Origin of the sequence: Burkholderia anthinoferrum (genome assembly GCF_002925705.1) — a bacterium.
GTDB lineage: Bacteria > Pseudomonadota > Gammaproteobacteria > Burkholderiales > Burkholderiaceae > Burkholderia > Burkholderia semiarida.
The window spans coordinates 170,720-226,172 of sequence record NZ_LFZP01000001.1 but is presented as its reverse complement, the minus strand read 5'-3'; the positions used below and the strand labels follow the sequence as shown (position 1 = coordinate 226,172).

Sequence of the window (55,453 nt, the reverse complement as noted above, 5' to 3'; positions counted from 1 at the left end):
GGCGATGTCCTTGAACGACGGGCCGACGAGCTTGCGGTCGACCGCGTGGCAGCCCATGCACGCGTTGCCGCGCGCCACTTTCAGGCCGTCGCCGACGTCCGCGTGAGCCGCGCCCAGCGTGCCGGCCACGAGCGCCATGGCCGCGCCACCGTGCACCATCCAGCGTTTCATCTGCTTCATCTGCATGCCCGTCATTGCGCCTTCGCCTTCGGATTGCCGGGATGCACGCTCGACGAATTCGAGATCGGCGCGGGCGGCTGCAGCGGCGTGGACTGCACCGACGCGTCGGGCACCGCGCCGACCGTCGCGCTGTCCGCCGGTGCGGCAGCCGCCTGCGCGCCGGATGCGCCGCTCGCGGGCGACGCGTCCTGCAGCGCCTGCGCGTCCTGCGGCTTCACGTACTGGAACACCTTCACGACCTTCTCGACGCCCGGCACCTGGCTCGCGGCTTCCGCGCCGCGATTGCCTTCGTCCACCGTCACGAGCCCCATCAGGTAAAGATTGCCGCGTTCGGCAACGACCTTATAGTAGTTCGCCGAGATGCCCTTCGTCGCGATCAGCTCGGACTTCACGCGCCCTTCGAGGTACGAGTCGTTCGCGCGCGACGACAGCGACGACGCGGGCCCGACCGACAGTTCGTTGACGATGCCGTTCACGTTGTTGATGCCACGCACGATTTCCTCGGCGCGCTGCTTCGACGCATCGTTCGGCACCTCGCCCGTCAGCAGCACGCGGCGGTTGAACACCGTCACGTTCACGTGCGACTGGTCCGGCAGCCCGTTGTTGATCTGCGAGAGCGACTTGACCTGGATCTCGCGATCCTCCGTCTGCGCGCCGAGCGTACGGCGATCGGTCGCGATCAGCGCGCCGCCGCCGGCCGCTGCGCCCACGACCCCGAGCACACAGCCCTGCAGCGACACGGCGAGGCCCGCCGTCAGCGCGGCGAGCAGCGTGGTTCTGACGAGCGTCTGTTTGACGCGGCTTTGATTCATCGACGGCTCTCCTTCGTTCAATCCTCACCCAGCAGCATCGCGTCGATGCCGTCGCACAGGCAGTGGATGGTCAGCAGATGGACTTCGTGGATGCGCGCCGCGCGAACGGCGGGCACGCTGATCGGAATATCGGTGTCGGACAGCGCGGCCGCCACCGTGTGGTCGTTGCCGCCCGTCAACGCGACGACGGTCATCTCGCGCTCGTGCGCCTCGCCGATCGCCGCGAGCACGCGCGGCGATGCGCCGCCCGCATCGAGCACCAGCAGGACGTCGCCCGTCTGGCCCAGCACGCGCACCTGCTGCGCGAACAACTGCTCGGCGGCCGCCACGCCCGCGAGGCCGGCCTGCGACGCGTCGGTGGCCAGCGCGATCGCGGGCAGGCCCGGACGCTCGCGCTCGAAACCGCCGACGAGCGACGCGGCGAGGTACTGCGCGGCGGCGGCCGACGGGCCGTCGCCGCACGCGACGATCTTGTTGCCGTTCGCCAGTGCGGCGAACATCGCATCGACCGCGGCTGCGATCGGCAGCGACAGCGCGTCGGCCGCTTCGGCGTGAAGCGCGGCGCTGTCGCGAAATTGTTGCTGAATACGTTCGACTGACATCGATTCCTGGTGAACTGGGCGCGCGGCACAACTCGCGCGACATCGTGGGTGCGGCGAGTTTACCGTACTCCGGCGCCCTCTCCGGCGGTCCGGCAAGAACTCTTTACATCTCGTCACAGCTCGCGGCTACGCATCGTCGGTACGAAATGCATCGCGCAGCCACGCAAGCCGGCCGGCCTCGAACGCGACGACGTCGAAACGGCACGCGGCGCCGGCGCCGTGCCGCGACCAGAACTGCAGCGCGGCCGCGACCAGGCGCCGCCGCTTGCGCCAGCCGACGCTCGCGGCCGCGCCGCCATGCCGGGTGCTGCGCCGCGCGCGCACCTCGACGAACACGAGCATGCCGTCGGGCTCGCGCATCACGAGATCGAGCTCGCCGCCGCGCATCGTCACATTGGCGGCGACGAACGCGAGACCATGACGCTCGAGAAACTGCCGCGCGCGCTGCTCGAACGCCGCGCCGACCGGTTTGGATCGCGCCGCGCCGGAAAAGTTGTCGCCCGAAGGCGGCCGGCCGCGCGCGCCATCCGGCCGGGCCGGCGCCGCGTGGCACAATGCCGTCCTTGTTCCGTTCGTGCCGCGATTGCGTGCATTGCCTGCCATGACTGCCCTCCTCGAACTCGCGCATACGCAGCACTACCCGGACGCCGCGCTCTACGTGGTCGCCACGCCGATCGGCAATACGGCCGACATCACGCTGCGCGCGCTGCACGTGCTCGGCCTCGCCGACCGCATCGCGGCCGAAGACACCCGCAACACGGGCCAGTTGCTCGCCCGCTACGGGATCTCGAAACCGCTCGTGGCCGTGCACGAGCACAACGAACGCGAAGCCGCGCAGCGCGTGATCGAACTGCTGCGTGGCGGCGAACGCGTGGCCTATGTGTCGGACGCCGGCACGCCGGGCATCTCCGACCCCGGCGCGCGGCTCGTCGACGCCGTGCGCGCGGCCGGCTTCGCAGTGGTTCCGCTGCCCGGCGCGAGCGCGGCCGTGACCGCGCTGAGCGTGGCCGGCGACTGGGCCGGCGCGTTCACGTTCGCGGGCTTCCTGCCGCCGAAGGCCAAGCAGCGCGCGACCGCGCTGCAGGCGCTGGTGTCGCACCCGTACGCGCTGGTGTTCTACGAAGCGCCGCACCGGATCGCCGAAACCGTCGCCGCGCTCGCCGACGCGTTCGGCCCCGCGCGCCGGCTGCTGATCGCGCGCGAACTCACCAAGCTACACGAGCAGTTGTTCCAGGGCACCCTGGCCGAAGGACAGAGCTGGCTCGTCGGCGATGCGAACCGCCAGCGCGGCGAGTTCGTGCTGGTCGTCGAAGGCGCGCCGGCGGCAAGCGGCGAAGCGGACGACACCGCGCACGACGCGCTGCTCAGGCTGCTGCTGGACGAGGTGCCGGTGAAAAGCGCGGCCCGGCTCGCGGCCGCGCTGACGGGCGCATCGCGCAACACGCTGTATGCGCGTGCGCTGGTGCTGAAGGAAGGCAGGGAAGACTGACGCGCGCCGCCGCCGCGCGAAAAGTACAAAGGGCTGCCGGAAGGCAGCCCTTTGTGCATGAGCGGTGGATTCTCCGGACGGGATCGCCGGGTTACTTCGCCGAGATCGACGCGAACATTTCGTCGCGCGCCTCGCGCGCTTCTTGCGGCGACAGCCCCTCGATCTTCACGCGGCCCGTGCCGGCGTGCACGAGGCCGATCACCTTGGCCGCCGCATACGACAGGTCGAGCACGCGGCCGCGCTTGAACGGCCCGCGATCGTTGACCTTCACGACGACCCACTTGCCGGTCGATGCGTTCGTCACCTTGATGTACGACGACAGCGGCAGCGTGCGGTGCGCGGCGGTGAACGCGTTCATGTTGAAGCGCTCGCCGTTCGCGGTGCGGCGGCCGTGGAAATCGCGCCCGTACCACGATGCGCGGCCGCTCTGGCGGAAATCGGATACATCCTTGCCGTCGATCGGCTCGGCGTCGGCCAGCGACGACTTCTTCGCGTCCTTGCTGTCGGCGGCCGGCATCGATGCCAGCGCGGAATCGAAATTGAGCGGCTGCTTGTCGTCGTCCGCCTTCGCGGCAGCGGCCGTCTTGTCGACCGCCCGCTTCGGGTTCACGCTGCCGGTGGTCTGGCTGGGTGGCACCGCACAGCCCGTCAGCGCAAAAAACAATGCAATGGTTCCGAATCGGCTCGGAAAACGTAAATTCATCGACGTGTCGCCTTCTGGTTCGGGCCGCATCGATACAACGCTGCTTCACAACGCGATGCGGCCCGGACGGCAAATGCGTGCACGCCCCGCTCGAATGCGAGCAGGCGGCTAGCATGGGCGCGGCGTTCGTCTGGGCCGCAACCGTCCTGATTAGTTTTCACGTCTGGCGCAACCTGTCCCCAACAGCCTGACCAGACCCCACATGCCGCCATCGAACATGGCTCCACGTTCGCGCGCGTCGATACGACCAACGCACAGGAACGGCGGCACAGGCCTCATCCGGCGGCGCGGCAGCAAGGCCGCAGGCGGGCGCGCAGCGCCCGGCCGGACAAGACGTGAGCACCGAATGTTCGGTGCTGGATACACCGCCGGACTCCCCGGCGGCCGATGCTTGACGGTGAATCGGATGCCTCGTTTAACGGGGCCGAAACACCAGCGAATGGCGTGAAATTCACGCGCAATGGGGCGCATTATACATAAATCAAAACCTTGTCTCGAAAAGGGTCCCCGGCGGACCATTGATTCTCGCTATGGCTGTAACAATCGGCATGCTCCGGGAATGCCCTGATGCGTGCACCTCGGGGTGCGTCGCACGCACGGCAGGCCGCGCGCACGACCGGTACAATCGCTCCTTTTAGCCGCCGGTGCCTCCATGAAAGTCACGCTCATTCCGGTCACGCCGTTCCAGCAGAATTGCTCGCTGCTCGTCTGCGAGAAGACGGGCCGCGCCGCCGTCGTCGATCCGGGCGGCGATCTCGACCGGATCGAACAGGAAATCGCGCGGCAGAACGTGCAGGTCGACAAGGTGCTGCTCACGCACGGGCACATCGATCACTGCGCGGGCGCCAAGACGCTCGCGACGCGCTACAGCGTGCCGATCGAGGGGCCGCAGGAAGAAGAGCGCTTCTGGATCGAGAAGCTGCCGACGCAGAGCGAGCGCTTCGGCTTTCCGGCCGCCGACAGCTTCGAACCCGACCGGTGGCTGAACGACGGCGACACCGTGCAGTTCGGCGACGAGACGCTCGAGGTCTATCACTGCCCGGGCCACACGCCCGGCCACGTGGTGTTCTTCAGCCGCGCGCATCGCGTCGCGATCGTCGGCGACGTGCTGTTCGCGGGCTCGATCGGCCGGACCGATTTCCCGCGCGGCAATCACGAGGATCTCGTCCGTTCGATCAAGGAAAAGCTGTGGCCGCTCGGCGACGACGTCACGTTCGTGCCCGGCCACGGCCCCGTGTCGACGTTCGGCGACGAGCGCCGCACGAACCCGTTCGTGTCCGACAAGGTATTCGGATGAACCAGACCGCCATCCCGGAAATTTACGTCAGCACCGACGTCGAGGCCGACGGCCCGATTCCCGGCCCGCACTCGATGCTGAGCTTCGCGTCGGCCGCCTATACCGAGGACAAGCAGCTGATCGCGACGTTCTCGGCGAACCTCGAGACGCTGCCCGGCGCGCACGCGCACCCGGTGCAGGAAGCGTGGTGGAAGACCGAGCCGGAAGCCTGGGCCGCGTGCCGGCGCGATCTGCAGACGCCCGAGGCGGCGCTCGTCGCCTACGTCGAATGGGTCGAGGCGCTGCCCGGCAAGCCGGTGTTCGTCGCGATGCCGGCCGGCTTCGACTTCACGTTCATGTTCTGGTACATGATGCGCTTCGCGGGGCGCTGCCCGTTCTCGTGGTCGGCGCTCGACATCAAGACGCTCGCGTTCGCGATGACGGGCCTGCCGTACCGCAAGGCGATCAAGCCGCGCTTTCCGAAGCACTGGTTCGACGACCATCCGCACACGCACGTCGCGCTCGACGACGCGATCGAGCAAGGCGCGCTGTTCTGCAACATGCTCGCCGACCTGCGCCGGCAGCAGGCCGCGCTGGCGGGCCTCGCGGTGTCGGATACCGACCGGTCGGAAAGCGCGGGGGCGGGACAAAATCCCACGGATCCACGAGCAAATTAGCGAATCTCGCTCAGCGACGCGTCGCCAGATTGCCTTTCCTTTCCCGGCCCTCTAACATTCAGCGTGTTGTAGCTGCCGCATGGAGGCGCAGGTGACGCTCGATTCCTTTTCGCAAAAAATCCTTCGCCTGTTGCAGCTCGACGCGCGCCGTTCCGTTCAGGAAATCTCCGACCAGGTCGGGCTGTCGAGCACGCCGTGCTGGCGCCGCATCAAGGACATGGAACAGTCGGGCGTGATCCAGCGCTACACGGCGCTGCTCGATCGCGAGAAGCTCGGCCTGCACGTCTGCGCGCTCGCGCACGTGCACCTGACGCGCCACAACGAGGGCGGCGTCGAGCAGTTCGAACGCGAGATCGCGACCTGCCCGGAAGTCACCGAGTGCTACAGCACGACCGGCGAAGCCGATTACATCCTCAAGATCGTCGCGCCGGACATCAAGGCCTACGACGTGTTCCTCCACGAGCGCATCTTCAAGATCCCGGCCGTGTCGCAGGTGCGCACGAGCGTCGTGCTGCGCGAAATCAAGTTCGACACGCAATTGCCGCTGTAACGCGCGGGCCTGCCGCTACGGCGGGCCGCGTCCGCGGCCGCCGGCCGCCGGTCACGTCGGCGCGGGCAACGTGCGCGTGAAGCTGATCCGGCGCGCGCCGAACTCGCGCTTCAGCGTCTCGACGTCGAGCCGGCCGGCCAGCGCCGCGTCGGTGTCGCGCGGGTCGCTGTCGAGCGTCACGTCGACCTCGAGCCCCGTACTCAGGTAATGCAGGTTGATCGCCGCCGCACGCAGCCCGCGCTGCGCGAGCGCGGCCTCGAGCCGCGCCGCGAGCTCGCCGCGCGGCGGCAGCGCGAGCGCCGGGCGCCGCGCCGCGTCGTTCTCCGGGTCGACATGGATCAGCGCATCGAGCACGCGCGGGTCGGACAGCACGCGCGCACGCGCGGTCTCGGCGATGTAATGCCCTTCGGAGACGGAGATCTTCGGATCGACGAGGATGTGCGCATCGACGAGCGCGGCATCGCCCATCTTGCGCGTGCGCAGGTCGTGCACGTCGCGCACGCCGGGCGTCGCGACGAGCAGCGCGCGAATCTCGGCCGTGTCGGCCGTATCGAGCGCGCGGTCGGAGAGGTCCTGCAACGCGTCATAGCCGAACGTCCAGCCCATGCGCGCGACCATGAAGCCGACGATCGCCGCCGCGATGGGGTCGAGCAGCCGCACGCCGGCCAGACTGCCGACGATGCCGATCGCGACGACGAGCGACGACGCGGCATCCGAACGCGCATGCCATGCGTTCGCGACCAGCATCGCCGAGCGCACGCGCCGCGCTTCGCGCAGCATGTAGCGAAACAGCGCTTCCTTCGACACGAGCACCGTCAGCGCAACGATCAGCGCGGAAAAATGCACGGCCGGAATATTTTCGAGATTAACGAGGCGGTCGCCGGCGCGCCAGAGCATGCCGATACCGACCGCAATCAGGATCGCGCCGAGAAACAGCGACGCGACCGTCTCGTAGCGGCTATGGCCGTAATTGTGGTCGGCATCGGGCGACGCGCCGCTGTGCCGATTCGCAACCAGCACGACAAAATCCGAGATCAAATCGGAAATCGAATGCACGCCGTCGGCAATCAATGCCTGCGAATGCGCAATCACGCCGACGGCGATCTGAAATGTCGCAAGTACGACATTCAGCACAATACTGACGAGCGTGCTCTTGCGCGCAACGGCGTGCTTATCTGCGCTCTGCGCGTCGCCGGAAAACGTGGACATGAAATATGAGATATCGGTGTGCGCATCGGTGTGCGATACGCAATTCTATCAAAGACGCCCCGCACGCCCTTCCAATACCCACAAATTTCCCATTTAAATCAATCGCTTATGCGAACGTGTCGCATTTTCATTCACACTGGATTCTTACATTTTCGTGACAGCGCCGACACGGGCCGCCGGCAGCCCGAAAACAAAAAGCCGCGCTCCTCGACGGATACGCGGCTCTTTCGAAGAGCGGGCAACCTGAACGAACGTTTAAATCGTGAACTGTTCGCGGTTCTTGCCGGCGATCCAGCGCGGCGGCTTGCCACGGCCCGACCACGTCGCACCCGTTTCCGGATCGCGGTATTTTGCCGCCACGCCAGCGCGCGGACGGCCGACCTTGCCGGCCTTCGCGCGGCTGAGACCGAGTTCGGCGAGCGAAAAGCCGTAGTCGGCAATTTTCTGCTTCACGTCATTCAGTACTTCAGCGTATTCACGCGACTTCGCTTCTTCGATTTGCTTCTCCAGCTTCTCCCGCTGGGCCAGCAGGTCCTTGTAAGAAGACATAGTTTCCCTTTCTATCTGACCAATGGCGCCGGTCTGCAGCCAGCTCACCATTCATGAAATATATGTGCCTCGGATTTTCGAAGGCAGAGATTAGCACAAAAAAGATTTGATAGAAGCGAGATTCATGAAAATCCTGAGACGCATTGTAATTCGCACATGTCATTTTGACCGGCCGCGGCCTTTTCTCAAATTTTCACGCTCCTGTACAGAGATTAGGACATTAGCGATTGGCTATTCGGTCTATCAACATACGCAATTACCCGCATTCGAAAAAATCAAAGCTTTCATCGGACGACAGTTTTGCGAAAACTACATGACGCCGTTCGCTAAACGGACAAATCCTGACCCGCGACGTCACGTCACATCCCGGGCGCAGGCAATCAGCCGATCGCGCAACGCCCCGGTATCGGCCAACGGCGCGTCGAACGGCGTACGCACGCGGCGGCCGTCGCATCGCCAGTCCGCGCCATGGCGATCGACGCCGAGCAGGTCGAGCCCGTCGCGGCGCGCGTCGCTCGTGTCGTAGGCATGCCACAGCGCCTGTTCGTCGTCGAACGCGAGCGGCGGCAGCGTATCGAGACGCGTGCCGTCGACCCAGCCCATTCGCCCGAACCCGATGATATGGCGCAGCCGCTCGATCTCGAGCGCCCAGAACGCGAAATCGCCGAGCGCCAGATAGCGCTCGGCGTCCGGCTCGTAGCGCCGGTAGCGCGCGGCGACGTGCGGATCGTCGCCGAGCGGCACGAACCGGCCCAGCAGCGTCGCGCGCTCGGCGCCCAGGACATCGTCGCCGCCTGCATCGACGACGAGAAAGCCCGCACGCGGATCGGCGGCCAGATTGCGCGTGTGCTCGGCCAGGCCGCTCACCAGGATCACGGGCCGATGGCTTGCATCGGGCGCAAACGGGACGACCGTCGGATACGGGAAGCCCTGCGGTTCGCGCGTATGAGTAGCGAGCGTGCCGAACGCGCAACGGTGCAGCAGATGCAAGGCGAGGGCGGGATCGATGTTCAAGGGGACTCCTGCGGTGAAAAAGCGGCGTCGGGCATGGTTTCGATGTTACCCGCGGGCGCCGCGCATCGGCCGGATGGCCAATGCGCGATCGGGGACGCCGCCGCGGGATGGCGCGATCGCCCGCGCATCGGCCGAACGGCCAGCGCCCGGCAGGATCGTAAGCGGTTCGATAGAATCGGACAAATCCGACCGGCGCCGCCCGCGCCCGCGCATTTCCCTGACGAGCCTTCCCGTGTCCGAATCCTCCTCCCCCGAATCGTCGTCTCCGTTCGCCGCGCCGCCCGACGCGCACCGCGTGCTGCCCTTGCCGGCCCGCCAGCGCGCCCGCACGGCATCGATGGCGCTGTTCTTCGTCGCCGGCATGATGTACGCGTCGTGGGGCGTGCACGTGCCGACCGTGCGCGACAAGTTCGCGCTGAGCCCCGGGCTGCTGTCGATCGCGCTGTTCGCGGTCGCCGGCGGGTCGATCGCCGCGATGCTGACCATCGCGCGCTGGATCGCGCGCGTCGGTTCGCGCACCGCGTGCCTCGCCGGCGGGCTCGTGATGGCCGCGTGCGCGGCGCTGATCCTCGTCGTGCCCGACTACTGGATGCTGATCGCGGTGCTCGCGCTGTTCGGCTTCTCGATGGCGACGCTCGACGTCGCGATGAATGCCGAGGCCAGCGCGGTCGAAATCGCGCTCGGCAAGCCGATCATGTCGTCGCTGCACGGCATGTTCAGCATCGGCGGGATGGCCGGCGCGGCGGCCGGCGGCGCGCTGCTGTCGGCCGGCATGGCGCCCGTCGCGCATCTCGCGCTCGCGGCGGCGGTGAGCGCCGCGGTGCTCGTGGCCGCGAGCCCGGCCGTGCTGCCGCACGTGCCGCATCACGAGCACGCGCACGGCGGCGGCAACCGCTGGCGCTCGCCTGCGTTGTGGATGCTCGGCGGCATCGCGCTGATCGCGCTGATCGCCGAAGGCGCGATGTACGACTGGGCGACGGTCTACATGCGCGACGTCGTCGCGGCGAGCCCGGCGCTCGCGAGCGCCGCGTACGCGGCGTTCTCGGGCGGGATGGCCATCGCGCGCTTCGCGGGCGACGCCGTGCGCGCACGCTTCGGCGCGCCGCAGCTCGTGTTCGCGAGCGCGTCGCTCGCCTGCGCGGGGATGATCGGCGCGCTGCTGCTGCCGTACCCGGCCGCGGTGCTCACCGGCTTCACGCTGATGGGCCTCGGGCTGGCCAACATGATGCCCGTGCTGTTCGCGGCCGCCGCGCGCGTGAAGGGCATCCACGCGGCCGAAGGGCTCGCGCACGTGGCCGGGCTCGCGTATTTCGGTCTGCTGTTCGGTCCGGTCGTGATCGGCGCGGTCGCGCAGGCCGCGAACCTGACGGTCGGCCTGTCGGTCGTCGCGCTGTGCGCGGCGCTCGTCGCCCTCGTCGCGCCGAGGGTGCTCGCGCACCTGAAGATCTGACGGCCCGCCGGCCCCAAAAGAAAACGCGCATGCGTTGCCGCATGCGCGTTTTCACCCCTTCTGTCGGCCGCTTGCCGCGTTACATCTTCACTTCGTCGAGCAGCGACTTCTTGCCGCTCTTGTAGTTGTACAGCGAGATCACGCCGTGCTGCAGGTCGCCCTTCGAATCGAACGTCGTCGTGCCGATTACGCCCGTGTACTTCGTCGCCGGCATCGCCGCGAGGATCTTCGCCGGGTCCGTCGAGTTCGCGCGCTTCATCGCGTCGGCGATGATGTACACGGCGTCATACGTGAACGGTGCGTAGATCTGGATCGGCTGGCCGAAACGCTTCTCGTACTTCGCCTTGAACGCCGCGCCGCCCGGCATCTTCTCGAGCGAGGCACCGGCTTCCGAGCACACGATGTTGTCGGTCGCGTCGCCGGCCAGGTCGGCCAGCTTCTCCGTGCACACGCCGTCGCCCGCGAAGATCTTCGCGCGCAGGCCGAGCTGCTTCGCCTGTTTCGCGAACGGGCCGCCGGTGGCGTCCATGCCGCCGTACATGATCGCGTCCGGGTTTTCGCCCTTGATCTTGGTCAGAATCGCGCGGAAGTCGACCGCCTTGTCGTTGGTCGCGTCATGCGACATCACCTTCAGGCCGAGCGCCTTCGCCTTCTTCTCGAACTCGTTCGCGAGACCCTGGCCGTACGCGGTCGAATCGTCGACCACCGCCACGCTCTTGATGCCCTTCGAGTGCGCGTAGTTCGCCAGTGCCGGGCCCTGCTGCGCATCGGTCGCGACCACGCGGTACGTGGTCTTGAAGCCCTGCTGCGTGTACGCCGGGTTGGTCGCCGACGGCGAGATCTGCACGATGCCCGCATCGCTGTAGATCTTCGAGGCCGGGATCGACGTGCCGGAGTTCAGGTGGCCGACCACCGCGACGACCTTGTCGTCGACGAGCTTCTGCGCAACCTGCGTCGCCTGCCGCGGGTCGGCGGCGTCGTCCTGCGGGTCGAGTTGCAGCGTGATCTTCTGGCCGCCGATCGTGAGACCCTTCGCGTTGAGTTCCTCGACGGCGAGACGCGCGCCGTTTTCGTTGTCCTTGCCCAGGTGTGCAATGCCGCCCGTCAACGGCGCGACGTGGCCGATCTTGACGACTTGATCGGCGGACGCGTTGCTTGCAGCTGCAGCACACAGCATCGCCGCTGCGGTGATCGGCAACAGCTTTTGCATCTTGATATTCATGTAAGTCTCCAGTTCGGTCCCAATAAACGCCATCGCCCGGTGCCCCGCTGCCATCCCTGTGTTTGCAATCACTGGACGATTCGCCGGTTGCATCCTTCATGCACTTGGCCTCAAGCACGTGAAAACAGCCGCTTTTAGCAGCCGCCCGCCCGTACTTGCGCGCAAGTGTAGGTGATCAAATTAATTTGTGGGACTTTTTTGGGGTAGTGGTAACACTACCGATATCGGCGCTTTGGAGAAATGACTCGAATATCGCTGCAGGCCCCGCCGGATAAGGGTTTCCGCTAATTCACGGCGATCCGTCGAAAGGTCGTTTCAGCCCATTCCCGGAGGCATTTCGATTCGGTATTTTGTGACCTGGATCATTGAATGAAACGCGCGTGACACCACGCGCGTTTCGTCGCCCGATGACATGAATGGTTCAAGCGGCCGAAGCGGTGTTCAGGCAGCCGATGCGCGCCATTCGACGTCGAGCGCGGCGACCAGTTGCGCCGTCGTCAGCGCATCGCCGCGCCGCCGCGCGAGCGGCGCGCCCTGGCCGGCCCACAGCGACAGATAGTCGCCGTCGTTCGCGCGCGCGGCGGCCTGGCGCAGCGGCTGGGTCAGCGCGTTCTGCACCGGATACGGCGCGGCGTCGGCCTCGTGCTCGCCGAGCCGCGCCATCAGCGTGTTGCGCAGCCCGCGTGCATGACGGCCGGTGATCGCGCGCGTGACCTGCGTCGACGTATCGGCGCTCGCGAGCAGGCGCGCCTTCCAGTCGGCTGCGATCGCGCTTTCCGCGCACGTGAGAAACGCGGTGCCGAGCTGGGCGCCCTGCGCGCCGAGCGCGAGCGCGGCGGCGATGCCGCGGCCGTCCATGATGCCGCCCGCGGCGAGCACCGGCAGGCCCGTCGCGTCGACGAGCTGCGGGACGAGCGCGAGCGTGCCGATCAGCGCGTCGGCGGCCGAACCGATGAAGGTGCCGCGATGGCCGCCCGCCTCGGCGCCCTGCGCGGACAGCGCGTCGGCGCCGGCCGCCCGCCACGCGAGCCCTTCGGCGACGTGCGTCGCGGTGCCGATCACATAGGTGCCGGCGGCTTTCAGGCGCGCGACGTCGGCCGCGTCGAGCACGCCGAACGTGAAGCTCGCGACCGGCACGCGCAGCGCGACGAGCGCATCGAGCTGCGCGCGGAAATCGGGCGCGTAGCGCGCAGGCGCCGTGCCCGGCGGCAGGCCGAGCGCGGCGTTCAGCGGGTCGATCGCCGCGAGTGCGCGCGAGACGGTCGCCGCGTCCGGCGCGACTTCATCGGGCAAGACGAACAGGTTGATCGCGAACGGGCGATCGGTCGCCGCGCGGATCGCGGCGACTTCCGTCCCGATGCGCTCCGGTGCGAGCGCGCCGGCGCCGAGGCTGCCGAGCGCACCGGCATTCGATGCGGCGGCGACCATCGCGGTCGTGGTCGCGCCGACCATCGGCGCCTGCACGAGCGGCAGACGCAGGCCGAAGCGTTCGGAAAAGGGCGTGGAAAACGAGCGGGCAGACATGGCGAATCCTTCGATGACGGTGCGCGAAAGCGCTTTGTAAAGGCCGGCACATCGACTTTATCGAAGCGGCGCGGCGCCGAAAAATGAATAATCGAGATCGAAACGATCGCTGCGCGAGAAGCGCCCGCGTGCGCTGCAGCAGCGGGCGATTGGTGGCACACTAGGCCGCCTCTTATCACTCCGGGGCGCCTCCCGCACCCCGCACGCCAGGAGTTCAGAACGTGACTGCCCAATGGATCGACATCCCGACCGGTAACGACAGCTTCGGCGGCTATCTCGCACTGCCCAAGCGCGGCAAGGGGCCTGCCGTCATCATCATCCAGGAGATCTTCGGCGTGAACGCGCACATCCGTGCGGTCGCCGACCAGTATGCGGCCGACGGCTTCGTCGCGCTCGCGCCCGACGTGTTCTGGCGCACGCAGCCGCGCGTCGAGCTGACCTACGAGGGCGCGGATCGCGACAAGGGCATCGAGCTGCTGAAGAAGACCGACGTGGGTCTCGCGGTCGCGGACATCGTCGCGGCGGCCGACGCGTTGCGCGCCCGTCCCGAAGTGGCCGGCAAGCTCGCCGCGATCGGCTACTGCTTCGGCGGCCAGCTCGCGTATCGCGCGGCCGCGACCGGCAAGCTCGACGCGGCGGTGTCCTATTACGGCGGCGGCATCCAGAACGCGCTCGACCTCGCCGGCCAGATCACGCAGCCGATCCTGTTCCACTACGCGGAAAACGACCACGGCATTCCGCTCGACGCCGTCGACCAGGTGAAGGCCGCGTTCGCCGGCCGCGGCCACGCGTCGTTCCACGTGTACCCGGGCGCCGAGCACGGCTTCAACTGCACGGACCGCGCATCGTACAACCAGCGTGCCGCGGCGCTCGCGCACGGTCGCACGCTGACGTTCCTCGCCGAGCATCTTTAAAAAGGCACGGCCGCGGGCCCGCACGCCGGGCCCGCGTTATGCTCGCACCATCGCCACGCGTCACAACGGGGGTGACCGCGATGCACTCGGACTATCTCGCGCATGACGCAATCGGCCTCGCCGCGCTCGTGCGCGACCGCCAGGCCAGCCCGCGCGAACTGCTCGACGCCGCGATCGGCCAGGCCGAAGCGGTCAACGGTGCGATCAACGCGATCGTGCTGCACGACTACGAAGCCGCGCGCACGCGTGCGGCGGCCGCGCCCGCACCCGGCGCCGATACGCCGTTCGCGGGCGTGCCGTATCTCGTCAAGGATCTCGGCGCGGCGGTCGCCGGGCTGCCGCTGTCGATGGGCAGCCGGCACTACCGGTACTTCGTGCCGGCCGACGATTCGCCGGTGATCGCGCGCAGCCGCGCGGCGGGCCTGAACATATTCGGCAAGACCAACACGTCCGAAATCGGCCAGATGCCGTACACGGAACCGGCGCTGTTCGGCGCGTGCCGCAACCCGTGGAACCTCGACCACACGCCCGGAGGCTCGAGCGGCGGCGCGGCGGCGGCCGTCGCGGCCGGCATCGTGCCGCTCGCGCATGCGTCCGACGGCGGCGGCTCGATCCGCATTCCGGCGTCGTGCTGCGGGCTGTTCGGCCTGAAGCCGAGCCGCAATCCGGTGCTCGTCGACCTGCCGTCGAACGGCGAACTCGTCGTCCAGCACGCGGTGTCGCGCAGCGTGCGCGACAGTGCGCTGCTGCTCGACGTGACGACCGGCCAGACGCGGCCGCCCGGCGCGCCCGGCACCTTCCTCGGCGCGCTCGATACGCCGCCCGGCCCGCTGCGGATCGGCCTCGTCGCCGATCCGATGCTCGCGCCGGCGCTCGCGGCCGACACGCGCGCGGCGCTCGACGACGCGGCCGCGCTGCTCGAATCGCTCGGCCATCACGTCGAGCCGGCGACGCTGCCGATCGACTACGCGCGCGCGGCCGAAACCTTCCTCACGCTGTGGGCGACGATCGCCGAGGACATGGTGCTCGGCGCGCGCGAACTGACGGGCCGCGCGCCGCGGCGCGGCGAATTCGAGGCCGCGACGTGGGCGATGGCCGTGGTCGGCCGCCGCCTCGCGCGCACGCGCCTGGCGGACGTGCTCGAATGGCAGCGCCAGCTCACCGTGCAGGTCGCGGGCCTCGTGTCGCGCTACGACGCGATCCTGTGCGCGTCGCTCGCGGGGCCGCCGGTGAAGATCGGCGAACTGCAGCCGACGCCGTTCGAATCCGCGCAGATGAAGCTCGTCGCCGCGCTGCCGGTGAAGCCGCTGCTGAAGGAAATGCTCGCGAAGTCGTCGGAGAAGGCGTTCGCGTGGGCCGGCTGCACCGAGCTGTTCAACCTGACCGGCCAGCCGGCGATGTCGGTGCCGCTGTACTGGAACGCGCGCGGGCTGCCGATCGGCGTGCAGTTCGCCGCGCGCCACGCCGACGACGCGTTGCTGCTCCGGCTCGCGCGGCAGCTCGAACAGGCGCGGCCGTGGTTCGACCGCCGCCCGCCGCTGATGCAGGCGCAGCGCTGACGCGCGCGCGTTTGCGCCGCGCGTCGCACTGCTCGATGAACCATGAAAAAGCCCCGCCGGCGCAAACCGGCGGGGCTTTCACGCATGCAACCGCGTGACGGCGCTTACACCGCGAGCCGTTCGCAGATCGTCCGCGTCGCGACCGCCGCGTTCAGCGTGTAGAAGTGCAGCCCCGGCACGCCCGCGTCGATCAGGCGCTGGCACAGGCCCGTGACGACGTCCGCGCCGAACGCGCGGATCGACTCGCGATCGTCGCCGAAGCTCTCGAGCCGGCGCGCGACCCAGCGCGGCACTTCGGCGCCGCACATCTCGGAGAAGCGCATCAACTGCGAGAAGTTCGTGATCGGCATGATGCCCGGCACGATCGGCACGTCCACGCCCAGCTTGCGCGCGTCGTCGACGAAGCGGAAATACGCATCCGCGTTGAAGAAGTACTGCGTGATCGCGGAATTCGCGCCGGCTTTCACCTTGCGCGCGAAATTCTCGAGATCGGCCTTCGGCGAGCGCGATTGCGGGTGGTACTCCGGGTAGCCTGCGACCTCGATGTGGAACCAGTCGCCGTGCTCGGCGCGGATGAAGCTGACGAGCTCCGACGCATAGCGCAGCTCGCCGACCGCGCCCATCCCCGACGGCAGGTCGCCGCGCAGCGCGACGATGTGCCGGATGCCGTGCGAGCGGTACTGGTCGAGGATCGCGCGCAGGCTGTCGCGCGACGAGCCGATGCACGACAGGTGCGGCGCGGCCTCGAGGCCGTCCTTCTGCATGTCGAGCACGGTATCGAGCGTGCCCTGCTGCGTCGAGCCGCCGGCGCCGAACGTCACGGAGACGAATTTCGGCTTCAGCGGCAGCAGCTGCGCGCGCGTGGCGCGCAGCTTTTCGACGCCGTCCGCCGTCTTCGGCGGGAAGAATTCAAACGAGAGTTCGATCGGTTTCATGATTCGATGGGGTTGGGCCTGCGCCCGCCGGCCCTCAGCCGATGTCGCGCTGGCCGAAGATCAGGGCAGACAGCAGCCACGACACGATGCTGTACAGGATCGAACCGAAGAACGCGGACCAGAACCCCGACACCTCGAAGCCCTTCAGCAGCGACGACGCGAACCAGAAGCACAGCGCGTTCACGACGAGGATGAACACCCCGAGCGTGACGATCGTGACGGGCAGCGTCAGCAGGATCAGCACCGGCCGGATCACCGTGTTGATCAGCCCGAGCACGACCGCGACGATCAAAGCAGTGCCGAAGCTCTTGATGTGGATCGACGGCACGAGGTACGTGATGATCAGCAGCGCGAGCGCGTTGATGACCCAGGTGAGGATGACGCTCATGGAGGGCTCCGGTTCGGTTGTCGATCGGTACGATCGGTGAGCGCCGCCGCGGCGCGCGGCCCGCGACGGGCACGCACGGCGCGGCGGCGGCAGCGCATCAGTAGCGGTAGTGGTTCGGCTTGAACGGGCCGTCCTTCTGCACGCCGATGTACGCGGCCTGCTCGTCCGACAGCACCGACAGGTTCGCGCCGATGCGCGCGAGGTGCAGGCGCGCGACCTTTTCATCGAGATGCTTCGGCAGCACGTAGACCTTGTTCTCGTACTGGTCGCCGCGCGTGAAGAGTTCGATCTGCGCGAGCGTCTGGTTCGCGAACGAATTCGACATCACGAACGACGGGTGGCCGGTCGCGCAGCCGAGGTTCACGAGGCGGCCTTCGGCCAGCAGGATGATGCGCTTGCCGTCCGGGAAGATGATGTGGTCGACCTGCGGCTTGATGTTTTCCCACTGGTACTGGCGCGTCGACGCGACGTCGATTTCCGAGTCGAAGTGACCGATGTTGCAGACGATCGCGTTGTGACGCATCGCCTTCATGTGATCGTGATTGATCACGTGGTAGTTGCCGGTGGCCGTCACGAAGATGTCGGCCTTGTCCGCCGCGTATTGCATCGTCACGACGCGGTAGCCTTCCATCGCCGCCTGCAGCGCGCAGATCGGATCGATTTCGGTGACCCACACGGTCGCGCCCAGGCCGCGCAGCGACTGCGCGCAGCCCTTGCCCACGTCGCCGTAGCCCGCGACGACCGCCACCTTGCCCGCGATCATCACGTCGGTCGCGCGCTTGATGCCGTCGACAAGCGACTCGCGGCAGCCGTACAGGTTGTCGAACTTCGACTTCGTGACCGAATCGTTCACGTTGAACGCCGGGAACGGCAGGCGGCCGTCCTTTTCCATCTGGTACAGGCGGTGCACGCCGGTCGTGGTTTCTTCCGTCACGCCCTTGATGTGCGCGAGGCGCTTCGAGTACCAGTTCGCGTCGACGTCGAGGTGCGCGGCGATCGACTTGTACAGCGCGACTTCTTCCTCGTTGGTCGGCTTCGCGATCACCGAACGGTCCTTCTCGGCCTTCGAGCCGAGGATCAGCAGCAGCGTGGCGTCGCCGCCGTCGTCCAGGATCATGTTCGCGAATTCGCCGTTCGGCCATTCGAAGATGCGGTGCGAGAACTCCCAGTATTCGTCGAGCGACTCGCCCTTGAACGCGAACACCGGCGTGCCGGCTTCGACGATCGCGGCGGCCGCGTGGTCCTGCGTCGAGAAGATGTTGCACGACGCCCAGCGCACGTCCGCGCCGAGCGCCTTCAGCGTCTCGATCAGCACGCCCGTCTGGATCGTCATGTGCAGCGAACCGGCAATGCGCGCGCCCTTCAGCGGCTGCTGCGCCTTGTATTCGTCGCGGATCTGCACGAGGCCCGGCATTTCGGTCTCGGCGATGTTGAGTTCCTTGCGGCCCCAGCCGGCCAGCGCCATGTCGGCGACGACGTAATCGTGGGAAGCCTTGGAATCGATAATGGCGTTCATCACGCCCTCCTTTCTAAAAAGTTTCTAGATTGGTGACGTGAGCGCCGTTCAGGAAGCGGGGCCGGCGCGAAAAAATCGTCGCACGGCTGCTTGGTGAAGCCTTCCGAGCCTGGCGGACGCAGGATGGTCCGTCGCAACGCTCCTCGGAAAACGGAGGGGATTGTAGCAAATCGGCGCGCGAAATGCGCAAGCACCGCATACGGCGCGAGCGCGCGGCGCCGGCGCGCCGCCGCCGTCGGCAGAGGGTCAGGACTCCGCGCCCACCCACGCCTGCTCGCGCAGCCGCGCGCGCAGGCGCGCGACGGCCTGGCTGTGCAACTGGCACACGCGCGATTCGCTCACCTCGAGCACCGCGCCGATCTCGCGCAGATTCAGACCCCGTTCGTAGTACAGCGACATCAGCAGCTTCTCGCGCTCCGGCAGCCGCTCGATCGCCTCGACGAGCGCCTCGCGCAGGTGTTCGTCTAGCAGCGCCGACAGCGGATCGGCGTGATCGACGCGATAGCGGTCGAGGAACGGCTCGTCGTCGGCCGCGCGATCGAAATCCTCGTAGTAGATGAGCTGGCTGCCATGCAGGTCCTGCAGCATCCCCTGGTATTCGTCGAGCGGCATGTTCAGGTGCTGCGCGATCTCGGTCTCGCTCGCCGAGCGGCCGAGGTGCTGCTCGACCTGGTGCACCGCGTGCTCGACCTCGCGCGAGGTCTTGCGCAGGCTGCGCGGCAGCCAGTCGTTGCTGCGCAGCTCGTCGAGCATCGCGCCGCGGATGCGCTGCGTCGCGTAGGTCTCGAACTGCGCGCCCTGGTCTTCCTTGTAGCGGCCCGCCGCGTCCATCAGGCCGATCATGCCGGCCTGGATCAGGTCGTCGAGATCGACGCTCGCCGGCATTTTCGCGACGAGCTGCAATCCGAGGCGACGCACGAGCGGCGCGTATTGCGCGAGCACGTCGGCCTGGGACATCTTTCCTTGAGCGTTGTACATCATGGCTCCCTCCTCCGGGTGGCGCTCACGCGGCGTGTGCCGCGCCCGCCTCGTACGACGGCTTGCCGCCGGCGTGGACCGCGCGGCCCGCACCCGAACGCGGGCGCATCGGCCAGTACAACAGGTCGGCGGCAATCTGCCGGTAGTCGCGCGCGGCGGACGACGACGGAAACGCGTCGACCACCGCATGCATCAATTCGCGGGCGTGCTCGACGAGCGGATCGGCACTCACGCAGCCCGCGTCGGCGATCGACACGGTCAGGTAGCGGTTCGCGACGCCCGCGAGGTTGTCGAACGCCGCCTTCGCGTCCGCGTGGCTGCCGACCTGGTTGGTCAGCACGCGGAACTGCGCGAACGCGTGCGCGAAATGCAGCCGCTTCATGCACGCATACGCCTCGGTGATCGCCTGCGCGGCGACCCGCGTGACGACCAGCACGTCGTGCGCTTCGCGCGCGAGCGCCGAGAACGACCCATCGGCGCCGAGCTGCGCGTCGACGAGGACGATGTCGGCCGGGCCGTCGATGAAGTCGCTCAGTTGCGCGTCGCTGTAGCCGGCGCGCGCGAGCCGCGCCGCCGCGCACAGGCTGAAACCGGCCGCGACCCGCGTGCGCGCGCCGTCGCGCAGCCACGCGCCGGCGAGCGTCGCGCTGGCCGAGCGCACGTCGGCGCGCTCGTCGACGACGAGTACGTCCTTGCCGAGCGACGCGAGCGCCGCCGCGAGATTCACGACGGTCGACGTGCAGCCGACGCCCGCCGGCCCGCCCGTCACCGCGACGATGCGCGACGCGCGCCCGGCCAGCAGGCGGCGCAGCCCTTCGGCCTGATCGATGATCGGTTTATCCAAATCGCACCTCGTGCAGCTCGGCGGTGGAACGCGCGGTCAGTGCGGAGAGCAGCGTCGGCATGTCGTCGTCTTGCGGCACGAAGGGCGAGCCGTCGCGCGGCACGCAGAACGCGCTCTTCAGCAGGAATCGGGTCGACGCGACGTACAGGTTCTCCGGCACCTTCTGGCCGGTCGACACGTAGTGGACCGGCAGCTTGTAGCGGATCACCGTGTCGAGCACGCCGCCGAGGTGGGTCGCCTCGTCGAGCTTGGTCAGGATGCAGCCGGCCAGGTCGGGGTGCTCGCCCGCGCTGCGGTACGCCTGCACGACTTCGTTGAGCGTGTCGCCGTGGCTCGTCGCGTTCAGCAGCAGCAAGCGCTGCACCGGTGCGTTCGCGCCGTGCAGCATCGCGATCTGGTCGGACACCGCGCGGTCGCGCTGGCTCATGCCGATCGTGTCGATCAGCACGATGTGCTTGTTGCGCAGCTCGGACAGCGCGAGCGCGAGATCGCCCGCGTCCTTCACCGCGTGCACCGGCACGCCGAGGATCTTGCCGAAAATGCGCAGTTGTTCGTGGCCGCCGATCCGGTAGCTGTCGGTGGTCAGCAGCGCGACCTTGCTCGCGCCGAAGCGCATCACGCAGCGCGCGGCCAGCTTCGCGGTGGTGGTCGTCTTGCCGACGCCCGTCGGCCCCATCAGCGCGAACACGCCGCCGCGCTCCATCAGCGCGTCCTCGCTGTCGAGCACCGGCAGGTTCGACGCGAGCACCGACTGCGCCCATTCGGCGGCCTGCTCGAAGGTCTGCGCGCCGTCGCCGGCCGGCAGGTTGTCGACCAGCATCCGCACGAGCTGCGCGGAGAAACCGGCCGCGAACAGGTGCTTCGTCAGCGCGCCGTGAACGGCGCTGCGACGCTGGCGGTCGTGCCACATCAGGCTGTCGAACTGCTCCTCCATCATCCCGCGCAGCTCGCCGAGCTCGTGCATCACGGTGTCGTTGACGATCCGCTCGATGCGCGACTTCACCGCGTCGGCCACCGCGGCGGCCGCGTCGGAGGGCAGGCGCGTACGGTCCGCCGCCCTCGCCGCGTACGCGGCGCCCGTGTCGGGTGTGCGCTTCGTGGCGGCAGGCGATCCTGCGGCCGGCGATCCGGCGGCAGGCGATCCTGCGTTCGGCATCCTGCGTTCGGCCTCGCGCACGATGTCGCGGGCCCAGTCGGGCGGCGTCGCGCTGGCCGCGGGCTGCGGCGCGCTTGCCAGCGGCTCGACCGGCGCCTGCGCACGGGCGATCAGCGCGTCGCGCTGCTGCGTCAGGCGCTTCGCGTGCTCGACCAGCCACGGTGCGGGTTCGGAAGTGGCGGCCGGCGATCCGGCGGCAGGCGATCGTGCGGCCGGCGATCCGGCGGCCGGCGCGGCGATCGACGGCGCGGCGGCCGGCGCGTCCGCATCGCTCGACGAAGGCTGCATGTCAGCCTCTTGCGCGTCGGCGCTCGCGCCGAACACGGACGAGAACACGTCCGGCAGCCCGCCTTCGCCCGCCGCATACGGATTGACGGCCGGGCGCGGGGCGATGCCCGGGCGCGACACGATGCCCGGCACGGCGGCGGCCGGCACGGATTCCGGCAGGCGCGGCGAAGCGAAGCGCGGCCGCGCGGCCGGCGGCGCCACCGCGGCGAGATCCGAATCGGCGAGTGCGACGATTTCGACGCTGCCGTCATCGAGCGTGCGGTTCGACAGCACGACCGCGTCGGCGCCGAGCGCCTCGCGCACGAGACGAAGTGCGTCGCGGCTCGTTGCGCCGGTGAATTTGCGAATGTTCAAGCGGAACCCCCGATGACGTTAACGACTTTGATCGTGCGTGTGTCCGGCACTTCGGCGTACGACAGCACTTTCAATTGCGGCAGGCTGCGGCGCAGGAAACGCGCGAGCATCGCGCGCAGCGCGTGCTGCACCAGCAGCACCGGCGGCAGCCCGAGATTCTGTTGACGCAGCAACGCTTGCTGCGTGCCCGTCAGAAGGTTGTGCGCGAGGCCGGGCTCGAGGCCCGGGTTCGCGCCGGTGGCGAGCGCCTGCGACAGCACGCGCTCCAGATTCGCGTCGAGGCCCATCACCTGCATTTCGCCGTTGCCCGGATACCACTGCTGCGTGATCGCGCGGCCGAGCGAGAGGCGCACCGCGGCCGTGATCTCGAACGCGTCGCCGCGGCCCGCATGCTCGGACACGGCCTCGAGGATCGTGCGCATGTCGCGGATCGGCACGCCTTCCTCGAGCAGGTTCTGCAGCACCTTCTGCAGCGTGGTGAGCGAGATCGTCTTCGGCACGAGGTCCTCGACGAGCGACGGCGCGTCCTTGCCGGTGCGCTCGACGAGCGCCTGCACTTCCTGGCGGCCGAGCAACTCGGCCGCATGCTGGACGACCAGATGATTCAGGTGGGTCGCGACGACCGTGCTCGCATCGACCACCGTGTAGCCGTACACCTGCGCCTGCTCGCGCATCGCGACGTCGATCCACACGGCCGGCAGCCCGAACGCCGGATCCTGCGTGACGGCGCCCGGCAGCGCGGCCGTCACCTGGCCCGGGTTGATCGCGAGCCACTGGCCCGGGAACACTTCGCCGAAGCCGATCTCGACGCCCTTCAGCGCGATCCGGTATGCGTTCGGCCGCAATTCGAGGTTGTCGCGGATATGGATCACCGGCGGCAGGAAGCCGATTTCCTGCGCGAATTTCTTGCGGATGCTCTTGATGCGCTTGAGCAGCTCGCCGTCGCTGTTCTTGTCGACGAGCGGAATCAGCCGGTAGCCGACCTCGAGGCCGAGCGGGTCGATCAGCTGCACGTCGTCCCAGGTCGCTTCGTGGCTGTCGGCCGGCAGCACGGCGGGCGGCGCGATGTCGGTGACGTCGCCGGCCGCCTTGCGGGCCGCCGCGCGCCGGGTCTGCGTGCGCGCGAGCCAGATCGCGCCGGCGCCGAGCGCGAGGAACGCGAAGTGCGGCATCCCGGGGATCAGCCCCATCAGCACGATGATCGCGCCGGTGATGTTCAGCACGCGCGGGTTCGTGAACAGCTGGCCGGTGATCTGCGTGCCGATGTCCTCGTCGGTCGCGACGCGCGACACGATCACGCCGGCCGCAGTCGAGATCACGAGCGACGGGATCTGCGCGACGAGGCCGTCGCCGATCGTCAGCAGCGTGTAGTTGGTGCCGGCCGCGGCGAAGCTCATGTCGTGCTGGACCATCCCGACGATCAGCCCGCCGATCACGTTGATCGCCATGATGATCAGGCCGGCGATCGCGTCGCCGCGCACGAACTTCGACGCGCCGTCCATCGACCCGTAGAACTCGGCTTCCTGCGATACGGCGAGGCGCCGCTTGCGCGCCTGTTCCTCGTTGATGAGGCCCGCGTTCAGGTCGGCGTCGATCGCCATCTGCTTGCCGGGCATCGCGTCGAGCGTGAAGCGCGCGGACACTTCGGCGATCCGCCCCGCGCCCTTCGTGATCACCATGAAGTTGATGATCATCAGGATCACGAACACGACGATGCCGACCGCGAAGTTGCCGCCGACGAGGAAGTGGCCGAACGCCTCGATCACCTGGCCGGCGGCATCCGGCCCGGTGTGGCCTTCGAGCAGCACGACGCGCGTCGACGCGACGTTCAGCGACAGGCGCAGGAGCGTCGAGAACAGCAGCACGCTCGGGAACGCCGCGAAGTCGAGCGGCTTCATCGTGTACATGCTGACGAGCAGCACCATCACGGACAGCGCGATGTTGAACGTGAACAGCAGATCCAGCAGCACCGGCGGCAGCGGCAGGATCATCATCCCCAGGATCATGCAGATGAGGGTCGGGCCCGCGAGCGCGCGCAGATTGGTGCCCGCGAACGGGTTCGTGCGTTTGGCGAACAGGCCGGTGGTCGGGGTGCTCATGCTGCGTTCCCTTGCTGGCCGAGCGCGTCTTCGGCTTCTTCACGTTCGTCGTCGGCGGCGACCGACGCGCCCTTGTCGAGTTCGGCCGGCACGTCGAGATCGACCGGCACCGCCGGGAACGCGCCGCCTTCCGAACGGAAGCGCTTGAGCTGGTAGACCCACGCGAGCACTTCGGCGACCGCCGAGTACAGCGAGCCGGGGATCTCGCGCTCGAGTTCGACGTTGTGATACAGCGCACGCGCGAGCGGCGGCGCTTCGAGCAGCGGCACGTTGTGTTCGGCCGCGAGTTCGCGGATGCGCGCGGCGACGAGGTTCACGCCCTTCGCGACGACCTTCGGCGCGCGCATCTCGCCATCCGTGTATTGCAGCGCGACCGCGAAGTGCGTCGGGTTCGTGACGACGACGTCGGCCTTCGGCACGGCCGCCATCATCCGGCGGCGGGCGATCGCGCGCTGCTGCTGGCGGATCCGCCCCTTCACGTGCGGGTCGCCCTCGTTCTCGCGATGCTCGCGCTTCACTTCTTCCTTCGTCATGCGCAACTTCTTGTTGTACTGCCAGAGTTGGTAAGGCACGTCGAGCCCGGCGACCACCAGCATCCCGGCGACCGTCGTGCCGCAGCACACGGCGACCAGATGCAGCGCATCGGGCAGCGCGGCGCCGAGCGGCTGGGTCGCGAGGCCGAGCAGTTCGTCCTTGCTGCGCCAGATCGCGACGCCGCCGATCCCGCCGACGACCAGCGTCTTCGCGATCGACATCCCGAGCTGGATCGGCCCCTGGATCGAGAACATCCGGCCGAGGCCCGCGATCGGGTTCAGGCGGTCGAACTTCAGTTCGAGCGTCTTCTGCGAGATCAGCCAGCCGCCCAGCGCCATCGGCGCGAGCAGCGCGGCGACGCCGGTGAGCGCGAGGAGCGGCAGCAGCGCGGCGAAGCCTTCGAGGCTCGCGCTGCCGGCCGCCGACAGCATCCGGTCGGTGTCGAACGCGGTCGCGCGATCGAACGTGAACGCGCCGCGCAGCATCGCCTGCAGATGCGCGCCCGACGGGCCCGCGAACAGCCATGCGCCGTAGAACCCCGCCGCGAGCAGTGCGAACGAAGCCAGTTCGCGCGAACGCGCGACCTGCCCCTCCTCGCGCGCCTTCTCGCGGCGCCTGGGAGTGGCGGCTTCGGTCTTGTCGAGATCGCTCTCGTCTGCCACGGGGCCTCCAGTCGGGTACGGCGGAATGCCGTTTTTCAGTGACACCGATTATTCATGGAGGCGTCAAACGCCGATCGGTCGAGCAAAGCCGGGAAAGGGGGGTATTTCGGGGAATCGGGCGAGCGGCCGCGAACACGGCCGGAGCGGGGGCGGAACGACGCGCGGCGCGGCGCGAAAGCGGGCCGGGCGGCGCATCGGCGAAATGGCGGCCGCAGGCGGGACGGTGACGGTGCGATGCGAACGGAACGGTGAAACGGCGGGCGGGACAGCGGGACAGCGGGACAGCGGGACAGCAGGACAGCGGGAAAGCGGGAGAAGCGGGGCAAACGGCCCCCAACGGCGTCGTGCGTGGGGGCCAGCGTCGGTCAGACGGCCGGAATCGGGTCCGCGCCGAAACGGTTCGGGCCTTCGGTGCCGCGCGAGCACATCCACACGAGCAGCAGGATGCTGCCGACGATCGGAATCAGCGCGAGCAGCAGGAACCAGCCCGAGCGGCCCGTATCGTGCAGGCGGCGCACGCTGACCGCGATGCCCGGAACGATCAGCGCGAGCGACACCAGGGAGATCGCGCCGAGCAGCAGCAGCGTGATCAGGCCGCCGTCGCGGCCGGCGGCGCCGATGATCTGGCCGACGATCGACAGCACGCAGCTCAGCAGCGCGAAATACCAGTATTCGGCGCGGCGCGCACGGCCTTCGAACGTGGCGTATTTATTCAGTACGGCACGAATGGCTTCGGAAAAATTCATCTTATTACCCTCCTGTTTTATATTGGCACCCCGGAAACAACGCCGAAATTATAGGGTTGAATTTCAGTGCGCTCCATCTCTTTTCGCATGCGGCGCACTACGCGCACAGGGGCGTATCGCCCGCCCATATGACACGGAAATGGCTGCAATGGCGCATTTCGGCTTGGCCGGGGCTTGCACGCCGCGTCATTTTAATAATCGTGAAGATCTGACGGAAACGACGGCCCGGATAATCCGGCATTCGATTACAGCCGAATGAAACGGCCGCCCCGATAATCGACTCGAGGATCCGGCATGCGATTAACCGGGCAGCCGGCAATACGCAGGCGCGGCGGTCGCGTCACCCTTCGCCATTGTCGATACCGGCCGCATCGCCTCGCCCGACGGCAATACGGCACGGGCGGCCACTGGCCTCAAAGGCGTGAAAGGCGTGAAGGGCGTGAAAAGCCTGAACGGCCAGACCGAGCGAAGCGGCCTGGCCGGCCGCCGCTAACCGGCTGCCGCCCGCTGCAGCGCGCCGAGATCGAGCTTCTTCATCGTCATCACCTGCGCCATCACGCGCTCGGCGCGGGCCGGGTCGCCCGTCATCAGTTCGGCCATCTGCACGGGCACGACCTGCCACGACACGCCGAAGCGGTCGCGCAGCCACCCGCATTGCTGCGCGCGCGCGTCGCCGCCTTCGGACAGGCGCGCCCAGTAATGGTCGATCTCGTCCTGGTCGCGGCAGTTGACGACGAACGACACGGCCGGCGTCATCTGGAACATGGGGCCGCCGTTCAGCGCGACGAACGCCTGCCCATCGAGTTCGAACGCGACCGTCATCACCGTGCCCTCGGCCTGTCCGGACGCGTGCGCGCCGGCCTTGCCGTAGCGCGCGACGTGCACGATGCGCGCGTTGTCGAACACCGATACGTAGAAATCGGCCGCCGCCTCGGCGTCGCGGTCGAACCACAGGAACGGCGTGATGCGTTGTATGCGCGGGGTCATGGCGCTGTCTCCTCGATGTCGTACCGGCACCGGTGCCGGTCTTACATCGTAGGCGCTGCGCGCGCAGACGGCGGCGATTCCATCCGTAGTGCGCGCGGCCGGCTCTCGGATAAAAAAGGGGGCGATCGCTCGCCCCCTTTTTGCTGCTGCCCGCGGCCGTGCCGCGTCAGAACGCGACGAACGGCTGCGCGCCGCCGCTCGCGGTCTTGTCCATCCCGAAGTAGATCGTCTTGCCGTAGAAGTGCGGCATGCCGATGTCGAGCCAGCTGGACGAGCCGAACGGCCCCGCGATGTCGTTGAACGCGAACGTCGACGAATTCGAGAACAGCGAATCCGCGTTCGCGACCGGCATCGACACGGTGCCCGATGCGCCGTTCTGGCCGCTCAGCGTCGCCGAATAGGTGGTCGTTGACGACGGGCAGTAGAACTCCGTATTCCTCGAACAAACCGTCTGCGCCGAATCGTTGAAGAAATACGCGTTCGAGCCCGTATCGAAGAACGCGGTCACGTTGCGCCCCTGGAACGTCGCGCTGACGTCGCCGGTCGTGGTCGACGTCATCACCGTCTTGCCGCTCAGGTTCGGCAGGCCGAACGTCAGCGTGCCGGTCGCGCTCGCCTGCCCGTTGTCCGAGATGGTCGGCATCTGCACGCTCACGCCGTCGTTGTTCGCGAAACGATGCACGGGGTTCGCCACCTGCTGCGCGAGCGGCACGAGCGCGACCGTGCAGCTCGCGTTGTCGCCGTTCGGGCACGCGTAGTAGTTGTTGCTCGTCGACGTCGACGTCGCACACGTCGTGCCGCAGTCGTACGGCGCCGGCCCGATGCCGAGGATCCCGTTCGCGCCGAGCGCGCCCGTCGAGTTGGCCGACGCGCCGCCGTTCGTGCACGAGCTCGGCACGTTCGCCGTGCCGAGGTCGCCGATGATCTGCACCGGCAGCGACGCCGCCTGCTCGGAGCCGATCGACAGGTCGACCGTGCGCACCGACCCCCACGTGTAGCTCGACACGAACTTGCCGCATTCGGCGACCGGCGCGCCGCCGCTCGTCACATGCGGCAGGCTGCCAAGGACGCCCGACACCGCGCTGCCGACGAGCCGCAGCCCGTAGGACGCGGTATCGACGAGCACGTTGTTGACGATCTGGCAGTTCGACGTGCCCGGCACGCAGACCTTCACGCTGACGGTCGGGATGTTGATCACGTTCGCGGCGCCGGCGCCGACCGTGATGACGGCCGTGTTGCCGCTGTTGCCGTCGGAGCCGTTGTTGCCGGTATTGCCGTTGTTGCCCGCACTGCCGCCGCCGCCATCGCCGCCGCCGCATGCCGTCACGAGCACGGCCGTCGCGGCCAGGAGGCCCAGCACGCCGAGCCAGCGCTTGAATGTACGAGGAATGCTCAAGATCGCTCTCCCGCTGTCACTGGATATCGGTGCCGGCCACGCCGGCAGGCAGCGCCGACGGCAGCCATGCCTGGCCGGAGAAGGCGCCCATGTGGCCGCCCGTCCGGATCACGAGGCCGCTCGTCTCGACGGCCACCGGCGCACGCCAGCCGCGCGCCCGGTGCGCCGCCTGGACGCCGGCCGTGTACTGCGGGAAATAGCTGCCGAGCAGCGACGCGAGATCCGGCATCGTCGGCCCGCGCCAGGCGAGGCCGAACACGCTGCCTGCGGCCGACGTGTATTCGTGGATGACGGTGCCCGACCCGAGCGTGATCTCGCGCACGGTGTAGGCGGCCGCGCTCGTCTGCACGCCGTCCGCCGAGCGCATCGCGCGCTGCAGCGCGCGCACGGTGGCGGCCTGATCGTCCGCCGGCGGCGACATCGGCGCGCCGCCCAGTTCCGCGTGTGCGTGGACGGCCCACAGCACACCCATTGCAGCCGTCGCATGCGCGACGGTCCAGCCCAAGCGTTTCAGCTTCACGTTCCCCCCCAAGGGACTGGCTGCGTTGCCGACGGCGCCGCCATCGGCCCGCGCCGCCTGTCCACCGATGAATCGTACGAATGACCCTGCGTTGCTGCTGACGCGTAGTATGCCTGCGGAGTGTGTCCAATTGTCAATTCGACGCAGGATCACGCCGCGCCGCGCAGCGGTGGCGGGCTCGGGGAAACGACGCAGGAAACGGGGAATGCGCGCATCGGCGACCCTGCGGAACGGGGCGCCCGGCAAAGGGGCGCCCGGCAGTGGGGCGTCCGGCGAAGGGGCGCGCGGCTGCGCCGCGGCAGGTCAGAAACCGAGGCTCGCGAGCAAGTCGTCGACCTGCCCCTGGTCCTGAACCACGTCGGATTTGCCTTCCGGCGCGATCTGCGGGCCGTTCAGCAGCGACTCGGGGCTGCCGGTCGCGCTGATCTGTTCGGCCGCGAGCGCGGCGGCGGTGGCCGCGAACTGCTCGCGCCGCTCGGGCGCGATGTTCTCGACGAGCACGGTGAGGAGCTGCTGCTCGATCAGGTAGACCATGTCCATGATCTTCTTAATCACCTGCCCGGTCAGATCCTGGAAATCCTGCGCGAGCATGATCTCGAGCAGTTGCGCGCGGGTCGCCGCCGTCGATTCGGGCAGCGTGCGCAGGAACGCGCGCGTATCGTCCATCAGCTCGCGCACTTCCGCGTGCTCGATCGGCGCCGCGTACCACTGCGCCCAGCGTGCGTCAAGCGCCTCGGCCTCGTTCTGGACGCGCTCCTGCATCGGCTTCGCGATCTCGATCGCATTCAGCACGCGCACCGCGGCCTGCTCGGTCATCGTCGCGACGTAGCGCAGGCGGTCGCGCGCATCGGGCACGGCTTCGGCCGCGCGCTCGACATGCTTGTCGAGCCCGAGCTCGCGCATCGAATCGCGCAGCGTGCGCGTGACGTGGCCGATGCGCGCGAGGATCCGGTCGCTCGCGTAATCGGCGCCTTCGGCATGGCCGTCGGCGTTGACCGCCGCGCCGGCGAGCGCCGCATGGATCGGCTCGTTCACGTTCAGCTCCCGGTCTTGGCCATCTTGTCGATGATCTTGTTCAGCTTCTCGTCGAGCGTCGCGGCCGTGAACGGTTTCACGACATAGCCGCTCGCGCCGGCCTGGGCGGCCGCGATGATGTTCTCCTTCTTCGACTCGGCCGTGACCATCAGCACCGGCAGATGCGTGAGCGTCGCGTCCGCGCGGATTTCCTTCAGCATCGCGAGGCCGTCGAGGTTCGGCATGTTCCAGTCGGAGATCACGAAGTCGAAGCCGCCGCCGCGCAGCCGCGCGAGGCCGGCCGCGCCGTCTTCCGCCTCGTCGACGTTCGTGTAGCCCAGTTCCTTGAGCAGGTTGCGGACGATCCGGCGCATCGTCGGGAAATCGTCCACCACCAGGATTTTCATGCTCTTGTCCATCGTCGTTCCTTTCCAGATTCGTTTCCGTCGAGGCGTGTAGCGTGGCACGCGCCTCGTGACATTCCATTCACACGCGCTGCACGCGGTCGCCCATCGTCGCCAGGCGCGCCATCACGCGGCGGCTCATGTCGGCGAGCGGCGCGACCTCGTCCGCGCCGCCGAGCGCGATCGCCTCGCGCGGCATCCCGAACACGATGCAGCTCGCTTCGTCCTGCGCGAACGTGTGAGCGCCCGCGCGTTTCATTTCCAGCAGGCCGGCCGCGCCGTCGCGGCCCATCCCGGTGAGGATCACGCCGATCGCGTTCTTGCCCGCGTGCGTCGCCGCCGAGCGGAACAGCACGTCGACCGACGGGCGGTGCCGGTTCACCGGCGGCTCGTCCGACAGTTGCGCAATATAGTTCGCGCCGCTTCTCGCGAGCAACAGGTGTGCGTGCCCCGGCGCGATGTACGCATGGCCGGGCAGCACGCGTTCGCCGTGCTCGGCTTCCTTCACCGCGATCCGGCACAGCCCGTTCAGCCGCTGCGCGAACGACTTCGTGAAGCCCGGCGGCATGTGCTGCGCGATCAGCACGGCCGGCGCATCCGGCGGCAGCGGCGTCAGCACTTCGCGGATCGCCTCGGTGCCGCCCGTCGACGCGCCGATGATGATCAGCTTCTCGGTACTGACGAGCGGGTTGTTGATCATCGGCGCGGCCGCGGCGCTGTCCGCCGCGCGCGCGGCGGCCTGCGGCTGCGGCGCCTGGCGCACGCGCGCACGCGACGCCGCGCGGATCTTGTCGGCAAGCTTTTCCGCGTAGTCGAGCATCCCGTCGCGAATCCCGACGCGCGGCTTCGTGACGAAATCCACCGCGCCGAGTTCGAGCGCGCGCAGCGTGATTTCCGAGCCGCGCTCGGTCAGCGACGACACCATCACGACCGGCATCGGCCGCAGGCGCATCAGCTTCTCGAGGAAGTCGAGCCCGTCCATGCGCGGCATTTCGACGTCGAGCGTGAGCACGTCGGGGTTGTGCTGCTTGATGAGCTCGCGCGCGACGAGCGGATCGGGCGCGGTCGCGCACACCGTCATGTCGGGCTGGCTGTTGATGATCTCGGTCATCAGGCTGCGGATCAACGCCGAATCGTCGACGCACAATACTTTGATCTTCTGCACTGCGGTCATGCCTCCTGCTTTCTTGATAGGTTTGCCGCCCGTCCGCCGCCGGCTGCGGCCGCGCGGCCGCCGGCCGGCGCGGCGCCGCGCCCGCCGAACAGCTCGATGCGCGGGCGCGCCGGCTGCGGCGCGGCAGGCCGCTTCGCGGCAAACAGCTCGACGTGCGCGCGGCGGGCGCGCTCGGCCTCGCGCGCGAGCGCGGCTTCGCGCTCGGTCACGCCCGGCACCTGCAGCCGCAGCTTCTTCACCATCGCGCGCCCGCTGTGCGGCATGAACGCGACCTTGCGAGGATGCACGCCCTGCAAGTCTTCCGCGGTGATGCGGATGCGCTCGAGCGCGAGGTAGCGGCGCACGAAATCGGCGTTGCGATCGCCGATGTTGATCGTCGTCATCCCGGCCAGCACGGCCGCGCCGCCGAACACCTTCGCCTCGAAGCGCTCGCGGCGCCCGCCGGCCTTGATCAGCTCGTTGATCAGCACTTCCATCGCATACGCGCCGTAGCGCATCGATTCCGACGCGGCCGCGCCCGGATCGGCGCCGTCGTCCGGCAGCATGAAGTGGTTCATCCCGCCGATGCCCGCGTACGGGTCGTGCAGGCACGCGGCGACGCACGAGCCGAGCACGGTCATCAGCACCATGTCATCGGCCGTCGTGTAGAACTCGTTCGGCAACAGCTTCACGCCGGGGCGCTCGAAGTGGTTGTCGAAGTAGCGATTGGTCGCGATCGGCAGTGCGCTCATCCGCGCTCTCCCAGGGCCGGCGCGCCGCTCGCGGCCCGTGCGCGCACGGGCGACGGCAGCTCGGCCGCCGCGCTCGCCGGCGCAGGGCGCGCGCGCGCACCCTGCGCGGCGTCGCGCGTGAGTTCGTACACAGTCTGCCCGCGCAGCCGGAACGCCTGCGTCACGTACGTGAAGTTCTCCGAATGGCCGGCGAACAGCAGGCCGCCCGGCTTAACGAGCGGCTCGAAGCGCGACAGCACCTGCCCCTGCGTCGGCTTGTCGAAATAGATCATCACGTTGCGGCAGAAGATCGCGTCGAACGGCTTCGCGATCCCGTAGTCCGCATCGGTCAGGTTCAGTTGCTCGAAGCGGATCATCGCGCGCAGCTCGGGGCGCACCTTCACGCGGCCGGCCTGCGCGCCCGTGCCCTTCAGGAAGAAGCGCTTGAGCCGCTCCGGCGACAGGTGCTTGACCTGGTCGTACGTGTAGATGCCGGCTTCGGCCTTCGCGAGCACCTGCGTGTCGAGATCGGTCGCGAGGATCGACGCGCCGCGCGCGGCCGTTTCGCCGAGCGCCTCGATCAGCGTGATCGCGATCGAGTACGGCTCCTCGCCGGTCGACGCCGCCGAGCACCAGACCGAGACCGGCGCCGGCCGCCCTTTCACGAATTCCGACAGGATCGGGAAATGGTGCGCCTCGCGGAAAAACGCGGTCAGGTTGGTCGTCAGCGCATTGGTGAACGCTTCCCACTCGAGCGGATCGTCTTCCTGTTCGAGCAGGTCGAGGTAGTCGCGGAACGTGTCGAGGCCGCGCGCCCGCAGCCGCCGCGCGAGACGGCTGTAGGCCATGTCGCGCTTGTGCTCGGACAGCGAGATGCCCGCGCGTTGGTGGATCAGCGCGCGAATGCGTGCGAAATCCGCGCCGGTGAACGCGAAGTCGCGCCCCGGCTCGCCCGCGCGAGGCGAGGCATCCGGTGCATCGGGTCGAAACGGCGCGCGCGCGTGCTGCATGGCTTAGAAGGTCTCCCAGTCGTCGTCGGACGCGCCGGCGGCCGCCAGCGCGGGCTTCTCGCCGCTCAGCGCCGGGCGCACGAGCGCGGGCTTCGCGGCCGGCTTGTCCGCCGGGGCGGCCGTCTTCGCCAGACGCGGGCCATAGCCGCCCGCCGCGGCGGCGCCACCACGGGCAGCCGATGCGTCCTTCTGCGTGCGCGGCGCGGCGTCCGCCGCGCGCTTCGGTTCGTGCTCGGCGCCCGACGCAGCCGTGCGCGACGCCGGCGCGCCGCGCCGTGCCGCCGGCTGGGCCGCACCCTGCGGCGCCGGCAGCGCGGCGACCGGCGCGTCGTGGCGCGACGCCGACGGCAGCGCCGCCGGTTCGTGCGCGGCCGGCCGCGCGACGCTGCGCGCTGGCGCGAGCGCGATGCCGCCCGCGACGCGCCAGCCCGACACGATCGCCTTCATCTGGCGCGTCTGCTCCTCGAGCGATGCGGCCGCGGCGGCCGCCTGCTCGACGAGCGCCGCGTTCTGCTGCGTGACCGCATCCATCTGGCCGACCGCGCGGTTGACCTGCTCGATGCCGGTCGACTGCTCGTCGGACGCGGCGCTGATCTCGCCCATGATGTCGGTCACGCGGCGCACGGCCTGCACGATCTCGTCCATCGTCGAGCCGGCGCGCGCGACGAGCGCCGACCCGCTGTCGACCTTCTCGGCCGAATCGCCGATCAACTGCTTGATTTCCTTCGCGGCGCTCGCGCTGCGCTGCGCGAGCGAGCGCACCTCGCCCGCGACCACCGCGAAGCCGCGGCCCTGCTCGCCGGCGCGCGCCGCCTCGACGGCCGCGTTCAGCGCGAGGATGTTGGTCTGGAACGCGATGCCTTCGATCGTGCCGATGATGTCGACGACCTTGCCGGAGCTCGCCGCGATGTCCTGCATCGTCGACACGACCTGGCCGACCACCTCGCCGCCCTGCGTCGCGATGTCCGACGCGTTCACCGCGAGCTGGCTCGCCTGCCGCGCGTTCTCCGCGTTCTGCCGCACGGTTCCCGTCAGCTGCTCCATGCTCGACGCGGTTTCCTGCAGCGACGCGGCCTGCTCCTCGGTGCGCTGCGACAGGTCGATGTTGCCGGTGGCGATCTCGCGCGCGCCGACGTCGATCGATTCGGTGCCGCGATGCACGGCCTGCACCATCGTCGTCACCGCGTCCTGCATCCGCTTGATGCCGCCGAACAGGCGGCCGATCTCGTTCGTGCTCGATACGTTCACCGGCTGCGTGAGGTCGCCCCCGGCAATGCGCTCGAAGTGCGCGATCGCATCCTCGATCGGCTGGACGATCAGCCCGCGCAGCACGAAGCGGATCGCGATCACGACGACGAACGCGATCGCGATGCCGGCCGCGATCAGCGCGATCATCATCGAGATCTGCGACTGCGTCGCGGTCTGACGTTCTTGCGCGCGCTTCTGCAGCGCGGCGATCACGGCCGACGCCGTCTGGTCGAACGCGACGAACATCGGGCTGATCTTCGTGTCCGCCACCGCGTGGTACGCAGCCATGTCGCCCGCGCGCGCCGCGGCAAATTCGGGCTCCACGCCTTCCTTCACGATCGTCGTGTAGCGTGCGGCGAGCTCGTCGAGAAGCGCCTGCTCGACACCGAGCTTCGGCGTCGACTGGAACGCCTGCCAGTTCTGGTTCGACTTCGCGAACAGCTCCTGCGCGCGGTCGAGCACCTTCGCCGCGTCGGCCGCATTGCCGGCTTCGGTCAGCGTACGGAAGCGATCGAGCGCCACGCGCGAGCGCAGCAGTTGCGCGGCCGTGTCGTCGAGCGCGTGGATCGCCGGCAGGTCGACGTGCGCGATCTCGTCGAGCGAACGGCTCGCCTGATTGAGCGCGTAAAGGCCGAGCCCGCCGACCGCGGCGGCCAGGCACACGAGGATGAGTCCGACCGCCGTGAGCGTCGTGCGGATCGACCAGTTATGCAACATTGCAGATTCTCCCGAAATTGCTGCGCGCGCGGCGCGCTTACCCGCCGAGTGTCTCGATCAGCGCCATTTCACGGCTCGACATCAGCTTCTCGATGTCCATCAGGATCAGCATCCGGCCGTCGACCGTGCCGAGGCCGGTCAGGTACTCGGTCGTCAGCGTCGCGCCGAATTCCGGCGCCGGCATGATCTGGTCGGTCTGCAGCGTCAGCACGTCCGACACGCCGTCGACCACCATCCCGACCACGCGGTTCGACACGTTCAGGATGATCACGACGGTCTGGTGGTCGTACTCGACGCGGCCGAGGTGGAACTTGATCCGCATGTCGACGATCGGCACGATGATCCCGCGCAGGTTGATCACGCCCTTGATGAACTCGGGCGCGTTCGCGATTCGCGTGACGCTGTCGTAGCCGCGGATTTCCTGCACTTTCAGGATGTCGATCCCGTATTCCTCGTCGCCGAGCGTGAAGACGAGGAATTCCTGGCCCGTCGCATCGCCGTGTTCGGCGTCGCGGCGGCTCGTGGCCGCGTTCGCCGCGGCCGGATTGATCATTTGAACTTCAGCGGACACGTTTGCCCCCAATCGGTTGATGGCGAGAGTCAGAAGACGGCGAGTTCGGCGCCCGCACGGGCGCCGTGCGTCGCACGGGTTTCGCGGTTCAGCGCCGCGACGTCGACGATCAGCGCGACGCTGCCGTCGCCCAGGATGGTCGCCGCCGAGATGCCGTGGACCTTGCGGTAATTGGTTTCGAGGTTCTTCACGACCACCTGCTGCTGGCCGACCAGCTCGTCGATCAGCATCGCGAAGCGGCGCCCCTCGGTTTCCATGATCGTGACGATCCCCTGGGTCGGGTCGGTGCGCGCGTCGTCGACCGAGAACACCTCGTGCAGCGCGACGAGCGGCAGGTATTCGCCGCGCACGCGCACCACGCGCTCGCCGTTGCCGACCGTGTAGATGTCGTCGTTCGACGGCTGCAGCGACTCCATCACGAAGTTCAGCGGCAGGATGAAGATCTCGCTGCCCACCTTCACCGACATCCCGTCGAGGATCGCGAGCGTGAGCGGCAGCACGATCCGCGTGGTCGTGCCGCGGCCGGCCTGCGACGAGATTTCGACATGGCCGCCCATCGACTGGATGTTGCGCTTCACCACGTCCATCCCGACGCCGCGGCCCGACACGTCGGTCACCGTCTCGGCCGTCGAGAAGCCCGGCGCGAAGATCAGTTGCCAGACTTCGTCGTCGCTGATGTTCTCGGAGATCTGCATGCCCTGTTTCGCGGCCTTCGCGAGGATCCGCTCGCGGTTCAGGCCCGCGCCGTCGTCGCTCACCTCGATCACGATGTTGCCGCCGTGATGCGCGGCCGACAGCACGAGCTGGCCGACCGCGTCCTTGCCGGCGGCGACGCGCTTGTCGACCGTTTCGATCCCGTGGTCGAGGCTGTTGCGCACGAGGTGCGTGAGCGGATCGATGATCCGTTCGATCAGGCTCTTGTCGAGCTCGGTCGCCTGGCCGAACGTCACGAGCTCGACCTGCTTGCCGAGCTTGCCGGCGAGATCGCGCACGAGGCGCGGGAAGCGGCTGAACACGTAGTCCATCGGCATCATGCGGATCGACATCACCGCTTCCTGCAGGTCGCGCGCATTGCGCTCGAGCTGCGCCATCCCGTTGAACAGGCGGTCGTGCAGCGCCGGATCGAACGCGCTGGCCGTCTCGGCCAGCATCGCCTGCGTGATCACCAGTTCGCCGACGAGGTTGATCAGTTGGTCGACCTTCTCGACGCCGACGCGGATCGAGCTGCCTTCTGCGCCGCCCGCGGCCGCGGCGGCCGGGCGTGCGCGCTTGTCGTCGTGATGCGCGGCGGCGGCCGGCGCCGCGTGTTCGGCCGGCTGCGGTTGCGCTCGAGCGTGTTGCTGCGGCGGCGTGGCGGCTGCCGCGGCCGGGGCGGCCGGGGCGGCGGGCGGCTCGGCCGGCGTCGATGCCGGCGCAGCCGGTTGCGGCGCGGCGGCCTGCGGCGCGAACACCTCGACGCGTGCGGGCGGCGCGGCGGCGGCCGGGGCGGCGGCCACGGCGGCGGCGTCCTTCGCATCGCCGGCGGCGGCCGGCGCCGTGCCGCGTGCGACGCGAATCTGGCTTTCGTCGATCACGAAGCAGCACACGGCGACGATGTCGTCGGACGGCACCTCCGATTCGACCCACAGCGACAGGTCCGCGCCCGCTTCCTCGCGGCCGACGATCCGGCCGAGGTTGCCGAGTTCCTCGGTGAGCAGCGCCTGGTCCTTCGCGTCGACGCCGACCAGCGTGATCTTCAGGTGCGGGCCGTCGGCATCGGCGTCAGCCGCCGGATGCGCGGCCGCGACGGCCTGCTCGACCACATGGTCGGGCGCGCGATCGCCGCTTGCGACGGGCTCGGCGGCCGGCGCCACGGCGGCGGCGACCGGCATAGGCGCGGCCGGCGCCGGCTCGGCTGCCGCGGGCGCGCCCGAGCCGCTTTCGGCCTTCAGCCGTTCGAGCTTCGCGCAGATCGCCGCGGCGGCGGCCGCGTCCGGTTCGGCGCTCGCGCGGTAGTCGACGAGCTGGTCGGACAGCACGTCCTTCGTTTCCAGGAACGCGTCGACCATCTCCTTGGTCAGCGTCAGCTCATGGTTGCGCGCGCGGTCGAGCAGCGATTCGAGGATGTGCGTCGTATCGGTCAGCGCGGAGAAGCCGAACGTCGCCGCGCCGCCCTTGATCGAATGCGCGGCGCGGAAGATCGCCGCCAGATCCTCGGGATCGGGCGAATCGACGTCGAGGTTCAGCAGCAGCTGCTCCATCTGCGCGAGCAACTCGTCCGCTTCGTCGAAAAAGGTCTGGTAGAACTGAGTGATGTCGAGAGTCATGCCCGGTCACCGGTTGAATTCGTCGCGTTCATGTCAGGAGGCAGCCGGCTCGGACAGCGTGGCGACCAGGTCGACCAGCACGCCCGGGTCGATCGGCTTTTCGATCCAGCCGGTCGCGCCCGCGTCGCGTGCCGCGTCCTTGAACGCGTCGCTGCCCTCGGTCGTCAGGATGAGGATCGGCGTGTCCGCGTACGCGCTCAGCTTGCGCAGCGCGGCGATCACCTCGAGCCCGCTCTTGCGCGGCATGTTCTGGTCGGTCAGGACCAGGTCGTACGGCGCCGTCGCCGCCATGTCGAAGCCGGCTTCGCCGTCCGGCGCCACCGTCACGTCGTAGCCGGCCTGCGCAAGCGTCGCCTGCAGCAGCGCACGCATGGTCGCGGAGTCGTCGATGGCGAGAATGGTTCGGATCATGTCTGTCTCGGAAACGTCAGGGTTTCGGCGCCACGGCCACGGCGCTCGCCACGATCGGACGCGCCGCCGGCGTCGGGCCGCCGAGCTGCTGCGCGAGCAGCTTCGAACCGGCCGCGTCGGCGGACAGCGTCGTCGTCGTCGCGTCGTCGCGCATCAGCGCTTCTTCGGATTTGCGATTCAGCACGATCACGCTGATCCGGCGGTTTTCCGGATCGAGCGGATCGGCCTTGTTCAGGTTCTGCGTCGACGCGAGGCCGAGCACGCGCAGCACTTTCGCCTCGTCCATGCCGCCGGAGATCAGCTCGCGGCGCGATGCGTTCGCGCGATCGGCCGACAGCTCCCAGTTGCTGTAGCCGCCCTCGCCGCCCGCGTACGGCACGGCGTCGGTGTGGCCCTGGACGATGATCCGGTTCGGCACGTCGTTCAGCGTCTTGCCGATCTCGCGCAGGATGTCGCGCATGTACGGCTCGACGTGGTCGCTCGACATCGCGAACATCGGCCGCTTCTGCGAATCGACGATCTCGATGCGCAGCCCCATCAGCGTCGAATCGATGCGGATCTGCTGCTTGAACTGGCGCAGCGTCGGATTGGCCTCGATCGCGGCCATCAGCTTGATCTGCAGGTCGTGCAGGCGCGTCTGCTCGAGCCGGTCCTGCGCGCCCTGCGCCTGCGACCGCGAATGCTCGTCGCCCGCCTTCGCGAGGCGCTCGGCAAGCGGCGTCGTGCCGTCGGTGCGGCGCAGCGTGCCGGCGTCCGCGCTCGACAGGTCGCGGCCGCCGCCGTTGATGATGCTGGAATCCTGCGAGCTGCGGTCGCCGCTGCCGAGGATCGCGGCCTTCAGCGGCATGTTGAAGTATTCGGCGATCCCCTTCAGCTGCACCGGCGTGACCGAGCTCAGCAGCCACATCAGCAGGAAGAACGCCATCATCGCGGTCATGAAGTCCGCGTACGCGAGCTTCCATGCGCCGCCGTGATGGCCCTTCTTCGCCGGGGCCACCCGCTTGACGACGATCGCGCGATCCTTGCTCTTGCTCATCGGTCGCTCCGCCTCACTTCGCCTTCACGCGTCGCACGTGCTCTTCGAGCTCCGAGAACGACGGGCGCTCGGTCGAGAACAGCACCTTGCGGCCGAACTCGACCGCGATCGCCGGCGCATAGCCGTTCAGCGTCGCGAGGATCGTCACCTTGATGCACTGGAACATCTTGGTCGACTCGGCCACGCGCTGCTCCGCGAGGCTCGCGAGCGGCCCGATCAGCCCGTACGACAGCAGGATCCCGAGGAACGTGCCGACCAGCGCCTGCGCGATCATCGCGCCGAGCACCGCGGGCGGCTTGTCGGCCGAGGCCATCGTGTGGACGACGCCCATCACGGCCGCGACGATCCCGAACGCCGGCATCGCGTCGCCGACGCGCATCAGCGCATGCGCCGGGCCTTCGCCTTCCGTGTGGTGCGTCTCGATCTCCTCGTCCATCAGGCTCTCGATCTCGAACGCGTTCATGTTGCCGCCCACCATCAGGCGCAGGTAGTCGGTCAGGAATTCGACGATGTGGTGATCGGCGAGGATCTTCGGGTATTGCGTGAAGATCGGGCTCTTTTCCGGATCGTCGATGTCGGCCTCGAGCGTCAGCGTGCCTTCCTTGCGTGCCTTCGCGAGCAGCACGTAAAGAAGCGCCATCAGCTCCATATAGACGTCCTTCGTGTATTTCGAGCCCTTGAAGAGCGTCGGCAGCACGCGCAGCGTGGCCTTGATGGTCTTGCCGCCGTTGCCGAGGATGAACGCGCCGACGCCGGCGCCCACGATCATCAGGACCTCGATGGGCTGGATCAAGGCGCCCAGATGTCCGCCCGCCAGCGCATAACCGCCGAAGACCGACAACAGCGTCACGAGTGTTCCCACGATAATCAGCACTGCCTGTCCCTCACGAAAGACCGGCGGGAAGACCGCCGTTAAACAGGTTTACGGCAGTCGGCAGGAAAACTTTCGCGGCCGCCCGGCGGCGGCCCGACGGTGTTTACCAGCAGTGCGCGGACGATTCGCGCGGCCCGCGGGCGCCGCCCGTGCGACGCTCGCGCCCCGCCCGGCGTTGCCCGGCGCGGCGCTCAGGCCAGGGCGGCGGCCAGTTCGGCGCGCGCGGCGGCGGCCTTGCGCGTCTTGCCGGCGCGCGACGGCGGCTGGCACAGGCCGCACACGAAACCTTGATGCGGATCATGCGCATGCGCGACGAAATGGCCGCCGCAGCGCGTGCACGGCGTCATCTGCAGCATCCCAGAATCGAAGAAGCGCACCAGCGTCCATGCCCGCGTGAGGCTCAGCGCGGCCTCGTCGCCGGACAGGTTCACGTGCTCCAGGTAGAGCCGGTACGCCTTCACGATCGACTGGATCGGCTCGCAGCGGCCGTGGTCCTGCATGAACCGGTAGATGTTGTAGAACAGCGACGAGTGGATGTTCGGCTGCCACGTCATGAACCAGTCGGTCGAGAACGGCAGCATCCCCTTCGGCGGCGACACGCCCTTCAGTTCCTTGTACAGCTTGATCAGACGGTCCCGCGACAGGCTCGTCTCCGCCTCCAGCAGCTGCAGCCGGGCGCCCAGTTCGATCAGTTCGATGGCGAGGGTGATTTCCTTCACCTCGATCACGACGCTTTTGCTTGCCATGGTGATAACCGTCCGCTTGACGTTGTTCGAATGAATGGCCAATACGCTGCCGGCCGGCGCGGCGCGCCGGGACGAACGCAAGGCGGAATGGATCAGCGGACGCCTTCGACCTGCTGCCCGGCCATCAGGATGGCCGAGTGGGCGTGCGCGACGACATCGCTGCGGCCCTTGTCGGCGAGCGACGACAGCAGCGCGTGATCATCGAAGCGGAAGCGGCACAGCATCTGGTTGGACGCGGCCAGCTTCACGGTCTGCGCGAGCGTGAGGTTGGCGAGCACGTCGGCGAGTTCCTGAGAAATGCCCATGCGGAACATACCCATCGCCTTGTCTTCCCGCAGCAGTCGTTGCGCGAGGAGGAGGTACGACAGGTTGACCTCTTTGATCTCACTGAGCATTTCGCTGGTGGTGCCCATGATTCCCCCGTTAAAGAGCGTTGCTTTGGCCATTCATGTTATGAAAACGTTTGCTCGATCAGTGCGCACCAGGCGCTCAGTCGGCTCGTTTATAGTCTTACAGGGCGAATTTTGGCCAAACGGGATTTATGTCGGTATCAGCGAAGTGGCGTATGCCATGCAGGATTTGTCTGTAAACCGTGTAGGAATTTTTCTGACAAGGCCGATTGAAAGGCGCTATTGGAAAAACGGGTTGCAACGCGGATTCGGTTGCGAGGAGACCGATGCCCGCGGCGCCGGTGGCGGAAGGCTCGCCGGCAGGGCCGCCGGCAATCGGATCGGTAAAAATTATAGTGGTTTTTCACGATAGCGCAACAATAGTCGAGGCTATCTCGGTTCAGGATTCCGTGCCCTTTTTCTCGGGGTTTTCGCGTATTTCATCGTGTAACAAGCCTTAAGTGTTTGAAAAAACACTCGAACCCCTCAGGGCGATATCGATAATGGACTCCAATGGGCGGCGGCGCGAGCCGTGCCGGCCCGCCCCGCAGCTTGCCGTCCGGCGCCCCCCGCACCCGCCCAGGGCCCGGCCACGTACCGCGAAGCGCGTGCGTCGGCGAGTTCCGCCACCTTGTACGGGATCCCCATCGGCGCCATCGCGCCCCCGGATCGACACTGGAGAACATCCATGCGAATTGCCCAGATCGCGCCGCTTTACGAAGCCGTCCCGCCGAAACTCTACGGCGGCACCGAGCGGGTTGTGTCCTATCTCACCGAGGCGCTCGTCGAACTCGGCCATGACGTGACGCTGTTCGCCAGCGGCGACTCCGTCACGTCGGCCCGTCTCGAGGCGGCGTGGCCGCGCGCGCTGCGGCTCGACCCGTCGGTCCGCGACTCGATGGCGCCCCATATGCGGCTCCTCGAGCAGGTCGCCCGGGTCGCGCACGAATTCGACGTGCTGCACTTCCACCTCGATTACCTGCCGTTCCCGCTGATGTCGCGCCTCGACACGCCGTACGTGACGACGCTGCACGGCCGCCTCGACCTGCCGGAGCTGCAGCCGGTGTTCGACGCGTTCCCCGATTCGCCGGTCGTGTCGATCTCGAACAACCAGCGCAAGCCGCTGCCGCAGGCCGCGTGGGCCGGCACCGTGTACCACGGGCTGCCCGACACGCTGCTCACGCCGCAGCCGGACGTGAAGCCCGAATACCTCGCGTTCCTCGGCCGGATCTGTCCCGAAAAGCGTGTCGACACCGCGATCCGCATCGCCGCGCAAAGCGGGCTGCCGCTGAAGATCGCCGCGAAGGTCGACAAGGCCGACGCCGACTACTTCAAGGAAGTGATCGAGCCGCTGCTCGACCAAGCGCACGTCGAATTCATCGGCGAGATCAACGAAGCGCAAAAGCCCGCGTTCCTGTCCGGTGCGAAGGCGCTGCTGTTCCCGATCGACTGGCCGGAGCCGTTCGGCCTGGTGATGATCGAGGCGATGGCCTGCGGCACGCCGGTCGTCGCGTTCAACCGCGGCTCGGTGCCGGAAGTGATCGAGGACGGCGTGACCGGCTTCATCGTCGAGGACGTGCAGGGCGCGGTCGGCGCGCTGCACCGGATCGACAGCCTGTCGCGCACCGCGATCCGCGAACGGTTCGACACGCGCTTCAGCGCGAAGGCGATGGCGCGGCGTTACGTCGAAACCTACGAATCGCTTTGCGCGGCGGCCAAGCAGCCGGCATTGCGCCGGGTTGCGGGCGCCTGACACGGAAATCCGCCGGGAAATGCGCGGTAAAAACCGCGCCGAAATCGGCGCGTAAAACGAAAGAGCCGCATCGACGATGCGGCTCTTTCTATTTGGCTTGCGGTCATTCGATCAGGAAACGATCGCGGTTTTTCCCGACGATCCAATTCGGCGGCTTGCCACGCCCGCTCCAGGTTGCACCGGACTTCGGATCACGGTATTTCGGCGGCAGCGGCGCCTTCTTCGGCGGGCGCCCGCGCTTCGCCCGCTCCGCGAAGCCCAGATCCTGGGCGGTCAGCCCATATTCCGCAATCTTCTGCTGGACTTCGGCAATCACCGCCGCCACTTCCTGGCGGCGCACGTCGTCCGCCTGAGCCTGCAGATCGGCGATCTGCGCCTTGAGTTTCGCGTATTGAGACATTTTTCGACTCCCCTTTTCGATGATGCGGCCCCGGCGAATCCGGCCGGGACACCAACATCCGTTACGTCATCCGCACTGCCGCCCTGCCCTTCGAAATTAATGCTGCCATCTTTAACCGAATCGCCTATATCGAGAATGCGGACTTATTCTAATAAAAGGCATTCGTCAGCCATTCAAATTTAACAATCGTTTACCCTCCCGGGCCCGATTCATTTCCTATAATCCAGACCAATTCCGGACGACCGAATAAATCCGTTGCGTCGCCCCGGGTCTTCAACCCACTCGAACGAGGTCCCTACATGAATCTTTCTCAGCGTCTCGCTGCAGAGGTATTCGGCACGTTCTGGCTGGTGCTCGGCGGGTGCGGAAGCGCCGTGCTGGCCGCCGCCTTTCCGGGCCTCGGCATCGGCTTTGCCGGCGTCGCACTCGCGTTCGGCCTGACCGTGCTGACGATGGCCTTCGCGATCGGCCACATCTCCGGTTGCCACCTGAACCCGGCGGTGAGCGTCGGCCTGACGGTCGCCGGCCGCTTTCCGGCGCGCGATCTCGCACCGTACATCGTCGCGCAAGTGGTGGGCGCCACGCTCGGCGCGTTCGTGCTGTACCTGATCGCAACCGGCAAGCCGGGTTTCGACGTGGTCGGCAGCGGCTTTGCGACGAACGGCTTCGGCGATCGCTCGCCCGGCCACTACTCGCTCGCCGCGTCGTTCATCTGCGAAGTCGTGATGACGGGCTTCTTCCTGTTCGTGATCCTCGGCGCGACCGACAAGCGCGGCGTGCCGGCCGGCTTCGCGCCGATCGCGATCGGGCTGTGCCTGACGCTGATTCACCTGATCTCGATTCCCGTCACCAACACGTCGGTGAACCCGGCGCGCTCGACCGGCCCGGCGCTGTTCGTGGGCGGCGACGCGATCGGTCAGCTCTGGCTGTTCTGGGTCGCGCCGCTGATCGGCGCGGTGCTCGCCGGAATCATCTATCCGCTGGTCGCCGGGCGTGACGACGCCGTCGACCTGCTGCCCGCATCAGCTCGCACAAGCGAATAAACACTACGGGGTCAAGCGAGCAGAGCAGCGAGCCTCACGCTGTCGAAGAACATCGAGGCAGGCAATTTCAACGGGCGCCCCTGGCGCCCGTTTTTCATTTCCACGCGGCAAACGCGCACGGGGCCGGCGCTCAGGACGCGACGACGTCGTCTTCGAGCGAGAACAGCGTGCGCAGGTGGCGGGCGACGCCCGCGTCGAAGTTGTTGCCGATCCGCGGAATGTGAGGCAACCGCGCGATCAGGTCGGGATTCGCGTTGTTCATCATGAACGCATGACCGGCGGTTTCGAGCAGGTCGATGTCGTTCATGTTGTCGCCGAACGCGATGCAGTGGCCGGCATCGACGCCGAGCCGCGCGAGCACCGTGCGCAGCGCGCGCCCCTTCGACACGTTCGCGGTCATCACCTCGAGGCAGTCGGGCAGCGAGTACGTGACGTACAGCGCATCGCCGAACTGCACGCGCATCTGCTCGGCGACGACCGCCAGATCGGCCGGTTCGCCGATATACAGCACCTTCGCGATAGCGGCGCCGTCATGCGCGGCCATGTCGATCACCTCGTACCGGAAGCCCGAATCCTGATGGAATTCGAGCAGGTGCGGCGCTTCGCGGTCGATCAGCCAGCCGTCGTTGGTAAACAGGTTGACGATCACGCGGCCGTGCGCGCCGGCGACTTCGGGGTGCACGAGGCGGCGAACGATCGCCGCGTCGACGTCCTGCGCGTGGATCGTCGTGTCGTCCGGCGCATGCACGCGCGCACCGTTCGACGTGATCAGGTACGGCCGGATGCCGAGCACGTCGCGAATGCCGGCGACGTCCGCATAGTGGCGCCCCGTGGCGATCACGAATTGCACGCCGTCGCGGTCGAGCCGGCGAACGGTGTCGATCGTGTACGGGTCGAGCTGGTGGTCGCTGTTCAGCAGCGTGCCGTCGAGATCGGTGGCGATGACTTTGTACATGGGGCGGGAGAGTGGCGCGCGCGGCACGGAGGAAGCGCCATTTTAACGTCGTACCCGGCAGCGCGCCGGGTCGTTGCCGGGCACGCGGGGCCTGGGGGCTGCTGCGGGCTGCTGCGGGCTGGTGCTGGGCTGGTGCTGGGCTGGTGCTGGGCTGGTGCTGGGCTGGTGTTGGGCTGGTGTTGGGCTGGTGTTGGGCTGGTGTTGGGCTGGTGTTGGGCTGGTGTTGGGCTGGTGTTGGGCTGGTGCGGGGCTGGTGCGGGGCTGGTGCGGGGCTGGTGCGGGGCTGATGCGGGCTGCGGCAGCGCGGCATCCGCCGCGCGCCCCGTTCGCCTTAGCCGCTCGCCTTAGCCGCTCGCCTTAGCCGCTCGCCTTAGCCGCTCGCCTTAGCCGCTCACCTTAGTCGCTCACCTTAGGCGCTCGCCTTAGCCGTTCACCTTAGCCGCCCTCCGCCGCCCGCAACGCCTGGAGCGCGAGCCGCAGCGCGCCATGCGCCGAATCGTCGAGCGGCGCGCGCAGCCGTGCGGCGTGCCGCGCCGGCACCGCCGGCGCGAGCGCGTCAGCCAGCCCGCCGCACAATGCGACCGGCAGCGCCTGCTGAGGATCGAGCGCGTCGATCATCTTGCCGATCTCGTCGCCGGCCTGCGCGATCAGCGCGCGCGCGACCGGATGCGTGCGATGCGCGAACACGACGGGCGCGAGACGCGCGTAGATCGTCTGGTTCGCGTCGCACGACCACTGGACCAGCGCGTCGCGATCCTGCGTGCCCGTTTCCGCGAGGAGCGCCGTGGCGAACGCGTCGCGCGGCACGCGGCCGTCGAGCGCCTGTTGCGCGTAGGCGAGCGCACGCACGCCGAGCCACGCGCCGCTCGCCTCGTCGCCGGACGGAAAGCCGAAGCCGCCCGCGATCCGGCACGCGCCGGCCGCATCGAGCGCCGCCGCGATGCTGCCGGTGCCGAGCGCGACGATGAGCCCGGGCGCGCCGCCATGCGCGCCGACGACGGTCGTGTACGCGTCGCTCTCGATCGCCAGTGCGCCAAGCGGCGCCTGCGCGCGGAACGCGGCGAGCCACGCCGCGTTGTTGACGCCGGCGAGCCCGCAGCCGAGCGCGCACTGCGACCAGTCGAACGCGAGACCGGCCTGCGTGAACGCGTCCGCGCAGGCCGCGCCGATCGACGCCCATGCCCGCTCGATGCCGAGCCCGAGCCCCGACGGGCCGCCGCGCCCCTGCGCGAGCTCGCGCCCCGCCCGGTCGGCCAGCACCGCGCGCGTGCCCGTGCCGCCGCCGTCGATGCCGATCGCAAAAAGTAATGCCGCCATGCCTTCATCCCGCTGATTCGAACAGGCGCCAAGCTTAACCGGATCGGCGCCGCGCGCCCATCTGCCGTTCGGCCGGCTATCCCGCCAAAAGGGCTTCCGCTATGCTGGCGCGATCGAATCGACACTGAAAACGAGGCAGACGATGTCGCAGCGGTGCAACTGGGTGAAGACGGAAGCGGACGCTCACTATCACGATACCGAGTGGGGCGTGCCGTCGCACGACGATCGCCACCTGTTCGAAATGCTGATCCTGGAAGGCGCGCAGGCCGGGCTGTCGTGGTCGACGATCCTGAACAAGCGCGCGGGCTATCGCGAGGCGTTCGCCGATTTCGACGTCGACGCCGTCGCGCGCTTCACGCCCCGGCACATCGAGAAATTGCTGGAGAACCCGGGCATCGTGCGCAACCGCGCGAAGGTCGAATCGGCGGTGACCAACGCGCGGGCGGTGCAGCGCATCCGCGAAGAGCACGGGTCGCTCGCCGCGTTCCTGTGGTCGTTCGTCGGCGGCACGCCGATCCAGAATGCGTGGCAGTCGTACCGCGACGCGCCCGCCTCGACCGAGCAGTCCGACGCGCTCAGCAAGGCGCTGAAGGCGTACGGCTGCAAGTTCGTCGGCTCGACGATCTGCTACGCGCTGATGCAGGCGACCGGCATGGTCAACGATCACGAAGCCGGCTGCCCGTGCCATGCGCAATGTGCGGCGCTCGGCGGCAAGCAGCCGGCACGCCGGCGCAAGGCGGGCTGACGGCGCAGGCACACGCTGGGCGCAGGCGCCGCGCCGCTGGCCCGCGTCGGTTGCACCGTCCGCGTACTGCTTGACGCTTGGCCCTTGCCGCTCGGCCATTACCGCTTGGCCCTTGCCGCTCGCTCCTTACCGCGCCGCCCGCGACGACGCCGGCACGACCGGCCGCGCGCTCCGCGCAGCCCGCACGCGCGCGCTGCGCTTCTTCACCCAGATGCAGACGCCCGTCACGCTCAGCATCGCGATCACGATGCCGAGCACGCTCACGGCGACCCGTCCGGCGACACCGGCGATCCGCCCCGAGTGCAGCGGAAACTGCGCCTGCATGAACAGGTCGCCGGCTGAACCGCGGCCGGGCACCTGAGCCGCCACGGGCTTGCCGGTCACCGCATTCCAGTACAGCCACGCATTGCCGAGCCCGACGTCGCCATGGTCGTTGCCCGGCGTGAAGAAACCGACCGCATAGGCGTTCATCGCCGGCGCGAACAACAGCGCGCCCGGCGGCGCGGCGAGGCCCGCGTCGCGTCCGGCCGAGCGCGCGATCTCGACGATCCGCTCGCGCGGCAGCACCTGGCTGCCCGGCGCGGCCGGCGGGAAATGCTCGGGATTCGTATACGGCGTTTCCGCGAGCGGCGAAACGAGCGAGACCAGCGGGCGCACGACCGGAACGGCAAGGTTCATCGAGATCGACGTGACCGCGACGACCAGCAGCAGCCCCCACACCCACACGCCCCCCGAGCGATGCAGGTCGAACACGAGCGGATAGCCGCCGCGCCGCACGCGGAACGCGAACGACTTGCGCCAGCTTTTCGGGTTCGGAAATGCGAGCACCAGCGCGATCAGGCTGTCGATCGCCCACACGATGCCGACGACGCCCATCACCCAGAACCCGAAGTTGATCCCGCCGTACACGGGCAGGAACAGCGAGTAGTGCAGCCGGTAGATGAACGGCATCAGGTCGAGCCGCGCGAGCGACGGCGCGCCCCATTCGCGGCGGCCCTGCACCGCGCCGGTCGCGGGATCGACGGCGATCTGGCTGAAACCGAGCGCGTACGGCTGGCCGGTCGCCGGATCGGTACGCGGCGTCACGCCCGCCTGCAGCGTGTGCCCCGGTTCGACCGCGAGCGGCAGATAGGTCACCTGCACGCGCGGGTCGGCCGCCTCGATGCGCGCCGCGAGTTCGAGCGGCGCAAGCGGCGCCGCGCCGCTGCGCGCGGTATAGAAATCCGGGTTCAGCGCCGCGTCGAGCTCGTGGTCCCACGCGATCAGCGCGCCGGTGAGCCCCGCGACGAACAGGAACAGCGCGATGGCGAGCCCGAACCAGCGGTGCAGGCGCACGAGCAACGGTCGCAGGAGCGCATTCATCGCGTGCGCAGCGAAAGGAAAGCGGGCCGGCACGAGCGGCGGCCCCGATTCGACGGGATGCGGTTCATTTCAGGTCGGGCACCGCGCAACGGCCATCCGGCCCAGTCGGACGAGGCCGGATGCCCTTGTGCGCGGCATGGAATTGTTGCGCGTTCGGCGGGTTTTGATACGATGCGCGACATTTTAACGCAATGCGAATGATTCTTACTCGCATTTTTACTCGCTCGCCATGACCGTCAGCCTTGCCCGCCCTCCCGTCCGTCCACGCCGCGTCGTCGCCGCCCTCGCCTGCCTTGCCGCCTCGCTCGCGCATGCGGACGATTCGCCGGGCGACGCCGCGCTGCTGCCTGCCCTCAACATCACGGCCGCGCACGATTCGCCGCAACACTTGACCGACACGATCTCGACCGGTGCGCTCGGCACACGCCGGCAGCTCGACACGCCGTTCTCGACCACGATCGTCACGTCGGAAGAGCTCGAGGCGCGTCAGCCATACAAGCTCGGCGACGTGTTCGCGAACGACGCGTCGGTGTCCGACAACAGCGGCGCGTACAGCGCGTGGGCCAGCTACCTGACCGTGCGCGGCATGCAGCTCGACTGGCAGAACGGCTACAAGATCGACGGGCTGCCGTTCGTCACGTACGGCATCACGATGCCTTACGAGCAGCTCGAGCGCGTCGAGCTGCTGAAGGGGCTCGGCGGCTTCCTGTACGGCTTCGTGACGCCGGGCGGCGTCGTCAACTACGTGACGAAGCAGCCGGGCGCCGAACCGGTGCGCAGCGTCGACATCGGCTACCGCAGCACCAACGTGTGGACCGAACATGTCGATCTCGGCCAGCGCTTCGGGCCCGGCAACATGTTCGGCGCGCGGCTGAATGCGACGCACGAGGAAGGCAAGACGTACAACGACGGCAACATCCGCCGCGACAGCGTGTCGCTCGCGCTGCAGGCGAACCTGACGCGCGACCTCTCCGTGTCGTTCGGCGCGCTGTACCAGGACCGCCGCACGACCGGCCAGACGCCGTCGATCTTCACCGGCAGCTATCCGGGCGGCGCACTGCCCGCCACGATCAGCGGCGGGTCGACGAACCTGGGCGGCAAGGACCAGTACCTGAACACGAACCTGCAGCTCTACACGGCCGGGCTGCAATACCAGCTCGCGCCCGACTGGCAGCTCGACGTCGCGTACAGCTACAGCAAGGCGACGCGCCGACGCAACGAAAGCACGCTGTACCTGCAGGACGCGGCCGGCAACTACACCGACAGCCGCTACGTCGGCATGGAGGATCACCGCTTCAGCCAGTGGCGCGCGATGGTCGAGGGCAAGGTGCGCACGGGCCCGTTCAGCCACCAGATCGTGCTCGGCGCGTCGTGGCAGAAGCAGGCGAACGACTATTCGGCGAACAGCGTGTTCGTGCCGCTCGGCGCCGGCAATCTCTACGCGCCGAACCCGTACCGCTACGAGAGCCCGCACGGCTTCGTCCAGTACCGCACGAGCGAGATCGTGCAGAAATCGCTGTTCGCGAGCGATACCGTGCAGCTGACCGAGCGCTGGTCGGTGCTCGCCGGCGTGCGTTACATGAACTACGAGCAGCGCTCGTTTCAGGCGAACGGCGCCGAGGATCCCGGCTATCGCCAGAACGGCGTGGTGACGCCGACCTTCGCGGTGATGTTCAAGCTCGCGCCGACCACCACCGCGTACGCGAGCTACGCCGAATCGCTCGAGCCCGGCAGCCGCGTCAACGACGTCTATGCGAACGCGGGCGAGGTACTCAAGCCGCTGCGCAGCAAGCAGTACGAGCTCGGGATCAAGAGCGAGCACGCGCGCTGGAGCGCGACGGCCGCGCTGTTCCGGATCGAGCGCAGCGCCGAATACGCGAATGCCGCGAACGTCTACGTGCAGGATGGCGAATCGATCATTCAAGGGATCGAGGTCGGCGCGCGCGCGCGATTCGGCGCGCACTGGAATGCAGGCTTCGACGCGATGCTGCTCGACGCGTGGTACGCGAACGGGATCGGCAACAACGGCAACCGGGTTGCCGGCGCGCCGCGCTTCGTGCTCGCCGGTGAAGTCGGCTATGCGGTGCCTGGCGTGCCGGGGCTGACACTCGGCGTCGACGCGAAATTCACCGGCGCGACGCCGCTGCGGGCGGCCGGCGGCCTCGACGCGCCGGGCTTTCTCGTCGTCAACGCGGGCGCGCGCTACCTGACGCGGGTCGGCCGCCACGACGTGACGTTGCGCGCATCGATCGACAACGTGCTGAACCGTCGTTACTGGGAGTACCAGTACGCGGACTACGTGAAGCCGGGCGACCCGCGCACGGTCAGCCTGAGCGCGAAGATCGACTTCTGAACGCCGCGGCGGGCAGCCGCACGGCCCGCCCGCCGCCGCGCGTCGGCAGCGGCCGGGGCGGAACCTCACCGCCCCGGCCTCGGGATTTTCCCGACCGGCAAAAGCAAAACGGCGGAGCGGCCTCTTTCGAGGCACACTCCGCCGTTTCGCGGCGAACCGTCAGAAGCGCTTAGTGGAGCTTCTTCGGCAGCATCTGGCTGCGCAGGCGCTTGTGCAGACGCTTGACGGCTGCTGCCTTCTTGCGCTTGCGGACTGCGGTCGGCTTTTCGTAAGACTGGCGCTCACGCAGTTCAGCGATCAGGCCATTTTTTTCGATAGCGCGACGAAAGCGGCGAATCGCCACTTCGAACGGCTCGTTTTCTTTCAGAAGAATCGTCGTCATGTCGTTCCTAAATTGCTTAAACGGTCAAAAACGTAGCGGCCAAGCGCCACGCACCGGCCATCCGAGCGTTCCCACAACAGGCGAAACGAGCGGAAATACGGCCTCGGAGGCCGGAAAAGAGAGGCGGAAAGCACCGCGAGTACGCTTCACAACCGCGTGCAGCGCCGCGTTTGACTGCCAGCAGACATGCCGAAAACGGCAAAGGCGTGACAGAAATCTCAATTCAGCCCGCCATCATAGCAGGAAATCACAGACAAAACCATCCTTTTGTTGATCCCGGCTCGTCGCGCCGTGCAACGCGGCCGCGCACGCCGCCCCGCGAGGCCGGCGCGCGGTCGGCCGGGAATCGCTGCGGGCCATGCCGGGCGAGGACGTCGCGGCGAACCGCCCCTTCGGTCCCGAATTTCCTTGCGCATCCCTCTAAAGTTTTCGCCGGGTGCCGCCGTCAACCAGGAAAGGCGGGCAGCGCCAGTCGCGATAAAGCGCAACGCCGAAATCAGAACCTGTCTGTATCCCAGGCATTTTCCAAAACGAGGAAGCAAATGCTGAACATCAACACCAACATCCTTTCGCTGACGACGCAGACGAATCTGTCGGGCTCGCAAAGCGCACTGTCGCAAGCAATCAACCGCCTGTCGTCGGGCAAGCGCATCAACACCGCTGCCGACGATGCAGCAGGCCTGGCGATCTCGACGTCGCAAACGGCGGCAATCAATGCGCTGACGCAAGGTGTTGCAAACGCGAACAACGGCATCTCGATGATCCAGACCGCCAACGGCGCGCTGCAATCGACGGTCGACAACCTGCAGCGTATCCGTACGCTGGCGCAACAAGCGGGCGACGGCTCGCTGGATTCGGGCGCTCGCGCGAACCTGCAAGCTGAAGTGTCGACGCGTCTCAGCGAAATCGACCGTGTCGCATCGCAAACGACGTTCAACAGCCAGACCATCCTGGGCGGCGCCGGCAGCGTCACGTTCCAGATCGGCGCAGCAGCGAACCAGGTCGTGACCGTCGACTTCGGCACGGCGAACTGGAACAGCACGGGCATGAGCGTGAACACCCTGAGCGTCGCCACCCAGTCGGGCGCGCAATCGGCGATCACGGCGATCGACGCGGCACTGAAGCAAGTCAACACGTTCCAGGCAACGCTCGGCGCAGCACAGAACACGTTCCAGGCTGCGATCTCGACGACGCAAACCCAGGCAACCAACATGACCGCGGCTCGCTCGCAGATCACCGACGCGGACTTCGCGACGGAAACGGCGAACCTGAGCAAGGCGCAAGTGCTGCAACAAGCCGGTATCTCGGTTCTGGCGCAAGCGAACTCGCTGCCGCAGCAAGTCCTGAAGCTCCTCGGCTAATCGAGCAGCACCCGCGGCGGGCCACGTGCCCGTCCGCCTCCGGGCACGGCGGCGTCGCCATCGGCACTCGATGCGACTCCGCCGCAACCGCCCTGATCAGAATTCTCCAGGGAGGCGCGCCTCCCTCTTTGCATTGAACCGCGGCGCCCCGCCGCATCGCGCACGTCGACTGCGCGGACGACCGGAGCAACGGCATGGCCACCACGACCCCCGTCAGCAGCACGGACATCAGCACCATCCTGGCGAATGCAGGTCAATCGATCATCAGCGGCGCGACCAATTCGTCGCTCGACGTCAACACGCTCGTCACGACACTGGTGAACGCGAAGACGGCCGGGCAATTGCAGACCCTGCAGACCCGGCAGACGAACGACAATACGCAGCTGTCCGCCATCGGCCAACTGAAGGGTGCGCTGTCCGCGCTGCAGACCGCGCTCACCGGCCTCTCGAACGGCACCACGCTCAGCAGCCTGGCCGCGACGGCGAGCGGCACGGGCATCGCGACGTCGATCAAGAGCGGCAGCGGCGCGGTGGCCGGTTCGTATTCGGTGAATGTCACGCAGCTCGCGACCGCCAACAAGCTGTCGTCGGCCGGCGTGACGGCGGCGGACACGATCTCGGCCGGCTCGCTGAGCATCACGTTCGGCAGCAACCCCGCGTTCAACGTCAACGTGGCGGCCGGCGCGTCGCTGTCCGACATCGCGTCGTCGATCAACTCCGCGTCCGGCAATGCCGGCGTCACCGCATCGGTCATCACCGGTTCGGACGGCCAGCATCTCGTGATGCAGTCGAACCTCACCGGTGCAGCCAACACGATCTCGATCACGGGCACGGGCGTCAACTCGAAACTGACGTCGGGGTACACGACGGTCACGCCGGCCGCCGACGCGCAGTTGACGATCGACGGCACGCCGGTGTCGAGCGCGTCGAACAACGTGTCGGGCGCGCTGACGGGCGTCACGCTGGCGCTGTCGCAGGCCGCTGTCGGCACGACGCAAACCATCACGCTGTCGCAGGACACGGCCGCGGCGACGACCGCGATCAACAATTTCGCGACCGCGTATACCAACTTCGTGACTACCGCGAAATCGCTGTCGAGCTACGACCCGACGGCGAAGACCGCCGGCCCGCTGCTCGGCGACGCGATGTTGAACACGATCAGGAGCACGCTCGCGACGACGCTCAGCAGCGGCGTCACGACGGGCGGCACGACCTATGCGCTCGGCAGCATCGGCATCAACGTGGACTCGACCGGCGCGATGTCGGTCGACACCGCCGCGCTGACCACCGCGCTCAAGTCGAACGGCTCCGCGGTGGCGGCGATCTTCAACCAGACGAATGGCATCGCCCAGGCGCTCAATGCGAACATCAACTCGTACACGCAGACGTCCGGCCTGATCGACCAGCGCACCAACGCGATCAACGCCGACCTGAAGAGCGTGCAGGCCCAGGCGACGCAGCTGCAGAGCTACTCGGACCAGTTGACCAAGCAATACAATGCGCAGTTCACCGCGCTGAACACGCTGATGGCGACGATGGCGAACAACACCCGTTACCTGACCCAGCTGTTCGGCGGCCAGAACAGCGCCGGCGCGCTGGCCAACAACAAGTAAGCCTTGGCCGCACCGCCCCTTCGGAGCCGAACCATGACGAACGACACCCTGTCCCGCGCCTTCGACCTGACCCGTGCCATGCAGTCGGCGGCCGACGCACGCGACTGGGTGCGCGTCGCGGCCCTCGCCGACGAACGCTCGCCGCTGCTGATGAACCTGTCCGGCGAGCAGACGCCAGACGCGCTGGACCGCGTGCGGCAGATCATGGCCATCGACGCGTCGATCACGGAGCATGCGCAGACCGACCGTGACCGCCTCGCCGCGGAATTTGCGCAGTCCCAGGAGCGGATCAAGGCCGCGAGCCAGTACCAGAAAGCCGGCATGCTGTGACCGGCCGGGCGTCTCGCCCGCCGCGCATTTCGAATTAAAAGACGCCGCCAGTCGAGCGGTCCGTCGTCGCCGTACCGTCGAGCCGCTTCAATGCGG

At 68.1% G+C, this 55,453-nt stretch carries 55 protein-coding genes and 1 riboswitch (1 of these 56 only partly in view); of the genes, 15 read left to right on the top strand and 40 right to left on the bottom strand.

What is annotated here, in order from left to right:
* From C5F75_RS01065 to C5F75_RS01050, 4 genes are all read right to left on the bottom strand, one after another.
* Positions 1–195 carry the 5' portion of a c-type cytochrome gene (locus tag C5F75_RS01065; protein ID WP_059578167.1) on the bottom strand. It extends 168 nt beyond the left edge of the window, so 195 of the gene's 363 nt are visible here — the first part of the coding sequence; it begins with the start codon at positions 193–195; its stop codon lies off the left edge, out of view.
* Positions 192–992: a BON domain-containing protein gene (locus C5F75_RS01060; protein WP_059578262.1), complete on the bottom strand. Its 801-nt coding sequence runs from the start codon at positions 990–992 to the stop codon at positions 192–194. Before C5F75_RS01060 ends, C5F75_RS01065 begins: the two co-directional genes overlap by 4 nt.
* A gap of 17 nt (positions 993–1,009) precedes the next feature.
* On the bottom strand, positions 1,010–1,594 hold the full coding sequence (locus C5F75_RS01055; RefSeq protein WP_059638352.1) for an SIS domain-containing protein: 585 nt from the start codon (positions 1,592–1,594) through the stop codon (positions 1,010–1,012).
* Between the two features lie 126 nt (positions 1,595–1,720).
* Positions 1,721–2,149 carry a YraN family protein gene (locus C5F75_RS01050; protein WP_179231709.1) on the bottom strand — a complete coding sequence of 143 codons (429 nt, stop codon included), beginning with the start codon at positions 2,147–2,149 and terminating at the stop codon, positions 1,721–1,723.
* A 46-nt stretch (positions 2,150–2,195) separates the two neighbouring features.
* Here C5F75_RS01050 and rsmI point away from each other — a divergent pair, with 46 nt between their 5' ends.
* The gene (gene rsmI, locus C5F75_RS01045; RefSeq protein ID WP_060008788.1) at positions 2,196–3,083 is read left to right on the top strand and encodes a 16S rRNA (cytidine(1402)-2'-O)-methyltransferase; all 888 of its coding nucleotides are present in this window, start codon (positions 2,196–2,198) and stop codon (positions 3,081–3,083) included.
* A 91-nt stretch (positions 3,084–3,174) separates the two neighbouring features.
* On the opposite strand, the gene C5F75_RS01040 is transcribed toward rsmI, so the two are convergent.
* On the bottom strand, positions 3,175–3,786 hold the full coding sequence (locus C5F75_RS01040; protein ID WP_059578260.1) for a septal ring lytic transglycosylase RlpA family protein: 612 nt from the start codon (positions 3,784–3,786) through the stop codon (positions 3,175–3,177).
* 652 nt (positions 3,787–4,438) lie between these two features.
* On the opposite strand from C5F75_RS01040, the gene C5F75_RS01035 reads away from it, so the two are divergent.
* The 3 genes from C5F75_RS01035 (at position 4,439) to C5F75_RS01025 (ending at position 6,289) form a co-directional block, all read left to right on the top strand.
* Positions 4,439–5,083: an MBL fold metallo-hydrolase gene (locus C5F75_RS01035; RefSeq protein ID WP_060008793.1), complete on the top strand. Its 645-nt coding sequence runs from the start codon at positions 4,439–4,441 to the stop codon at positions 5,081–5,083.
* The gene (locus C5F75_RS01030; RefSeq protein ID WP_006483674.1) at positions 5,080–5,739 is read left to right on the top strand and encodes a 3'-5' exonuclease family protein; all 660 of its coding nucleotides are present in this window, start codon (positions 5,080–5,082) and stop codon (positions 5,737–5,739) included. The genes C5F75_RS01035 and C5F75_RS01030 overlap by 4 nt, the downstream gene beginning before the upstream one ends.
* 79 nt (positions 5,740–5,818) lie before the next feature.
* Positions 5,819–6,289, top strand: a complete 471-nt coding sequence (locus tag C5F75_RS01025; protein ID WP_006477376.1) for an Lrp/AsnC family transcriptional regulator — start codon at positions 5,819–5,821, stop codon at positions 6,287–6,289.
* 51 nt (positions 6,290–6,340) lie between these two features.
* Here the strand turns inward: C5F75_RS01025 and C5F75_RS01020 are convergent, their stop codons facing one another.
* From C5F75_RS01020 to C5F75_RS01010, 3 genes are all read right to left on the bottom strand, one after another.
* A complete protein-coding gene (locus C5F75_RS01020; protein WP_060008796.1) occupies positions 6,341–7,498 on the bottom strand; it encodes a cation diffusion facilitator family transporter in 1,158 nt (385 codons plus the stop codon).
* Between the two features lie 255 nt (positions 7,499–7,753).
* On the bottom strand, positions 7,754–8,047 hold the full coding sequence (locus tag C5F75_RS01015; RefSeq protein WP_060008799.1) for an H-NS histone family protein: 294 nt from the start codon (positions 8,045–8,047) through the stop codon (positions 7,754–7,756).
* 354 nt (positions 8,048–8,401) lie between these two features.
* A complete protein-coding gene (locus tag C5F75_RS01010) occupies positions 8,402–9,061 on the bottom strand; it encodes a HugZ family pyridoxamine 5'-phosphate oxidase (protein WP_060008802.1) in 660 nt (219 codons plus the stop codon).
* A 232-nt stretch (positions 9,062–9,293) separates the two neighbouring features.
* Between C5F75_RS01010 and C5F75_RS01005 the strand changes: the two genes are divergently transcribed.
* Positions 9,294–10,511, top strand: a complete 1,218-nt coding sequence (locus C5F75_RS01005) for an MFS transporter (RefSeq protein WP_059578148.1) — start codon at positions 9,294–9,296, stop codon at positions 10,509–10,511.
* A gap of 79 nt (positions 10,512–10,590) precedes the next feature.
* Here the strand turns inward: C5F75_RS01005 and C5F75_RS01000 are convergent, their stop codons facing one another.
* Both C5F75_RS01000 and C5F75_RS00995 read right to left on the bottom strand, forming a co-directional pair.
* Complete coding sequence (locus tag C5F75_RS01000; RefSeq protein WP_059578145.1) at positions 10,591–11,733, bottom strand: branched-chain amino acid ABC transporter substrate-binding protein; 1,143 nt, start codon at positions 11,731–11,733, stop codon at positions 10,591–10,593.
* 441 nt (positions 11,734–12,174) lie between these two features.
* A complete protein-coding gene (locus C5F75_RS00995; RefSeq protein WP_059578142.1) occupies positions 12,175–13,257 on the bottom strand; it encodes an NAD(P)H-dependent flavin oxidoreductase in 1,083 nt (360 codons plus the stop codon).
* A 221-nt stretch (positions 13,258–13,478) separates the two neighbouring features.
* Between C5F75_RS00995 and C5F75_RS00990 the strand changes: the two genes are divergently transcribed.
* Positions 13,479–14,171, top strand: a complete 693-nt coding sequence (locus tag C5F75_RS00990; protein ID WP_059578138.1) for a dienelactone hydrolase family protein — start codon at positions 13,479–13,481, stop codon at positions 14,169–14,171.
* Positions 14,172–14,251: 80 nt separating this feature from the next.
* Positions 14,252–15,730, top strand: coding sequence for an amidase (locus C5F75_RS00985; RefSeq protein ID WP_104011783.1), 1,479 nt, complete (start codon positions 14,252–14,254; stop codon positions 15,728–15,730).
* Positions 15,731–15,834: 104 nt separating this feature from the next.
* Here the strand turns inward: C5F75_RS00985 and metF are convergent, their stop codons facing one another.
* The 25 genes from metF to flhD all read right to left on the bottom strand — a co-directional run bounded on the left by metF (position 15,835) and on the right by flhD (position 41,767).
* A complete protein-coding gene (gene metF / locus C5F75_RS00980) occupies positions 15,835–16,665 on the bottom strand; it encodes a methylenetetrahydrofolate reductase [NAD(P)H] (protein WP_059578135.1) in 831 nt (276 codons plus the stop codon).
* Positions 16,666–16,699: 34 nt separating this feature from the next.
* Positions 16,700–17,053 carry a phage holin family protein gene (locus C5F75_RS00975; RefSeq protein WP_011882923.1) on the bottom strand — a complete coding sequence of 118 codons (354 nt, stop codon included), beginning with the start codon at positions 17,051–17,053 and terminating at the stop codon, positions 16,700–16,702.
* A gap of 97 nt (positions 17,054–17,150) precedes the next feature.
* Positions 17,151–18,569, bottom strand: a complete 1,419-nt coding sequence (ahcY, locus tag C5F75_RS00970) for an adenosylhomocysteinase (RefSeq protein ID WP_104011772.1) — start codon at positions 18,567–18,569, stop codon at positions 17,151–17,153.
* Between the two features lie 32 nt (positions 18,570–18,601).
* Positions 18,602–18,720, bottom strand: a riboswitch (S-adenosyl-L-homocysteine riboswitch).
* Positions 18,721–18,815: 95 nt separating this feature from the next.
* Positions 18,816–19,550, bottom strand: coding sequence for an RNA polymerase sigma factor FliA (locus tag C5F75_RS00965; RefSeq protein ID WP_006484033.1), 735 nt, complete (start codon positions 19,548–19,550; stop codon positions 18,816–18,818).
* Positions 19,551–19,572: 22 nt separating this feature from the next.
* A complete protein-coding gene (locus tag C5F75_RS00960) occupies positions 19,573–20,391 on the bottom strand; it encodes a nucleotide-binding protein (protein ID WP_059578133.1) in 819 nt (272 codons plus the stop codon).
* Positions 20,384–22,189 carry a flagellar biosynthesis protein FlhF gene (flhF, locus tag C5F75_RS00955; protein WP_060008805.1) on the bottom strand — a complete coding sequence of 602 codons (1,806 nt, stop codon included), beginning with the start codon at positions 22,187–22,189 and terminating at the stop codon, positions 20,384–20,386. The genes C5F75_RS00960 and flhF overlap by 8 nt, the downstream gene beginning before the upstream one ends.
* Positions 22,186–24,288: a flagellar biosynthesis protein FlhA gene (gene flhA, locus C5F75_RS00950; protein ID WP_060008809.1), complete on the bottom strand. Its 2,103-nt coding sequence runs from the start codon at positions 24,286–24,288 to the stop codon at positions 22,186–22,188. The genes flhF and flhA overlap by 4 nt, the downstream gene beginning before the upstream one ends.
* The gene (flhB, locus tag C5F75_RS00945; RefSeq protein WP_059578125.1) at positions 24,285–25,484 is read right to left on the bottom strand and encodes a flagellar biosynthesis protein FlhB; all 1,200 of its coding nucleotides are present in this window, start codon (positions 25,482–25,484) and stop codon (positions 24,285–24,287) included. The genes flhA and flhB overlap by 4 nt, the downstream gene beginning before the upstream one ends.
* A 365-nt stretch (positions 25,485–25,849) precedes the next feature.
* Positions 25,850–26,230, bottom strand: a complete 381-nt coding sequence (locus C5F75_RS00940) for a DUF805 domain-containing protein (protein ID WP_059578122.1) — start codon at positions 26,228–26,230, stop codon at positions 25,850–25,852.
* 489 nt (positions 26,231–26,719) lie between these two features.
* Positions 26,720–27,217 carry a VOC family protein gene (locus tag C5F75_RS00935; RefSeq protein WP_059578119.1) on the bottom strand — a complete coding sequence of 166 codons (498 nt, stop codon included), beginning with the start codon at positions 27,215–27,217 and terminating at the stop codon, positions 26,720–26,722.
* Between the two features lie 166 nt (positions 27,218–27,383).
* Positions 27,384–28,613 carry a DUF3443 family protein gene (locus C5F75_RS00930; RefSeq protein ID WP_059578115.1) on the bottom strand — a complete coding sequence of 410 codons (1,230 nt, stop codon included), beginning with the start codon at positions 28,611–28,613 and terminating at the stop codon, positions 27,384–27,386.
* 16 nt (positions 28,614–28,629) lie between these two features.
* Complete coding sequence (locus C5F75_RS00925; RefSeq protein WP_059578113.1) at positions 28,630–29,133, bottom strand: DUF2844 domain-containing protein; 504 nt, start codon at positions 29,131–29,133, stop codon at positions 28,630–28,632.
* A 303-nt stretch (positions 29,134–29,436) separates the two neighbouring features.
* On the bottom strand, positions 29,437–30,168 hold the full coding sequence (gene cheZ, locus C5F75_RS00920; protein WP_059578110.1) for a protein phosphatase CheZ: 732 nt from the start codon (positions 30,166–30,168) through the stop codon (positions 29,437–29,439).
* A gap of 2 nt (positions 30,169–30,170) precedes the next feature.
* Positions 30,171–30,566, bottom strand: coding sequence for a chemotaxis response regulator CheY (cheY, locus tag C5F75_RS00915; protein ID WP_026045350.1), 396 nt, complete (start codon positions 30,564–30,566; stop codon positions 30,171–30,173).
* A 67-nt stretch (positions 30,567–30,633) separates the two neighbouring features.
* The gene (locus tag C5F75_RS00910) at positions 30,634–31,725 is read right to left on the bottom strand and encodes a protein-glutamate methylesterase/protein-glutamine glutaminase (RefSeq protein WP_059578107.1); all 1,092 of its coding nucleotides are present in this window, start codon (positions 31,723–31,725) and stop codon (positions 30,634–30,636) included.
* On the bottom strand, positions 31,722–32,456 hold the full coding sequence (gene cheD, locus C5F75_RS00905; protein WP_059578105.1) for a chemoreceptor glutamine deamidase CheD: 735 nt from the start codon (positions 32,454–32,456) through the stop codon (positions 31,722–31,724). Before cheD ends, C5F75_RS00910 begins: the two co-directional genes overlap by 4 nt.
* Positions 32,453–33,445 carry a CheR family methyltransferase gene (locus C5F75_RS00900; RefSeq protein ID WP_059578103.1) on the bottom strand — a complete coding sequence of 331 codons (993 nt, stop codon included), beginning with the start codon at positions 33,443–33,445 and terminating at the stop codon, positions 32,453–32,455. The genes cheD and C5F75_RS00900 overlap by 4 nt, the downstream gene beginning before the upstream one ends.
* Positions 33,446–33,448: 3 nt before the next feature.
* Positions 33,449–35,410 carry a methyl-accepting chemotaxis protein gene (locus tag C5F75_RS00895; RefSeq protein ID WP_059578101.1) on the bottom strand — a complete coding sequence of 654 codons (1,962 nt, stop codon included), beginning with the start codon at positions 35,408–35,410 and terminating at the stop codon, positions 33,449–33,451.
* A 37-nt stretch (positions 35,411–35,447) separates the two neighbouring features.
* Positions 35,448–35,963, bottom strand: coding sequence for a chemotaxis protein CheW (gene cheW, locus C5F75_RS00890; RefSeq protein WP_059578098.1), 516 nt, complete (start codon positions 35,961–35,963; stop codon positions 35,448–35,450).
* A gap of 47 nt (positions 35,964–36,010) precedes the next feature.
* Positions 36,011–38,287 (bottom strand): chemotaxis protein CheA, encoded by a 2,277-nt coding sequence (cheA, locus tag C5F75_RS00885; RefSeq protein ID WP_059578095.1) that lies wholly within the window; start codon positions 38,285–38,287, stop codon positions 36,011–36,013.
* Between the two features lie 33 nt (positions 38,288–38,320).
* Positions 38,321–38,698, bottom strand: a complete 378-nt coding sequence (locus tag C5F75_RS00880; RefSeq protein ID WP_059578092.1) for a response regulator — start codon at positions 38,696–38,698, stop codon at positions 38,321–38,323.
* Positions 38,699–38,714: 16 nt separating this feature from the next.
* Positions 38,715–39,734: a flagellar motor protein MotB gene (gene motB / locus C5F75_RS00875; protein WP_059578090.1), complete on the bottom strand. Its 1,020-nt coding sequence runs from the start codon at positions 39,732–39,734 to the stop codon at positions 38,715–38,717.
* A gap of 13 nt (positions 39,735–39,747) precedes the next feature.
* A complete protein-coding gene (gene motA / locus C5F75_RS00870) occupies positions 39,748–40,608 on the bottom strand; it encodes a flagellar motor stator protein MotA (protein WP_059578087.1) in 861 nt (286 codons plus the stop codon).
* 191 nt (positions 40,609–40,799) lie between these two features.
* On the bottom strand, positions 40,800–41,354 hold the full coding sequence (gene flhC, locus C5F75_RS00865; RefSeq protein ID WP_059578085.1) for a flagellar transcriptional regulator FlhC: 555 nt from the start codon (positions 41,352–41,354) through the stop codon (positions 40,800–40,802).
* 92 nt (positions 41,355–41,446) lie between these two features.
* Positions 41,447–41,767, bottom strand: a complete 321-nt coding sequence (gene flhD / locus C5F75_RS00860; protein ID WP_059578082.1) for a flagellar transcriptional regulator FlhD — start codon at positions 41,765–41,767, stop codon at positions 41,447–41,449.
* On the opposite strand from flhD, the gene C5F75_RS36630 reads away from it, so the two are divergent.
* Both C5F75_RS36630 and C5F75_RS00850 read left to right on the top strand, forming a co-directional pair.
* Positions 41,766–42,116: a hypothetical protein gene (locus C5F75_RS36630; protein ID WP_181035347.1), complete on the top strand. Its 351-nt coding sequence runs from the start codon at positions 41,766–41,768 to the stop codon at positions 42,114–42,116. The two genes, flhD and C5F75_RS36630, sit on opposite strands and share 2 nt — an antisense overlap.
* Before the next feature lie 315 nt (positions 42,117–42,431).
* The gene (locus C5F75_RS00850) at positions 42,432–43,496 is read left to right on the top strand and encodes a glycosyltransferase family 4 protein (protein WP_059578080.1); all 1,065 of its coding nucleotides are present in this window, start codon (positions 42,432–42,434) and stop codon (positions 43,494–43,496) included.
* 103 nt (positions 43,497–43,599) lie between these two features.
* On the opposite strand, the gene C5F75_RS00845 is transcribed toward C5F75_RS00850, so the two are convergent.
* Positions 43,600–43,896 (bottom strand): H-NS histone family protein, encoded by a 297-nt coding sequence (locus C5F75_RS00845; RefSeq protein WP_021162849.1) that lies wholly within the window; start codon positions 43,894–43,896, stop codon positions 43,600–43,602.
* Between the two features lie 299 nt (positions 43,897–44,195).
* Here C5F75_RS00845 and aqpZ point away from each other — a divergent pair, with 299 nt between their 5' ends.
* Positions 44,196–44,939 carry an aquaporin Z gene (aqpZ, locus tag C5F75_RS00840; protein WP_006489324.1) on the top strand — a complete coding sequence of 248 codons (744 nt, stop codon included), beginning with the start codon at positions 44,196–44,198 and terminating at the stop codon, positions 44,937–44,939.
* A gap of 130 nt (positions 44,940–45,069) precedes the next feature.
* Here the strand turns inward: aqpZ and C5F75_RS00835 are convergent, their stop codons facing one another.
* Together C5F75_RS00835 and C5F75_RS00830 are read right to left on the bottom strand one after the other, a co-directional pair.
* Positions 45,070–45,894: a Cof-type HAD-IIB family hydrolase gene (locus C5F75_RS00835; protein ID WP_104011771.1), complete on the bottom strand. Its 825-nt coding sequence runs from the start codon at positions 45,892–45,894 to the stop codon at positions 45,070–45,072.
* A gap of 435 nt (positions 45,895–46,329) precedes the next feature.
* A complete protein-coding gene (locus C5F75_RS00830) occupies positions 46,330–47,211 on the bottom strand; it encodes a BadF/BadG/BcrA/BcrD ATPase family protein (RefSeq protein WP_059580666.1) in 882 nt (293 codons plus the stop codon).
* A gap of 142 nt (positions 47,212–47,353) precedes the next feature.
* Here C5F75_RS00830 and C5F75_RS00825 point away from each other — a divergent pair, with 142 nt between their 5' ends.
* Positions 47,354–47,956, top strand: coding sequence for a DNA-3-methyladenine glycosylase I (locus tag C5F75_RS00825; protein ID WP_059580665.1), 603 nt, complete (start codon positions 47,354–47,356; stop codon positions 47,954–47,956).
* 126 nt (positions 47,957–48,082) lie between these two features.
* On the opposite strand, the gene C5F75_RS00820 is transcribed toward C5F75_RS00825, so the two are convergent.
* Entirely contained in the window at positions 48,083–49,318 is a 1,236-nt protein-coding gene (locus tag C5F75_RS00820; protein ID WP_059580661.1) for a PepSY-associated TM helix domain-containing protein, read from the bottom strand.
* 229 nt (positions 49,319–49,547) lie between these two features.
* On the opposite strand from C5F75_RS00820, the gene C5F75_RS00810 reads away from it, so the two are divergent.
* Positions 49,548–51,671: a TonB-dependent siderophore receptor gene (locus C5F75_RS00810; protein ID WP_059580657.1), complete on the top strand. Its 2,124-nt coding sequence runs from the start codon at positions 49,548–49,550 to the stop codon at positions 51,669–51,671.
* A 169-nt stretch (positions 51,672–51,840) separates the two neighbouring features.
* Here C5F75_RS00810 and rpsU read toward each other — a convergent pair whose 3' ends face one another.
* Positions 51,841–52,053 (bottom strand): 30S ribosomal protein S21, encoded by a 213-nt coding sequence (rpsU, locus tag C5F75_RS00805; protein WP_006401410.1) that lies wholly within the window; start codon positions 52,051–52,053, stop codon positions 51,841–51,843.
* Between the two features lie 542 nt (positions 52,054–52,595).
* On the opposite strand from rpsU, the gene C5F75_RS00800 reads away from it, so the two are divergent.
* From C5F75_RS00800 to C5F75_RS00790, 3 genes are all read left to right on the top strand, one after another.
* Positions 52,596–53,414, top strand: coding sequence for a flagellin domain-containing protein (locus C5F75_RS00800; protein ID WP_059580654.1), 819 nt, complete (start codon positions 52,596–52,598; stop codon positions 53,412–53,414).
* 194 nt (positions 53,415–53,608) lie between these two features.
* A complete protein-coding gene (gene fliD / locus C5F75_RS00795; protein WP_059580652.1) occupies positions 53,609–55,027 on the top strand; it encodes a flagellar filament capping protein FliD in 1,419 nt (472 codons plus the stop codon).
* 33 nt (positions 55,028–55,060) lie between these two features.
* Positions 55,061–55,357 carry a flagellar protein FliT gene (locus C5F75_RS00790; protein ID WP_059580649.1) on the top strand — a complete coding sequence of 99 codons (297 nt, stop codon included), beginning with the start codon at positions 55,061–55,063 and terminating at the stop codon, positions 55,355–55,357.
* Positions 55,358–55,453: the final 96 nt, after the last annotated feature.

Excerpts from the sequence above, each read along its gene's own strand:
- C5F75_RS00940 (WP_059578122.1), bottom strand. The coding sequence starts at position 26,230 with ATGAATTTTTCCGAAGCCATTCGTGCCGTACTGAATAAATACGCCACG.
- rpsU (WP_006401410.1), bottom strand. The coding sequence starts at position 52,053 with ATGACGACGATTCTTCTGAAAGAAAACGAGCCGTTCGAAGTGGCGATT.
- C5F75_RS00830 (WP_059580666.1), bottom strand. The coding sequence starts at position 47,211 with ATGGCGGCATTACTTTTTGCGATCGGCATCGACGGCGGCGGCACGGGC.
- C5F75_RS01035 (WP_060008793.1), top strand. The coding sequence starts at position 4,439 with ATGAAAGTCACGCTCATTCCGGTCACGCCGTTCCAGCAGAATTGCTCG.
- C5F75_RS00845 (WP_021162849.1), bottom strand. The coding sequence starts at position 43,896 with ATGTCTCAATACGCGAAACTCAAGGCGCAGATCGCCGATCTGCAGGCT.
- C5F75_RS00985 (WP_104011783.1), top strand. The coding sequence starts at position 14,252 with ATGCACTCGGACTATCTCGCGCATGACGCAATCGGCCTCGCCGCGCTC.
- motB (WP_059578090.1), bottom strand. The coding sequence starts at position 39,734 with ATGAGCAAGAGCAAGGATCGCGCGATCGTCGTCAAGCGGGTGGCCCCG.
- fliD (WP_059580652.1), top strand. The coding sequence starts at position 53,609 with ATGGCCACCACGACCCCCGTCAGCAGCACGGACATCAGCACCATCCTG.
- C5F75_RS01015 (WP_060008799.1), bottom strand. The coding sequence starts at position 8,047 with ATGTCTTCTTACAAGGACCTGCTGGCCCAGCGGGAGAAGCTGGAGAAG.
- C5F75_RS00850 (WP_059578080.1), top strand. The coding sequence starts at position 42,432 with ATGCGAATTGCCCAGATCGCGCCGCTTTACGAAGCCGTCCCGCCGAAA.
- cheD (WP_059578105.1), bottom strand. The coding sequence starts at position 32,456 with ATGAGCGCACTGCCGATCGCGACCAATCGCTACTTCGACAACCACTTC.
- metF (WP_059578135.1), bottom strand. The coding sequence starts at position 16,665 with ATGAAACCGATCGAACTCTCGTTTGAATTCTTCCCGCCGAAGACGGCG.
- C5F75_RS00810 (WP_059580657.1), top strand. The coding sequence starts at position 49,548 with ATGACCGTCAGCCTTGCCCGCCCTCCCGTCCGTCCACGCCGCGTCGTC.
- C5F75_RS00895 (WP_059578101.1), bottom strand. The coding sequence starts at position 35,410 with ATGTTGCATAACTGGTCGATCCGCACGACGCTCACGGCGGTCGGACTC.
- C5F75_RS00900 (WP_059578103.1), bottom strand. The coding sequence starts at position 33,445 with ATGCAGCACGCGCGCGCGCCGTTTCGACCCGATGCACCGGATGCCTCG.
- flhA (WP_060008809.1), bottom strand. The coding sequence starts at position 24,288 with ATGAGCACCCCGACCACCGGCCTGTTCGCCAAACGCACGAACCCGTTC.
- C5F75_RS36630 (WP_181035347.1), top strand. The coding sequence starts at position 41,766 with ATGATTCCCCCGTTAAAGAGCGTTGCTTTGGCCATTCATGTTATGAAA.
- cheW (WP_059578098.1), bottom strand. The coding sequence starts at position 35,963 with ATGATCAATCCGGCCGCGGCGAACGCGGCCACGAGCCGCCGCGACGCC.
- C5F75_RS00835 (WP_104011771.1), bottom strand. The coding sequence starts at position 45,894 with ATGTACAAAGTCATCGCCACCGATCTCGACGGCACGCTGCTGAACAGC.
- C5F75_RS01055 (WP_059638352.1), bottom strand. The coding sequence starts at position 1,594 with ATGTCAGTCGAACGTATTCAGCAACAATTTCGCGACAGCGCCGCGCTT.
- C5F75_RS00800 (WP_059580654.1), top strand. The coding sequence starts at position 52,596 with ATGCTGAACATCAACACCAACATCCTTTCGCTGACGACGCAGACGAAT.
- C5F75_RS00910 (WP_059578107.1), bottom strand. The coding sequence starts at position 31,725 with ATGACCGCAGTGCAGAAGATCAAAGTATTGTGCGTCGACGATTCGGCG.
- rsmI (WP_060008788.1), top strand. The coding sequence starts at position 2,196 with ATGACTGCCCTCCTCGAACTCGCGCATACGCAGCACTACCCGGACGCC.
- C5F75_RS00975 (WP_011882923.1), bottom strand. The coding sequence starts at position 17,053 with ATGAGCGTCATCCTCACCTGGGTCATCAACGCGCTCGCGCTGCTGATC.
- C5F75_RS00935 (WP_059578119.1), bottom strand. The coding sequence starts at position 27,217 with ATGACCCCGCGCATACAACGCATCACGCCGTTCCTGTGGTTCGACCGC.
- C5F75_RS00965 (WP_006484033.1), bottom strand. The coding sequence starts at position 19,550 with ATGATGTACAACGCTCAAGGAAAGATGTCCCAGGCCGACGTGCTCGCG.
- C5F75_RS00790 (WP_059580649.1), top strand. The coding sequence starts at position 55,061 with ATGACGAACGACACCCTGTCCCGCGCCTTCGACCTGACCCGTGCCATG.
- C5F75_RS00820 (WP_059580661.1), bottom strand. The coding sequence starts at position 49,318 with ATGAATGCGCTCCTGCGACCGTTGCTCGTGCGCCTGCACCGCTGGTTC.
- C5F75_RS01000 (WP_059578145.1), bottom strand. The coding sequence starts at position 11,733 with ATGAATATCAAGATGCAAAAGCTGTTGCCGATCACCGCAGCGGCGATG.
- cheA (WP_059578095.1), bottom strand. The coding sequence starts at position 38,287 with ATGACTCTCGACATCACTCAGTTCTACCAGACCTTTTTCGACGAAGCG.
- C5F75_RS00995 (WP_059578142.1), bottom strand. The coding sequence starts at position 13,257 with ATGTCTGCCCGCTCGTTTTCCACGCCCTTTTCCGAACGCTTCGGCCTG.
- cheY (WP_026045350.1), bottom strand. The coding sequence starts at position 30,566 with ATGGACAAGAGCATGAAAATCCTGGTGGTGGACGATTTCCCGACGATG.
- C5F75_RS01040 (WP_059578260.1), bottom strand. The coding sequence starts at position 3,786 with ATGAATTTACGTTTTCCGAGCCGATTCGGAACCATTGCATTGTTTTTT.
- C5F75_RS01030 (WP_006483674.1), top strand. The coding sequence starts at position 5,080 with ATGAACCAGACCGCCATCCCGGAAATTTACGTCAGCACCGACGTCGAG.
- C5F75_RS01060 (WP_059578262.1), bottom strand. The coding sequence starts at position 992 with ATGAATCAAAGCCGCGTCAAACAGACGCTCGTCAGAACCACGCTGCTC.
- aqpZ (WP_006489324.1), top strand. The coding sequence starts at position 44,196 with ATGAATCTTTCTCAGCGTCTCGCTGCAGAGGTATTCGGCACGTTCTGG.
- C5F75_RS01020 (WP_060008796.1), bottom strand. The coding sequence starts at position 7,498 with ATGTCCACGTTTTCCGGCGACGCGCAGAGCGCAGATAAGCACGCCGTT.
- C5F75_RS00825 (WP_059580665.1), top strand. The coding sequence starts at position 47,354 with ATGTCGCAGCGGTGCAACTGGGTGAAGACGGAAGCGGACGCTCACTAT.
- ahcY (WP_104011772.1), bottom strand. The coding sequence starts at position 18,569 with ATGAACGCCATTATCGATTCCAAGGCTTCCCACGATTACGTCGTCGCC.
- C5F75_RS01025 (WP_006477376.1), top strand. The coding sequence starts at position 5,819 with ATGGAGGCGCAGGTGACGCTCGATTCCTTTTCGCAAAAAATCCTTCGC.
- flhD (WP_059578082.1), bottom strand. The coding sequence starts at position 41,767 with ATGGGCACCACCAGCGAAATGCTCAGTGAGATCAAAGAGGTCAACCTG.
- flhC (WP_059578085.1), bottom strand. The coding sequence starts at position 41,354 with ATGGCAAGCAAAAGCGTCGTGATCGAGGTGAAGGAAATCACCCTCGCC.
- C5F75_RS00880 (WP_059578092.1), bottom strand. The coding sequence starts at position 38,698 with ATGATCCGAACCATTCTCGCCATCGACGACTCCGCGACCATGCGTGCG.